The organism is Viridibacillus arvi (genome assembly GCF_001274945.1).
Classification (GTDB): Bacteria; Bacillota; Bacilli; order Bacillales_A; family Planococcaceae; genus Viridibacillus; species Viridibacillus arvi.
In genome coordinates, this window is record NZ_LILB01000001.1 from 1604454 (window position 1) to 1662124 (window position 57671).

The 57671-nt window shown below is 36.9% G+C and carries 58 protein-coding genes, 1 other RNA gene and 2 other annotated features (2 of these 61 cut by a window edge); of the genes, 5 read left to right on the forward strand and 54 right to left on the reverse strand.

The features are described 5' to 3' along the window. The 3 genes from mnmA to cymR form a co-directional block, all read right to left on the reverse strand. Positions 1–945, reverse strand: partial view of a tRNA 2-thiouridine(34) synthase MnmA gene (gene mnmA, locus AMD00_RS07675; RefSeq protein WP_053416438.1) — the 5' portion only. The gene continues 177 nt to the left of window position 1, outside the view; 945 of the gene's 1122 nt are visible here — the first part of the coding sequence; it begins with the start codon at positions 943–945; the stop codon falls past the left edge of the window. A gap of 19 nt (positions 946–964) precedes the next feature. Further along, entirely contained in the window at positions 965–2107 is a 1143-nt protein-coding gene (locus AMD00_RS07680; protein WP_053416439.1) for a cysteine desulfurase family protein, read from the reverse strand. Positions 2108–2300: 193 nt separating this feature from the next. Further along, positions 2301–2720, reverse strand: a complete 420-nt coding sequence (gene cymR, locus AMD00_RS07685) for a cysteine metabolism transcriptional regulator CymR (RefSeq protein WP_053416440.1) — start codon at positions 2718–2720, stop codon at positions 2301–2303. 136 nt (positions 2721–2856) lie between these two features. On the opposite strand from cymR, the gene AMD00_RS07690 reads away from it, so the two are divergent. Then, complete coding sequence (locus AMD00_RS07690) at positions 2857–4137, forward strand: replication-associated recombination protein A (RefSeq protein WP_053416441.1); 1281 nt, start codon at positions 2857–2859, stop codon at positions 4135–4137. 231 nt (positions 4138–4368) lie between these two features. Beyond that, entirely contained in the window at positions 4369–4986 is a 618-nt protein-coding gene (locus AMD00_RS07695) for a kinase (RefSeq protein WP_053416442.1), read from the forward strand. A gap of 98 nt (positions 4987–5084) precedes the next feature. Here AMD00_RS07695 and AMD00_RS07700 read toward each other — a convergent pair whose 3' ends face one another. The 20 genes from AMD00_RS07700 to hisS form a co-directional block, all read right to left on the reverse strand. Continuing rightward, positions 5085–6323, reverse strand: a complete 1239-nt coding sequence (locus AMD00_RS07700; protein WP_053416443.1) for an ABC transporter permease — start codon at positions 6321–6323, stop codon at positions 5085–5087. After that, positions 6316–7215: an ABC transporter ATP-binding protein gene (locus AMD00_RS07705; RefSeq protein ID WP_053416444.1), complete on the reverse strand. Its 900-nt coding sequence runs from the start codon at positions 7213–7215 to the stop codon at positions 6316–6318. Before AMD00_RS07705 ends, AMD00_RS07700 begins: the two co-directional genes overlap by 8 nt. Positions 7216–7295: 80 nt before the next feature. Next, entirely contained in the window at positions 7296–7826 is a 531-nt protein-coding gene (locus AMD00_RS07710) for a DUF2812 domain-containing protein (RefSeq protein ID WP_053416445.1), read from the reverse strand. Continuing rightward, positions 7827–8147, reverse strand: a complete 321-nt coding sequence (locus AMD00_RS07715; RefSeq protein WP_053416446.1) for a PadR family transcriptional regulator — start codon at positions 8145–8147, stop codon at positions 7827–7829. Positions 8148–8388: 241 nt separating this feature from the next. Then, positions 8389–9150 carry a tRNA threonylcarbamoyladenosine dehydratase gene (locus AMD00_RS07720; protein ID WP_038187302.1) on the reverse strand — a complete coding sequence of 254 codons (762 nt, stop codon included), beginning with the start codon at positions 9148–9150 and terminating at the stop codon, positions 8389–8391. A gap of 232 nt (positions 9151–9382) precedes the next feature. Further along, positions 9383–10369 carry an N-acetylglucosamine kinase gene (locus AMD00_RS07725; RefSeq protein WP_083446147.1) on the reverse strand — a complete coding sequence of 329 codons (987 nt, stop codon included), beginning with the start codon at positions 10367–10369 and terminating at the stop codon, positions 9383–9385. A gap of 87 nt (positions 10370–10456) precedes the next feature. Next, positions 10457–11554: a DUF871 domain-containing protein gene (locus AMD00_RS07730; RefSeq protein WP_053416447.1), complete on the reverse strand. Its 1098-nt coding sequence runs from the start codon at positions 11552–11554 to the stop codon at positions 10457–10459. 24 nt (positions 11555–11578) lie between these two features. Continuing rightward, positions 11579–12910, reverse strand: a complete 1332-nt coding sequence (locus tag AMD00_RS07735) for a PTS sugar transporter subunit IIC (RefSeq protein ID WP_053416448.1) — start codon at positions 12908–12910, stop codon at positions 11579–11581. A 58-nt stretch (positions 12911–12968) separates the two neighbouring features. Then, positions 12969–13289 (reverse strand): PTS lactose/cellobiose transporter subunit IIA, encoded by a 321-nt coding sequence (locus AMD00_RS07740; protein WP_053416449.1) that lies wholly within the window; start codon positions 13287–13289, stop codon positions 12969–12971. A gap of 18 nt (positions 13290–13307) precedes the next feature. Continuing rightward, positions 13308–13619 (reverse strand): PTS sugar transporter subunit IIB, encoded by a 312-nt coding sequence (locus AMD00_RS07745; protein ID WP_053416450.1) that lies wholly within the window; start codon positions 13617–13619, stop codon positions 13308–13310. A 219-nt stretch (positions 13620–13838) separates the two neighbouring features. Continuing rightward, entirely contained in the window at positions 13839–15011 is a 1173-nt protein-coding gene (locus AMD00_RS07750; RefSeq protein ID WP_053416451.1) for a GNAT family N-acetyltransferase, read from the reverse strand. Between the two features lie 164 nt (positions 15012–15175). Continuing rightward, positions 15176–16894, reverse strand: a complete 1719-nt coding sequence (ptsP, locus tag AMD00_RS07755; protein ID WP_053416452.1) for a phosphoenolpyruvate--protein phosphotransferase — start codon at positions 16892–16894, stop codon at positions 15176–15178. Continuing rightward, positions 16888–17157 (reverse strand): phosphocarrier protein HPr, encoded by a 270-nt coding sequence (locus AMD00_RS07760; RefSeq protein ID WP_038187323.1) that lies wholly within the window; start codon positions 17155–17157, stop codon positions 16888–16890. Before AMD00_RS07760 ends, ptsP begins: the two co-directional genes overlap by 7 nt. Before the next feature lie 23 nt (positions 17158–17180). Continuing rightward, positions 17181–17900 carry a sugar isomerase domain-containing protein gene (locus AMD00_RS07765; protein ID WP_053416453.1) on the reverse strand — a complete coding sequence of 240 codons (720 nt, stop codon included), beginning with the start codon at positions 17898–17900 and terminating at the stop codon, positions 17181–17183. A 4-nt stretch (positions 17901–17904) separates the two neighbouring features. Beyond that, positions 17905–18627: a GntR family transcriptional regulator gene (locus AMD00_RS07770; protein WP_038187327.1), complete on the reverse strand. Its 723-nt coding sequence runs from the start codon at positions 18625–18627 to the stop codon at positions 17905–17907. 44 nt (positions 18628–18671) lie between these two features. Further along, positions 18672–19832, reverse strand: coding sequence for an N-acetylglucosamine-6-phosphate deacetylase (gene nagA, locus AMD00_RS07775; RefSeq protein WP_053416454.1), 1161 nt, complete (start codon positions 19830–19832; stop codon positions 18672–18674). Between the two features lie 668 nt (positions 19833–20500). Then, positions 20501–21220 (reverse strand): glucosamine-6-phosphate deaminase, encoded by a 720-nt coding sequence (locus AMD00_RS07780; protein ID WP_083446148.1) that lies wholly within the window; start codon positions 21218–21220, stop codon positions 20501–20503. A gap of 291 nt (positions 21221–21511) precedes the next feature. Beyond that, positions 21512–21693: non-coding RNA, 6S RNA (gene ssrS, locus AMD00_RS22840), on the reverse strand. Between the two features lie 44 nt (positions 21694–21737). Further along, the gene (aspS, locus tag AMD00_RS07785) at positions 21738–23516 is read right to left on the reverse strand and encodes an aspartate--tRNA ligase (RefSeq protein ID WP_053416455.1); all 1779 of its coding nucleotides are present in this window, start codon (positions 23514–23516) and stop codon (positions 21738–21740) included. A gap of 15 nt (positions 23517–23531) precedes the next feature. Next, positions 23532–24806 (reverse strand): histidine--tRNA ligase, encoded by a 1275-nt coding sequence (gene hisS, locus AMD00_RS07790; RefSeq protein WP_053416456.1) that lies wholly within the window; start codon positions 24804–24806, stop codon positions 23532–23534. Between the two features lie 107 nt (positions 24807–24913). Further along, positions 24914–25150: a binding site (T-box leader), on the reverse strand. Positions 25151–25268: 118 nt separating this feature from the next. On the opposite strand from hisS, the gene AMD00_RS07795 reads away from it, so the two are divergent. Continuing rightward, the gene (locus AMD00_RS07795) at positions 25269–26984 is read left to right on the forward strand and encodes an SH3 domain-containing protein (RefSeq protein ID WP_053416457.1); all 1716 of its coding nucleotides are present in this window, start codon (positions 25269–25271) and stop codon (positions 26982–26984) included. Positions 26985–27208: 224 nt separating this feature from the next. Here the strand turns inward: AMD00_RS07795 and dtd are convergent, their stop codons facing one another. From dtd to AMD00_RS07825, 6 genes are all read right to left on the reverse strand, one after another. After that, entirely contained in the window at positions 27209–27649 is a 441-nt protein-coding gene (gene dtd, locus AMD00_RS07800) for a D-aminoacyl-tRNA deacylase (protein WP_053416458.1), read from the reverse strand. Between the two features lie 16 nt (positions 27650–27665). Continuing rightward, positions 27666–29861: a RelA/SpoT family protein gene (locus tag AMD00_RS07805; protein ID WP_053416459.1), complete on the reverse strand. Its 2196-nt coding sequence runs from the start codon at positions 29859–29861 to the stop codon at positions 27666–27668. A gap of 164 nt (positions 29862–30025) precedes the next feature. Further along, a complete protein-coding gene (locus AMD00_RS07810; RefSeq protein ID WP_053416460.1) occupies positions 30026–30538 on the reverse strand; it encodes an adenine phosphoribosyltransferase in 513 nt (170 codons plus the stop codon). Then, entirely contained in the window at positions 30538–32883 is a 2346-nt protein-coding gene (gene recJ / locus AMD00_RS07815; RefSeq protein ID WP_053416461.1) for a single-stranded-DNA-specific exonuclease RecJ, read from the reverse strand. Before recJ ends, AMD00_RS07810 begins: the two co-directional genes overlap by 1 nt. 242 nt (positions 32884–33125) lie before the next feature. Then, entirely contained in the window at positions 33126–35396 is a 2271-nt protein-coding gene (gene secDF / locus AMD00_RS07820; protein WP_053416462.1) for a protein translocase subunit SecDF, read from the reverse strand. Between the two features lie 280 nt (positions 35397–35676). Next, positions 35677–35997, reverse strand: a complete 321-nt coding sequence (locus tag AMD00_RS07825) for a post-transcriptional regulator (protein WP_245639459.1) — start codon at positions 35995–35997, stop codon at positions 35677–35679. 91 nt (positions 35998–36088) lie between these two features. Between AMD00_RS07825 and AMD00_RS07830 the strand changes: the two genes are divergently transcribed. Further along, the gene (locus AMD00_RS07830; protein ID WP_053416464.1) at positions 36089–37606 is read left to right on the forward strand and encodes a putative polysaccharide biosynthesis protein; all 1518 of its coding nucleotides are present in this window, start codon (positions 36089–36091) and stop codon (positions 37604–37606) included. Here AMD00_RS07830 and AMD00_RS07835 read toward each other — a convergent pair. The 8 genes from AMD00_RS07835 to AMD00_RS24140 all read right to left on the reverse strand — a co-directional run bounded on the left by AMD00_RS07835 (position 37601) and on the right by AMD00_RS24140 (position 45124). After that, positions 37601–38242 carry a DUF421 domain-containing protein gene (locus tag AMD00_RS07835; RefSeq protein WP_053416465.1) on the reverse strand — a complete coding sequence of 214 codons (642 nt, stop codon included), beginning with the start codon at positions 38240–38242 and terminating at the stop codon, positions 37601–37603. The two genes, AMD00_RS07830 and AMD00_RS07835, sit on opposite strands and share 6 nt — an antisense overlap. 233 nt (positions 38243–38475) lie before the next feature. Then, on the reverse strand, positions 38476–38745 hold the full coding sequence (yajC, locus tag AMD00_RS07840) for a preprotein translocase subunit YajC (protein WP_053416466.1): 270 nt from the start codon (positions 38743–38745) through the stop codon (positions 38476–38478). A 44-nt stretch (positions 38746–38789) separates the two neighbouring features. Further along, positions 38790–39932, reverse strand: coding sequence for a tRNA guanosine(34) transglycosylase Tgt (tgt, locus tag AMD00_RS07845; protein WP_053416467.1), 1143 nt, complete (start codon positions 39930–39932; stop codon positions 38790–38792). 3 nt (positions 39933–39935) lie between these two features. Continuing rightward, positions 39936–40988: a tRNA preQ1(34) S-adenosylmethionine ribosyltransferase-isomerase QueA gene (queA, locus tag AMD00_RS07850; RefSeq protein ID WP_053416468.1), complete on the reverse strand. Its 1053-nt coding sequence runs from the start codon at positions 40986–40988 to the stop codon at positions 39936–39938. Positions 40989–41006: 18 nt separating this feature from the next. Next, positions 41007–42011, reverse strand: a complete 1005-nt coding sequence (ruvB, locus tag AMD00_RS07855) for a Holliday junction branch migration DNA helicase RuvB (RefSeq protein ID WP_038187371.1) — start codon at positions 42009–42011, stop codon at positions 41007–41009. A gap of 18 nt (positions 42012–42029) precedes the next feature. Next, a complete protein-coding gene (gene ruvA, locus AMD00_RS07860) occupies positions 42030–42650 on the reverse strand; it encodes a Holliday junction branch migration protein RuvA (protein WP_053416469.1) in 621 nt (206 codons plus the stop codon). Positions 42651–42813: 163 nt separating this feature from the next. Continuing rightward, positions 42814–43518 (reverse strand): phosphotransferase, encoded by a 705-nt coding sequence (locus tag AMD00_RS07865; protein ID WP_169786331.1) that lies wholly within the window; start codon positions 43516–43518, stop codon positions 42814–42816. 160 nt (positions 43519–43678) lie between these two features. Then, a complete protein-coding gene (locus AMD00_RS24140) occupies positions 43679–45124 on the reverse strand; it encodes a LysM peptidoglycan-binding domain-containing protein (RefSeq protein WP_053416471.1) in 1446 nt (481 codons plus the stop codon). Between the two features lie 137 nt (positions 45125–45261). Here AMD00_RS24140 and AMD00_RS07875 point away from each other — a divergent pair, with 137 nt between their 5' ends. Then, the gene (locus tag AMD00_RS07875) at positions 45262–45795 is read left to right on the forward strand and encodes a transcription repressor NadR (RefSeq protein WP_053416472.1); all 534 of its coding nucleotides are present in this window, start codon (positions 45262–45264) and stop codon (positions 45793–45795) included. A 58-nt stretch (positions 45796–45853) separates the two neighbouring features. Here AMD00_RS07875 and pheA read toward each other — a convergent pair whose 3' ends face one another. The 17 genes from pheA to AMD00_RS07960 form a co-directional block, all read right to left on the reverse strand. Then, a complete protein-coding gene (gene pheA / locus AMD00_RS07880; RefSeq protein WP_053416473.1) occupies positions 45854–46729 on the reverse strand; it encodes a prephenate dehydratase in 876 nt (291 codons plus the stop codon). A gap of 15 nt (positions 46730–46744) precedes the next feature. Next, positions 46745–47200 carry an ACT domain-containing protein gene (locus AMD00_RS07885; protein WP_053416474.1) on the reverse strand — a complete coding sequence of 152 codons (456 nt, stop codon included), beginning with the start codon at positions 47198–47200 and terminating at the stop codon, positions 46745–46747. Positions 47201–47219: 19 nt separating this feature from the next. Further along, complete coding sequence (gene obgE / locus AMD00_RS07890) at positions 47220–48509, reverse strand: GTPase ObgE (RefSeq protein WP_053416475.1); 1290 nt, start codon at positions 48507–48509, stop codon at positions 47220–47222. Beyond that, on the reverse strand, positions 48510–49046 hold the full coding sequence (locus AMD00_RS07895; protein ID WP_053416476.1) for a Spo0B domain-containing protein: 537 nt from the start codon (positions 49044–49046) through the stop codon (positions 48510–48512). 348 nt (positions 49047–49394) lie between these two features. Continuing rightward, positions 49395–49688: a 50S ribosomal protein L27 gene (gene rpmA / locus AMD00_RS07900; protein WP_038188306.1), complete on the reverse strand. Its 294-nt coding sequence runs from the start codon at positions 49686–49688 to the stop codon at positions 49395–49397. Between the two features lie 15 nt (positions 49689–49703). Beyond that, positions 49704–50042, reverse strand: coding sequence for a ribosomal-processing cysteine protease Prp (locus AMD00_RS07905; RefSeq protein WP_053416477.1), 339 nt, complete (start codon positions 50040–50042; stop codon positions 49704–49706). 15 nt (positions 50043–50057) lie between these two features. Continuing rightward, positions 50058–50366 carry a 50S ribosomal protein L21 gene (rplU, locus tag AMD00_RS07910; protein WP_038187403.1) on the reverse strand — a complete coding sequence of 103 codons (309 nt, stop codon included), beginning with the start codon at positions 50364–50366 and terminating at the stop codon, positions 50058–50060. A 13-nt stretch (positions 50367–50379) separates the two neighbouring features. Continuing rightward, positions 50380–50456: a sequence feature (ribosomal protein L21 leader region), on the reverse strand. Between the two features lie 45 nt (positions 50457–50501). Further along, positions 50502–51089, reverse strand: a complete 588-nt coding sequence (locus AMD00_RS07915) for a site-2 protease family protein (protein WP_169786332.1) — start codon at positions 51087–51089, stop codon at positions 50502–50504. Between the two features lie 41 nt (positions 51090–51130). Then, positions 51131–51673 (reverse strand): peptidoglycan DD-metalloendopeptidase family protein, encoded by a 543-nt coding sequence (locus AMD00_RS07920; protein ID WP_053416479.1) that lies wholly within the window; start codon positions 51671–51673, stop codon positions 51131–51133. A 290-nt stretch (positions 51674–51963) separates the two neighbouring features. After that, on the reverse strand, positions 51964–52761 hold the full coding sequence (gene minD, locus AMD00_RS07925; protein WP_038187406.1) for a septum site-determining protein MinD: 798 nt from the start codon (positions 52759–52761) through the stop codon (positions 51964–51966). Between the two features lies 1 nt (position 52762). After that, positions 52763–53434 carry a septum site-determining protein MinC gene (gene minC / locus AMD00_RS07930; protein WP_053416480.1) on the reverse strand — a complete coding sequence of 224 codons (672 nt, stop codon included), beginning with the start codon at positions 53432–53434 and terminating at the stop codon, positions 52763–52765. 21 nt (positions 53435–53455) lie between these two features. After that, entirely contained in the window at positions 53456–53983 is a 528-nt protein-coding gene (gene mreD / locus AMD00_RS07935; RefSeq protein WP_083446192.1) for a rod shape-determining protein MreD, read from the reverse strand. Then, positions 53983–54900 (reverse strand): rod shape-determining protein MreC, encoded by a 918-nt coding sequence (gene mreC, locus AMD00_RS07940; protein ID WP_053416482.1) that lies wholly within the window; start codon positions 54898–54900, stop codon positions 53983–53985. Before mreC ends, mreD begins: the two co-directional genes overlap by 1 nt. Positions 54901–54913: 13 nt before the next feature. Continuing rightward, positions 54914–55933 carry a rod shape-determining protein gene (locus AMD00_RS07945; RefSeq protein ID WP_053416483.1) on the reverse strand — a complete coding sequence of 340 codons (1020 nt, stop codon included), beginning with the start codon at positions 55931–55933 and terminating at the stop codon, positions 54914–54916. 94 nt (positions 55934–56027) lie between these two features. Continuing rightward, positions 56028–56726: a RadC family protein gene (gene radC, locus AMD00_RS07950; RefSeq protein ID WP_053416484.1), complete on the reverse strand. Its 699-nt coding sequence runs from the start codon at positions 56724–56726 to the stop codon at positions 56028–56030. Beyond that, complete coding sequence (locus tag AMD00_RS07955) at positions 56716–57327, reverse strand: Maf family protein (RefSeq protein ID WP_053416485.1); 612 nt, start codon at positions 57325–57327, stop codon at positions 56716–56718. Before AMD00_RS07955 ends, radC begins: the two co-directional genes overlap by 11 nt. Before the next feature lie 86 nt (positions 57328–57413). Next, positions 57414–57671, reverse strand: partial view of a hypothetical protein gene (locus AMD00_RS07960; protein WP_053416486.1) — the 3' portion only. Its footprint extends 369 nt past the window's final position; the window shows 258 of its 627 coding nt (coding positions 370–627); the start codon falls outside the window, past its right edge; it ends in the stop codon at positions 57414–57416.

Sequence of the window (57671 nt, forward strand, 5' to 3'; positions counted from 1 at the left end):
ATCTTCTTGGCGATAACGGAATTTAGCTGTACAACTAAATTTCTCTTGTTTTGGTTTATTTGAAGTAAAACCTAATTTCACTGCTGTTAAGCTATGAGAATACAGTTTATCATTATGGAAGTTTTGTCCGACTAATAACACGTTTTTTTCTAAATCTTTACCAAGTACAAACCAAGGTTCACCGTCGCCACCAATACCTAAGCCGTGACGTTGTCCAATTGTGTAGTACATTAAACCGTCGTGTTTACCCATAACCTTGCCATCCATTGTTTCCATATTGCCTGGTTGCGCAGGTAAGTATTGGCTTAAGAATTGTTTGAAATTACGTTCTCCGATGAAGCAAATACCTGTTGAATCTTTTTTTGTAGCAGTTGCTAATCCCGCTTCGAGTGCAATTTCACGTACTTTTGGTTTCTCTAAATGCCCAATTGGGAACATTACTTTTGAAAGTTGTTCCTGTGAAAGTTGGTTCAAGAAGTACGTTTGATCTTTATTATTATCTTTTCCACGTAACATGACTGTCTCACCATCACGCTCCGCTACTTGTGCGTAGTGACCTGTTGCTAAATAGTCAGCACCTAGTTTTAATGCGTGTTCAAGGAATGCTTTGAATTTAATTTCTTTGTTACACATTACATCAGGATTTGGTGTACGTCCTGCTTTGTATTCATCTAAGAAGTAAGTAAAAACTTTATCCCAATATTGCTTTTCAAAGTTTACTGCATAATAAGGGATTCCGATTTGGTTACATACTTTAATAACATCATCATAATCTTCAGTTGCCGTACAAACACCAAATTCGTCTGTATCATCCCAGTTTTTCATGAAGATGCCAATTACATCATAGCCTTGTTTTTTCAATAAATACGCAGCAACTGAAGAATCGACTCCTCCAGACATGCCGACAACAACGCGTGTTTTTGAAGGGTCTTTTGTTGCGTTCATAACATTCACCTTTTTTCTTTTATTTCGCTAAGCGCTCAACAATTTCAACTGTTTTATCAGCAGCTACTTGAACATCCTCTAAAGAGAGCCCAAATCCGAAGCTAAAACGAATTGAATTGCGCAGTTCTGGTGCACCTTTTCCGTACATTGCAACCAACACATGTGATGGATCTATTAATCCAGCCGTACATGCAGAACCACTTGAAGCTGCGATACCTGCCATATCTAAATTTACGAGGAAGGATTCTACATCCATACCTGTAAAACTAATATTCAATACATGTGGTAAAGTGTTAGCTCTATCACCATTTACATGATAAGAAATTTTAGCTTGATCTAATGTATTTAAAAATAATTCTTGAAAGCTAACAAATTCCTGCTGTTTCACTTCAAAATTTGCTTGTGCAATTCTTACTGCTTCTGCAAACGCACAAATTGCAGGAATATTCTCAGTTCCTGCTCGACGTTTACGCTCTTGTTCTCCACCAAGCAAGGTGGATTGTAATGGTGTATTTTCACGTTGATATAGGAAACCTATTCCTTTTGGCCCGTTCAATTTATGAGCAGAAACCGAAAGTAAATCTACTTGTAAATCTTCCACATCAAATTTCTCTATACCATAAGCTTGAACTGCATCTGTATGGAATGTTGCTTTGTGTTTTTTTAATAGTGATCCGATTTCTTTAATCGGCTGAATCGATCCTACCTCATTATTACCATACATAATTGTTACTAAGATCGTATCATCTGTTAATGCCTGTTGGACATCTTGGACAGAAACTACACCCTGTGCATTGACAGGTAAATACGTTACTTTAAAACCTTGTTTTTCAAGACGCTCACACGTATGCAATACTGCATGATGTTCGATTTGAGACGTAATAATATGACGACCTTCATTACGGCGTGCATATGCCGTACCGAAAATAGCTAAATTATCTGCTTCAGAACCACCACTTGTCATAATGATTTCTTGGTCTTTTGCACCAATTGATTGTGCAAGTACCATTTTGGCATCGTCCAAATATTTTCTTGCATGACGTCCAATACTATGAATACTAGATGCATTACCGTAAACAGAACCCATAAGCTCAGTCATTTTCTCAATAACTTCTGGATGCATTGGAGAAGTAGCTGCATGGTCTAGATAAATTTCTTTCATCGTAAAAAACTCCTATCAAATTCGCCTTGGGAGGTTTGTGTCCGACAATTTGCTCTCGTCGAAAAAAATCTACCCCGATTTAGAACGAGGATATTTGCCCAAGGCTTTAACTTTATTCAACTCGGGTTCATACCCACTGAATTATTTATACCTACTAATCAATCCCTCAATAAGAAGCAGTGAGATTAATTCATTAAATATAAAACATATATCCGTCATCAGAATCTTGTTCTTTATAAGAAGCTAAATCCTCTAATGAAGTTGTATCTAATACATTCTTCACTGCATCACGAATCCCCATCCATAGCTGTCGTTGAGGTGGAGCTTCATTTTCAATTCCTTCAACCGGTTGAATCGGTCCTTCAAGCACACGAATAACATCAGCTGCTGAAATTAAATGCGGTGGTTTTGATAACATATAGCCACCATAAGCCCCACGAACACTCTTCACTAAACCTGAGTTTCTAAGGGGAGAAACAAGCTGTTCCAAATAAGCTTCTGACAAATCATTTTCTGCTGCAATTTGTCGCAAAGGAATTGGACCTTGCCCGTATTGTTTGGCTAGTTCAATCATAATTGTTAGACCATAACGGCCTTTAGTTGAGATTTTCAAAGTATACACCTCTATATAGTAGCTTACATTTATACGTTAAAGTATAGCATATTTCCTTCCATTCTACTCGGGAATGCTTTATCATAAATGTTACAAGCTCAAAAATAGAACAAATGTACGAGAGGAGGCAATTACTTTGCCAAATGAACCACTCGCATTCCGCATGCGACCACGTAACTTAGATGAAGTCGTTGGTCAACAAACCATCATAGGAAAAAATACTACACTATATAAAATGATTTCAAACGGGCATGTCCCTTCCATATTACTATACGGTGAACCCGGAATCGGGAAAACATCGATTGCCTATGCTATCGCAGGTACTTCCCATCTTCCATTCTTTGCACTTAATGCAACACGCGCAGGAAAGAAAGATGTTGAAGACGTAGTTGCAGAAGCACAGTTAACAGGTAAAGTGTTACTGTTTTTAGATGAAATCCATCGTTTCAATAAATTACAACAAGACACATTGTTACCACATGTTGAAAATGGATCTATTGTATTAATAGGTGCCACAACGGAAAATCCATTTCATGATGTGAACCCTGCCATTCGCTCACGCTGCGGCGAGATTAAGCAACTTAAAAGATTAACTTATGAAGATATTGACGCGCTTGTGTTACGCGCTCTAGAAGATAAAGAACGCGGACTTGGTCGTTATACAATAAGATTAAGCGATTCACAACGTGACAAAATAGTAGTTGCAGCTCACGGCGATGCACGAAAAGCATTAACTTTGTTAGAGTCCATTTATTACGCTTCTGATGAAGTGAATAATGAAACGATTGTACAGGATGATACAGTCAAAAATCTAGCAGAACGTATCGGAGTTTTCGGAGATAAAAAAGGTTCTCATTTTTATAATCTATTATCGGCTTTACAAAAATCAGTAAGAGGTAGTGATACAAACGCCGCACTCTACTATTTAGCGCATTGTCTAGAAAATGGGGACTTAGTAGCTGTTTCTCGTAGATTACTCGTAATGGGCTATGAAGATATTGGTCTTGCAAATCCTGAAGTAGGAGGACATGTTCTATCTGCTGTACAAGCAGCTGAGCGCCTTGGATTACCTGAAGCACGTATTCCATTAGCTCAAGCCGTGATCGAAATGTGTTTAGCATCCAAATCAAATTCTGCAATTTCGGCAATTGATGCTGCCATCGCTGATATTCGAGCAGGAAAAACAGGAGACATTCCTATGCATTTACGGGATGCTCATTATGAAGGTGCAAAAACATTAGGTGTAGAAGGTTATCAATATCCACATAACACACCTATCGGCACTTTTGGTGGCTGGGTCGACCAAGAATATTTACCTGAAGAACTTGTCGGCACCGAATATTATAAACCTATTATTGCTGGCGAGGAAAAACGCATGGCAGGGATTTATGATAAGCTGAAATCATTTAAAAAATAGCGAAAAGGGTTACCTACATGTCTAGTACTTTTAAGGTAACCCTTTTGTTATTAAAACCAGGTTTTCTAAATTAATGATTACTTTTTTCACGTCCTATTAACAAAGTAGCTTTTTCTAAGCAGGGAAATCGTTTTATTAATAGAATAAATTAAAATAAAACTAAAAGAGCTTCTTATAAAACCAGAGAATACTTCTGTTTAATAAACACTCAGACAAAGGCGGATGGAATAGATGACCATTAAAGAATTAGCAGAAAAAATATTACTTCAATTTGCTACACGCACATTTAAAAAACGTCCTTTTATTGTCGCAATTGATGGTTTAAGTGGAGCAGGTAAAAGCACATTAGTAAAAAAACTTGAACAGGAATTGAGTAATAATAACAGCTCGGTAGTCATTATACATATTGATGATCATATTGAAAAAAAACATAAAAGGTACGAGACGGGACATGAGGAATGGTATGAATATTACTACTTACAATGGGATATTAAAATGTTAACTAATAGTCTATTCGAAGGATTAAGGAACAATAAAAAGAATATCGATTTACCATTCTATGATAAATCTACCGATACAATCTCAGTTAAACAAATTACCGTTGCAGTTGATAGTATCATTCTTATAGAAGGTATATTTCTTCAAAGAAAAGAATGGCGAGAGTTTTATGACTATACTATATTTTTAGATTGCCCTCGAGAATTAAGGTATGAAAGAGTTTTAAATCGGGATTCTTATATCGGGGATAAAAAAGCAATACTTTTAAAATATAAAAGGAGATACTGGTTAGGAGAAGAACATTACCTGAATACAGAAAATCCAATTAAAAATGCAGATATAGTTATTTAAACAAAGGAACCCCCTTACTTTAGTAATTAAAGTTTAAGGGGGCTACTCCTATAGATTATTTTTATCCAAGTACAATAGCTAAATTTTTTAGCATTTGATTATGTCGTAACTTTTAATACTGTTTTAATTTTTTGGATAATACCACCCGTGCTATAAGTTAATACACTTCGTTTGTAGAATGATAGACTTAGCATAAATAACAGTACTACAGTCACAATAAGTATACCTAGTGAAATCATTGGTTCTGAAGCTGCAATATCGGTTGCACCAATACGTAGCGGCATTACCATTCCTGAAGTAAATGGAATATAAGAACACACTTTTACTAATATTGTGTCTGGACTATACATTCCTGATAAAAGGACGTAAAATCCACCAACACCAACCATCATTGCAGGCATCATCGCTTGGCCTGACTCTTCTACTTTTGACACAAGCGATCCAAGTAGAGCACCCATAATTAGGAATAATAATATAGTTAATATTAAAAACGCCAGTACATATGCCACATATCCAGCTGACAGACTATTGATTACTTCAATTACTGTATCCCACTTTTCACCGCCATCTACTAAGATAAATAGTAACGATTGTACTGCAAATAAAATAACAATTTGCGTAACCGCAAGTAAAAATGTCCCTGTTAATTTTGCCAAAAAGTGTGTCACCGGTTTAATACTCGCAAGAAGCACTTCTAGCACACGTGACCCTTTTTCAGAAGCTACATCCGTCGTAATCATCGATAAGAATGACATGACAAACCCGTAAATGATGAATCCAACTATCATTGATGCGCCTATACCCGCTGACTTCTCATCTTCGCTTTTACCACCAGCAGCTTCTTTATTCAAGTTTTTTGTTGTAATCATTGTCTCAGATTGTAAAATTTTATCTGCTTGTTCTGCAGTTAAATTGAGCTGTTGTACTTCATAAAGCTTCCCTGCATATTGGATACTAGACGATAAGCTTTGCTGATCATTAAATTTAAGTGGATTAAATGTTGCAATTTCAGCTACTAAAGATCCAGCCTTATCTTGAATGAAAATCGCAGCATCTAAATCTCCGTCTTTTACCTTTTTCTCAACTTTGCTTTCATTCTCTTTTGGGAATGAAAATTCAACATCTGCACTGGAAGTGAAAAGTGCCTTGAAATCCGCATCCGTATCATTTAAAACTGCCACTTTTAAAGGCTCTTCCGAGAACAGAGCTTCTTTAATATCTGACCAGAACATCACACAACTAATGACGACAAGATATAATAGAATAGAGAAAATAAATGACTTCGCTTTAATCTTTTGCTTATAAAGTTGCTTTACTAATATCCAAAACTTAGACATTGCCGCCACCTACCTTATCCTTGAAAATTTCATCCAGTGATAAATAATCTAGGCTGAATTTTTCGATGTAATCACCTTTTGAAACGATATCGAAGATTCCTTTTGCATATGATTCATCCTCTAATGTAAGCGTGTACTGTTCTTTACCAATAGTTACATCTTTTACTCCTGGTAAAGCTGTAAGTTCCTCTATAGCCATATCCGTTCTCACTGTTAACTTTGTTTTACCATATTGTTTCTTCAAATCTAACAAACTACCAGAAAACAATGATACTCCTCGTTTTAACAAGCATAAATGATCACACAACTCTTCCACGTTTTCCATTTGATGACTTGAAAATAGAATCGTCGTACCATTTTCCTTTAAAAATAAAATCGCTTCTTTTAATAAATCTTTGTTCACAGGGTCTAATCCACTGAACGGTTCGTCTAAAATCAAAAACTCAGGCTTATGTATGAAACTTGCGATAAGCTGAACTTTCTGTTGATTCCCTTTAGAAAGAGTCTCTGCTTTTGCCTTACGCTTTTCCTCTAACTCAAAACGTTCAATCCAATAGTTCACATCTTCTTTTAGCTCTTTTTTCTTACGTCCTCTTAGTTCGCCAAAGAAATATAGCTGATCCTCAACTGTCATAGTTGGGAAAATACCGCGTTCCTCCGGTAAATAACCGAGTAAATCACGGTCTATCGCGTGTATTGACTCTCCGTTCCATGAAATCGTTCCAGCTGTTGTTTCTTGCAAGTCTAAAATCATTCGGAAAGTCGTCGTTTTCCCTGCACCGTTTTGACCAATCAGACCGAAAATCTCTCCTTTTTCAATTGTAAAAGAAAGATTATCCACCGCCACAAAATTCTGATACCTCTTTGTAACTTCTTGAATTACTAATGCCATTGAAAGTCTCCTTTTCTAAATGCATTTACATTGTGTTTTAAATAAATAACATCTTCTAACAATCTAGTTTTGCTTCATATTCAAATATGAAACAATATCTGAGATTTTTTTAGTTTCCTAATTTTATTAAATGTATATAGAACAAAAATAAATAAGGTAACTGTCATACCCAGATTAATACCGGTAATTAAATCTGCAACATCCGATTCTTTACCCAAGAAAAAGTTAATGAAAAATACGAGTACATTGATTACGATAATGGCACTTGGAATTGTGATTATTCGATGATAATGGGCCATTTTAGATGCCGTATCAGTATAAAGTTCAAAAGGTTCTTCACTAGCATCTTTTCGTAAATAGACCCATCCAAAATAAGTATCTACATGCTCTATGCCACTATCTTGTAAAAACTCGATATACTCTTTATTTTCTTGACGATTTGTTTTATCTTTCAGTTTTTCTAACATATAGTTATAATTTACTGTTGCATCCTCTTCAAATGTATATCGAAAATAATTTACTTTTTTTAGTTGTAGACCTTTCTTAGACTGTTCATTTAACCACTGCTCTTCCTTTTCGAAGTCCCAAAAACAATTATATGCGCCCTTCACCTATTCAATCCCTCCTTTTATCATCAATTCTCCATTCATTATTAATTCTTTCATCCTGACTATTTCGGCTTCCACTTCGCCTTTTCCTTGTGCAGTAATCATATATTGTTTCTTTCTGGTTGACTCTTTAGCCTCAACAGTTTGAATCCAACCTCTCTCAACTAAGGACTTAAGCGCTCCATATAAAGTCCCTGGGCCAAGCTGTACACGCCCCTTGCTCAATGATTCTACCAATTGCATAATTCCATAGCCATGCCTTGGTTCATATAGCGCCAGCAAAATATAATACACACCTTCTGTTAAAGGTCCATGTTGTTGCATATTAAATCACCTCTTTACATCAACAGCGATTACATCGCTAGCCGATATATAAAGTATATCAGCAGACGATATACTTTTCAATTGAATTTTAAACAATTTTATCCATTTATTAATTTTTACCCCTTTAAATAAAAAAATGCAAAAGCTCATAAGCTTTTGCATTTTAAATTCTCTATATTCAAATAAAGTTTATAAATTTCCACTCAAAACTATTTGCTATCATTTCATTTAACGAGCTAAATTAATCTCTCACCGTTTTAATCTCAATATCACTCAAAATATCTCGTACTACCCAGCTAGCCGCGATTAATCCAACTGAAGATGGTACGAACGCATTTGATGATGGCGGCAATTGCGCTTTGCGAATTTCTGCTTCTGGTTTACCGACTGTTTGTACAACATCTGGACGAACGACAATCGGGCTCTCATCAGAAAAGATTACAGGTATTCCTTTTTTAATACCTTCTTTACGCAATTTCACACGAATTACCTTCGCTAATGGATCGGTATGTGTTTTTGAAATATCAGCAATTTGAAAACGTGTTGGATCCATTTTATTTGCTGCACCCATACTTGCAATTATTTTTACACCACGTTTTAAGCATTCTTTCATTATGTGAATTTTATATATAACTGTATCTGACGCATCAATCACATAATCCGGTTCGTAACTAAAGAATTTTTCATACGTTTCTTCTGTGTAGAACATATGCAAATCTATAACTTCACAATCAGGGTTGATATCAGCAATTCGCTCCTTCATAACAGCTGATTTTGAGCGCCCGATTGTCGACATATAAGCTACTAGTTGGCGATTAATGTTCGTAATATCTACATCGTCTTTATCTACTAAGATGATGCGACCAACACCACTTCTTGCACAAGCTTCAGCAGCAAACGATCCAACACCGCCAATACCTAAAATTGCTACAGTAGTATTTTTTAGTTTATCTATTCCATCTGTTCCAATGGCTAATTCATTACGTGAAAATTGATGTAACATATACCTTTCACTCCGTTTAAATTAAATTTTTAAGTAATCCTATCCTATTAGTAAGAAAATAGGTATCGTGAAAAATATATACAAAAAGCTAGATGATTGCAAGGATTGATGCAAGGAAATTTAATTGTATTTTTGATTTAAGTTAAATTCTAGAAATATTAATCTAATAAAAAACAAATCCCGTAAATTCGATGCTAGAAAGAACTAGCCGAATTTACGGGATAAATAATACTTAAACTTCACTACCAGATCTCAACATTTGTTCATTAAACATCTCGACAAAATGCGAATCTATGTATTGTCCACAATTTTTCAGTCCACCTACAACTGCTCCTCCAATTGGTGGCATAAGAGAAGGATAAAACTGAATTTCAACAACTTCTTTTTGCGCCAATTTTTGGAGAATCGGAATGAAAAGTTCTACATTCGAGAATACTCCACCTGCCAACACAACAGGAATTTTATCTTTTGACCAAGTCATTTGATCTAAACATGCTTTAATGGATTGGAAGTATTTTTCACATGCCTTTTGAATAATGATGCGAGCTACTATATCTCCTTTTAGAGCTTCTTCGCTCACATACATACTAAGTGGAGAAATAATGGCTCTTGGATGCCCTTCTCCGTAGACTTGATCAATTATTTGAGGAACCGCATCTACTTGAAAGTGCTGGCATAACCTCGCTGTTAGATTAGTTTGATATCCTCTACCATCATAAGCTTTAAATACAGCTTTTAAAGCCTGTACCCCTAAATCATAGCCGCTTCCTTCATCATCAAACAAATATCCCCAACCAGATGTACGTACAATGTTGTGTTGATCATCTAATCCTAATGTAATAGCTCCGGTTCCTGCTATTTGCACAATTCCTTCAGAACCTAAGGTACCAGCATACAACGCATTTGTCGCATCATTTGCTATCTCGATCGTCGCCTCTTTTGGTAAGTGACTATGTAAAACATCAATTAGAATTGAATCATATTGTTTTTCTTTCACCCCAGCCATACCTGCAAAACAGCTTGCAATTTGCACAAAGGCTGTTGGGTTCTGTGATTTTAATATTATTAATACTTGATCGATTACCTGTTCAAATTCTTTTTGACTCATTGTCGTTGGATTACTTTTACCGACTGTCACCATTGCATGGATATGTCCGCCTTCGTCACTAATAACAGCACATGTTTTGGTACCGCCGCCATCAATCGCTAATACAAACATCTTCATCCCCCTAGCTACTTACTTCATCAAAGATAAGTAAAAAGGATTGAGAACTATAGAACATAGCACTCAACCCTTTTACTCATTCTAACTTTTTTTCTCTACCATATTAAATCCAAAAGATTCCCATGGTCGAATTTTCTCAAGTAAATAAATTTCTTCTGGCACCACTTTAGCTACAATATTCGTACTTCCTGAATTCGGTATATCCTTTAGCACTAACTGTAACTCACCTTTGTAACGGATATCCTCGTCATTATCTATCGTGACATCTCCTGTTTGAATATCAAATACATCATGTGGTTTGAATTGCTCCGATTTGTATTTAACACGAGATTGTGTACTGCGAATCACATATTCAGAGACATCACCACGGTTAAAGTGTGGTTCTTCAAAAATGATTTTATTTTCCACCTCTGAATTTTCAGCAGATGGTACAATATCAAGTTCTAATTTTTGACGATTCAGTTTTCCTAATGCTTGTAGCTCTTCTTCAGTTGCATACATATTCCCAATGATCAAATCATCAATTAAGCCAGTATGCCAAAGATCTTTCGCTTGAACTGTGATAGGTAAACCGCGATGCTCTTCTAATGTAGGTAAGCCGTACGGTGTTTCCTCCCATGGTCCATATTGCGCATGATTCGAAGAAATCATTGCCGCAGTACGAATTTGATTATCTTTGAATAACTTTGAAGAATTAATAAAATGCTCTCTCGAAAGACCTGTATACTTTCTTGGATAGAAATTATGGCAGCCAATAATATTTTCACGGTTTGGTTGATAAGACAAAATATTTTCTACATATTTTGTACCGTTACTAATATTAAGTTCGACTTTTAAGTTAGAAGCGTCCAATGACATGAACGCTTCCTCCTGTCCAGAGAATCCCATATCTAAGCGTAAAGCGGCTAAGTGATATTGTTCTTTCAAGAATGCGATATCTCTATAAGTTAAGCCTAATTCCTCAAAGACTTGAGGAGCGATGTCAGCGGAAATATCAAAGCCAAGCTGTTGCGCAAATTGATTAATTTGTTGTAACTTTTCTTTTTCCTCATTATTTTTCATAGACATTAGACAAGTGAATATCCGACTAAAACCATGATCATGAGCTAGTTGGATATAATTTTGCATTTCCTCTAACGTGCTATGTTGAGGATAAATTGAAATTCCTAATCTTCTCATTTGAATACCTCCGCTTACCATCTATTAAACTTCTACTTTTTCTGCTTCTTCTTTTTTCATCACTACTGATTGACTCGGTTTAGTTGCTTGTTTTTCAGCTGCTAATTTATCGTTAGCTGCTTTTGATGACATCATTATGAACGGTAAGTAGATACATACAGAGATTGCTATTAACACAAGGCTCAGTACTCCACCCGTCCATGATTGCGTTGTTAACCAACCATTTATGACTGGTGGCATCATCCAAGGAGCAGCAATTGTAGCTGCTGGAACCAAACCGAATTTAGTTGCAAAATAAGCAATTGTTACATTGACCATTGGTGTAAGAATAAACGGAATGACCAAGATTGGATTTAAAATGATTGGTAAACCAAACATTAATGGCTCATTAATATTGAATAGGGCTGGAGCAGCACCAACTTTACCAACCGCACTGTATTGTTTGTTTTTTCTAGCAAAAAGGAAAATTGCGATAACTAAAGCGATTGTAGTACCTGATCCACCCATATTAACGAAAGCATCAAAGAATGGCTTGTTAATAATATATGGTGCAGTTTCACCAGCATTTATTGCTTTAAGATTTTCAGCAATAGCTGGAAGATTAATAGTTTGCATGAATGGGTCGATAATGTTCGCCCCGTGAATACCGAATGACCATAAGAATACAGGAACGAAAGCTAATAACAAGCCTGCAGCCCATGTATTTGTTAGACCCATAAATGGTTCTTGAACTACTGAATAGAATGAAGAAATAATATCTGGAATATCAAAGCTTGTTGAAATAATTGTTCTCACTAATGCAAAAGTACCGACAGTGATAATAGATGGAAGTAGTGCAGCAAACGATTTTGTTACTGCCGGTGGTACTCCATCAGGCATTTTGATTAATAAACGTTTGTTACCAGATAAGCGTGAAAATAGTTCAGAAGATAAAAGAGCTATTATTAATGCTACGAATATCCCCCCGGTCCCGGTGGTTAATCCACTTAGGCCGCCTTCACCAAATGTTCCGAATGTAATATAACTAGAAAAACTGATTACCCCTGCAGTTAATCCATCTTTACCATAGCTCTTAGCTAAGTGGTATGAAACTGTAAAAGCAAGAAGCAAAGACATAATAGCAAATGTAGCATTCCACATATTGCCGCCCCATTGCGTCCAAGTTCCATGGTCCCAAATAGAGTCCATTAATTTTTGATATGCTTTAATTGGTAAACCATTGAATAATACCGCTAACGAACCGATAATTGTCAGTGGCATTATTGTAATAAAGCCGTCACGAACTGCAACTAAATGTCTCTGGTTCCCAACCTTTGCTGCTACCGGAACGAACTTCTCCTCTAAAAAACGAAACATCCCTCTCCACACTCCCTTGTGTTATAGATTATTTATATGGTAAACATCAAAACTGATGTTAAGCCCCTTGCAGACGGTCATATAAATCAATAATTTCAATTGCTAAATCTTTAAAAGTAATAGCGTTCATCAAGTGATCCTGTGCATGGACTAACATGATAGAAACTTCTACTTTTTCTCCTCTAGCTTCTTGTGTTAATAACGCTGTTTGAGAATGATGTGCTTCTACTAAAGATTTATTAGCTAATGTAATTTTCTCTTTAGCAGCGCTTACATTTCCTTGTTTAGCAAGTTGAATCGCTTCCATACAATCACTTTTCACGTTGCCGCTGTGCAATATCAGCCCCATAATTGACTGTAATAAATCTGTTTCTTGCATGACCGTAAACCTCCTTGATTATCCAATTAAATTCAGTGCGTGTTGCAACACTTTTTCGCCGTTCATCATGCCATAATCACTCATATTGATTACTTCGATTGGGAAGTTTTTAGCTTTATATTTCGCTTCAAATGGTCCCTTTAAATAGCGTACTTGAGGTCCCAATAATAAAACATCGATATCTTTTCTTTCTAATGTAGAATCAACTTCACTCTCTGAAATTGCGAAAATATCAGCAGCTAAATTTTGTCCCTCAGCAGCTTTTTGCATTTTAGTTACTAGTAAACTAGTACTCATACCTGCCGCACAAACGAGCATAATATTCTTCATGAAGAGCACCCCTTTTTTGTAATTTAACTCCTAAATTGAGAATAGCAGAAATTGGTCTATACCACAATACCTTAAAAGCGCTTTATTTTCCTTTTTTTCGCATTTTTTTATTGGCATATTTATAAATAGCTTGAATTTACTGATTTTTCTAACAACTGGTATAGTCCAAAGTTTTTTCCAAAAATTTTTTGATTAACTATAAATTCTTATAAAATGACATTAAAAATATTCATAAAATGACGGTTTCTCTGTTCTTAAAGCTTTGTTCCAAAGCTTTAAGGCTGAATCATCAAGTTGATGCTCCGCGTAGAGCATTGTTTCTGTAACGCTTAAATATCCAACTATTAGAGCAGAAAAAATATTAATCGACAAAGATAGAATTTGACCATTAGCTATGCTATCCGTTTCAATTACTTCTGTTTGACCTTCTCGATTAATACAGTAAAGCTTCTCATTCCACTGGGCAAACGGATCCTGAATACGTAAATAAAGGTTTTCCGTCAATTCTGCCCAATTGTATTCTTTTAAAAATCCTTCAACATCCACAATTCTCACCATACAGTCTTGGACAAGATCTTTTTTGAATTGTGGCTGGTTAAAGTGGAATCCGAAATGACTTGTTCCTGCAGTATTACCAGTAATGTGATAAACACTTGCACTATGAGACGAGATATAACGCCAAATCGCCTTCTCAGCAACATGATCCTTTACGACAAAGTCTTTAATAATAAAAGTGAGATTTTGAATTTGATAGCGTACAAAACCATGAATTTCATCGTCTTTATAATAAGCTGCAAAATGACTGTCGGGCTCTCTACGCTGAATCCTTTTCCACCATGCTGCATCACGCTTCATAGAGCCATTCATTACCTCTGCATTGTCATTATAAAAAGTACATACCTCATCAAAAAGCTGTTCATCAAGCCATTCAAAACTAAATCGTTTTACAACATCTAACTGATTACCGAAATTAGGGAATGCCTCACTAGGTATTGAATAACTCAGCTTATCAAAAAATAATTCCCATCCGAAATAACGATAAAAGGAGACAGAAAATGGAGCTAACACAGAAATATATTGACCATTTTCTCGCATTTCTTCCAAAGCACGAATCATCAATTTTTTCATAATCCCTCTATTTCGATACTCTGGATAAGTACATACGAATCCAATACCTCCCATTTTGTATGAGATTTGGTGAATCGTCATATTCAACGGGAGCACAAGCAATTGACCAACTAATTTTCTTCCATCATATGCTCCAATTGTTGTACTATATTCTACCCAATATTGAAAATCATCTCTTTTTTCTCCAATATATTTATTCGAAAAACTATAATCTCGTAAACGATGAACTTGTTCACTATCCTCTAGTGGTACTAATTGAATCATCGGTTTATCCCCCTTAAGAACACAACTATGTTATATCTTCTAATTTTGAGAATTAATATTGTTTTATTGACATTTTTCGTATAAAAAATGTCGACAATTCCAATCTTCAGGGGTTGCCGACATTCTATTGGCGAATAAGAAATTGCCTTCTTGTAATAGCCAAATTAATTGTTCGTGTTTAATAATTTTTTCATATATTGTTCTACTTCCATTGAAGTTGAAAGTGAAAGTATTTTATCTAAATGTTGCATTAATTCTACTTTTGAAAGGTCCGAAATATGTGCACGCGCACGTAGAATAGAAGAGGCACTCATTGAAAATTCATCTAAACCTAAAGCTAGTAAAATAGGTATAGCTATTTCATCTCCGGCCATTTCTCCACACATACCTACCCATTTTCCATTCGCATGGCCCGCATCAATGGCCATCTTTACAAGACGTAAAATGGCCGGATGGAATGGTTGGTATAAATAAGAAACTTTTTCATTCATACGATCTGCAGCTAAAGTGTATTGGATTAAATCATTTGTACCAATAGAAAGGAAATCTGCTTCTTTAGCAAATAAATCTGCAATAAGCGCAGCTGAAGGAATTTCTACCATCATGCCAATCTCAATATCACTTGAAACTTCAATTCCTTCACTAAATAACTTCTCTTTCTCTTCCTCCAATAAAGCTTTTGCTTTACGGAATTCATCAAGTGTCGCAATCATAGGGAACATAATTTTCAAATTACCATAGACACTTGCACGGAGAAGTGCACGTAACTGTGTCCGGAAAATATCTTGTTGTTCCAAACAAAGTCTTATAGCTCTATGCCCTAAGAAAGGATTCATCTCTGGCTCTAATTTCAAATACGGTAATTCTTTATCTCCACCTATATCCAGCGTTCTAACAACTGTCGGTTTTTGGCCCATTTTTTCAAGTACTGTTTTATAAGCGGTAAATTGTTCTTCTTCTGAAGGCAATTCTTGACGATCCATATATAAAAACTCAGTACGGAATAAGCCAATACCGTCACCGCCGTTAGCTAAAATATTGTCTACATCCTCCGGCTTACCAATATTGCCCGCTAACTCTACATGATGTCCATCAGCACTTATGCTTTCTGCTGTTACAAATTGCTGGAACATTGCACTCTCTGCTGCTTGCTCTTCTTGAGCCAATAAATACTCAGCAACTATTTCTTCTGTAGCATCTAATAATACTGTCCCTTTTGTACCATCTATTATGATCTTAGCTCCGTGGGGGATATCTGTAGTTGCCAGTTTTGTCCCTACAACAGCGGGTATCTCCATTGTTCTTGCTAAAATAGCCGAATGAGATGTACGTCCCCCGATATTTGTCACGAAGCCTTTCACATGCGTTTTATCAAGCTGTGCAGTCATCGATGGTGTTAAATCATCAGCAACAATAATAACATCCTTTGATAAACGACTATAATCAGGTAATTCAATGCCCAATAAATTCGCTAATAAACGCTTTGCTACATCACGAATATCAGCTGCACGTTCTTGCATGTATTCATTGTCCATAGATTCAAATAACTCGATAAACATACTTGAGGTTTCTTGTAATGCAAATTCAGCATTTACACCTTCACTTATCTGAATATCAATTGCATTTAACATCTCAGGGTCTTGCAGTACTAATAAATGCGCAGAGAAAATTTCTGCTTTATCGTGACCAAATTTCTTTTCCGCAGCTTCACGAATTGCTTCGAGTTCAGTTTTCGTTTTAGAAACAATTTCTTTAAACCTTAATTTTTCTGCTTCAATATCAGTAATAGTCAATTTGTCAAAGGTTAGATCCGGTTCTACTAAGCAGTACGCATTCGCAATGGCTATTCCATTCGAGACAGCAATACCTTTAATCTCTAACATTCTTGTCCTAAGCCTTCTGAAATCATTAATTCTGAAACTTTTGCGATTGCTGCTTCTGCATCTGAACCTTCTGCTTTAATAGTAACAACTTCACCAGTTGGAACACCTAATGACATAACACCTAAAATAGATTTTAAATTGACTGTTTTTCCTTTGTACTCAAGCTGTATATCCGATGCAAATGGTGTGACACCTGCAACCAATACTGTTGATGGACGTGCATGTAATCCTACTGAACTAGTGATTTTATAAGTTTTTTCCATATTAATCTCCCCCATACTAATATTTATTCGAAGTTTATTCGTCTACTATACTTTGCTATCATACAATCATTTTTTTCTTTACTACCATCTAGATTTGCACTTTCAAATACAGGCGGCTCGACACCTTCACTAGCTAAAATTTCAATAACTTGAGATAGTGTCGTATTCAAGATAGCCGAACCAATTGTTGTAGATGCAGGACCATACTGGACGCTATTTTTCCACAATAACCCATCACCTACTGGAATATGCGTATCTAATACGAAGTCTGCCGTATCTTCTAGGCGTTTCCCTGTACTATGCTTTGAAACTTGCTCTTTATAATGAAGTGACTGTAATGAAATAACAAGTACCCCAGCCTCTTTTGCTAATAATGCCACATCAATAGGCACAACATTTCTTCCTGACGTGGAAACAATTATTAATACATCATTTGGATTGAACTCAAATTGATGACGATGTTGCGAAACGAAGTTAGGATCTTTCTCATTTGCAGAAGAGGTCAGTGCACCCTTATGTAACATCAATGGCTCAATGAATATAGGACGTACTGGTACTAAACCACCAGCACGGTAAAAAGCTTCTTGCGCTAGAATGTGAGAATGACCACAACCAAATAGTTGTAAAATACCTCCGTTTTGAATACGCTCAGCTATCAATTCGGCTGCTTTTGTCATTTTTGATTGTTCTTCTTCTACTATTACATTTATTAATTGTTGAACCTCTTGAAAATATTGATGCATGTTATCACCTCTGTATTTCACTAATAAATTTATAGCGATCTGCGCGATATGTACTACGCACTAATTCAAACGGTATTCCAGTACTTAAATAACTTTTTCGTTCAATAATTAATACAGCTGATGGTTGCTCAATATTCAATAGTTTACTATCTTCTTTAGTTACTAGCGCTGCTTCCATTAACTGCGAAGCATGACCAATCTTTTGATGATGTCTTTCTTCTATTAGAGAGTATAACGAACCCAGAACCATGCTCTTATCCAAATCTGGAATGATCTCAACAGGTATATACGTTCTTTCAATAGCCATTGGTAGCTGATCTGCGTTACGAATTCGAACAACGGAAAATACTTCATCTCCCGTTTTCATTTGCAATGCCTTCGCAATATCAATTGGAGGTATAATTTTCTCAAAACGAATAAGTTTATTGCTTGGCTCATAGCCTCTTGAACGCATATCTTCTGTAAAACTTGTCAATCCGCTTAATGGTTGCTCTAACTTTGGATTCGCTACGTATGTACCACGTCCTTTTTCTCGGTAAAGTAAGCCACTATTTACTAAATTCGTGATGGCATGCCTTACGGTCATACGACTTACACCTAACTGTTCAGAAAACTCTCTTTCAGAAGGAATATTCTCACCTATCTTATATTCCTCTTCGAAAATTTTTCCTTTTAAAAATTCTTCAATTTGTATATACATTGGAACTGGTGAATTTTTATCTAACAAGCATATCTCCACCTTTCATGTAGCCCCTACCAAACTACAGCTTGTTATTCTTTTTCATAAACAACTTTACCGCGACAGATAGTCTTTTGTACATTTAATTCTTCATCTAATATAACTAGATCCGCATCCATCCCGTTACCGATATACCCTTTGGAAGGTAATTCGAGTTGATTAGCAGCATTATTGGAAGACATAGATACTAACTCCTGCAATGTACATTTTGTGACGGCATGTATATTTTTCACAGCTTGTTCCATTGTTAATACACTCCCAGCTAACGTCCCATCGGATAAATGTGCACCCGTTTCAGTTACATGTACCGCTTGGCCACCTAAATCATAAACACCGTAATCCAGCCCTTTTGCCCTCATGGCATCAGTAATCAATATAATTCGAGATGCCCCCTTTAAACGATAAGCAAATTTAACAGATTTCGGGTGGCTATGGATGAAATCTGCTATAATTTCTACCTTCAAATCATCTTCTAGTAATACATCTCCAACAACACCTGGCTCTCGATGATGAAAAGGACGCATTTGATTATATAAGTGAGTTGCTTGTTTTGCACCGAGCCCAACGGCACGCTCTATTTCATCAGACATGGCATCCGTATGACCTAATGATACAACGATTCCTTCTTTACTAATTTCCTCGACAAATTCAAAACCATTATTTACTTCAGGAGCCACTGTAACTTGTTTTATGCGACCTTCACTAAGTTCTTGCCAGTGATGAAACTGCTGAATAGAAGGTTCAATAATATATTGTATCGGTTGTGCCCCTGCTCTTTCCTTTGATATATATGGACCTTCAACATGTATCCCTAACATTTCCGCTTCATCTAAAGACCCTTTATAAGTAGCAGCATTCTTTAAAGTTGCTTCAATAGCATCTACTGACTGCGTCATAGTCGTCGCAAGAAAACTTGTCGTCCCCTCTTTAGCTAACGAACGAGCAATACCTCTGATTGCTTCTTCAGTTGCATCCATGGCATCAAAACCAGCTGATCCGTGTATATGCATATCAATATATCCAGGGAAAACAATCCATCCTTTAGAAGTTCCATCAATAGTATGTTGCGCTTGAATACTTAATCCCTTACCAACTTTCGTAATTTTACCTTCTTCTAGGTAAAGATCACCTACAAACGCCTCTTGATCGTAGTTAACAATCGTTACATTTGAAATTAGAATTGTTTCACTCATGTGCACTCTCTCCTAATTAAAACCAGAAAAATCATCTCGTCTTTCTGATTTTCAGAATCCTATCTTACCTCAGCTAGCTATTTATAAAGCGTCTTGTCATAAACCCCACTTTATTTTTTGGTAATTTTCATTTTATGAGATTTCAGATATACGATATAACTATTGAAGTATTTCAATGCGTATTTTGTTCGTTTTTTTCTGTGATTCTATCAGAAAGTGTTTTCTATAGAGAAAACCTATCAATAGAAAAGACTAGATTAGATTAAGAACCTTGAAAATTTATAGAGAAACTCTTATTAACAAGGTTCCTTAGTATCTCCTAAAAAACTTTTGGTATAGTTGTCTATACCAATTATAAAACGTTTGCATATAAATGAAAAGCAAAAGTTCTTAATTCCTTTAATTTATAGAATAAATAGAATAATAAATCTATTTTAAGATATATCAATAAGTTTTTTAGCTTCTTTTCTCAATCCAATCTCTAAAATAATAAGTTGCCCCATACATCATTCGTCAAAAATGATTCTCTTATATTTAAAACATATTCTATTCCAGGAACATTTACTACTCTTATCTACACTTTTTTCATCTTCGTTATACACAAAAACTTCCAAGAACCTATAGGAAACAACGCCTATTTACTTGAAAGCTTCATTTAAACATTCTATTTAGATTACTAAGTCAGTTAATACGATAACATTCGGATGCTTTTTCAAGATTGTTACTGGTACATCTTCTGTTACTTCACCTTTTAACAACGCTTCTAAAGCAGTACGTTTCTTCTCCCCAACTGCGATTAATAAAATTTGTTCTGCACGCATGATTGAAGAAATACCCATTGTAATTGCTTTAGTTGGTACTTCATCTAAAGAATTAAAAAATCTTGCATTTGCTATTCTAGTCGATTCTTCAAGTTCAACAACATGCGTTTCACTATCAAACGGTGTACCAGGCTCATTAAAACCTATATGTCCATTTTCTCCAATTCCAAGTAATTGAAAATTTAGATTCATGTTTTGTAAAAGTGATTCATAACAAGCAGCTTCTTCATGAGGATCTAATGCCTCTCCATTTGGTAAATTAGATTTTTTAAAAGGCTTTTCATTGAAGAGCTGTTGTTTCATAAACGATATATAACTTTCAGGATGTGTTTTCTGAAGACCGACATACTCATCTAAGTTAACACTTTCACACTGAGTAAAATCAAGTTCACTATTACGAATACGCTCATAAAGAGGAAGCATTGTTCCACCTGTAGCCAAACCAAAGTTTTTAGAACCGTTATCTAACGCCTCTTTTAGAACATTAAATGCTCTATCATATAAGGCATCTAAATCGATAATCGTTTCAACCTTTAATGCTGTTTTTATGTGATTGCTCGTTTCCATTAATACACCTTCTCATTTCAATTTATTTACTTACACTTTAAACCATTATTTCTAAGGAAGCCAATAAAAAAATAAAAAAATGTTTATTTTACCAATATTATACCGATAGTAATGAAAATTTACCAATTTCATTCTTTGATATAGTTTTTGTAAAAACAATTCAAATGTACTGAAAAATGTTTTTGAATTTTAGATTAAAATCAATTTTATAGCATTTAAATCAAAAAAATAATGTATTGACTCAAAATAAAAACCCTCTCAATTTTCATTGAGGGGGTGATTTAATAATTAACGAATCCCGATTGTGCCGTCTTAAAATCTAATCGTTTTGAACCCGCAATAAGCAGGTGGGTGTTCTCTTCGAAATTTTAAACGTCCCATGACAGGCATGTTCGCCATCCCAAAATGTGAACTCCCAACGATAAAATGTTCGGTCAAAACTGATAAGCTTATAACGAACACATCAGGATTCGCTTTAAATACATATTACCACATTAATTCTGACAATTCAAAAGATTTACTTCTCATCTGCCAATGTTTTTGTGCGGATATTTAACTCGTCTAATTGTGCTAACGATACTGTACTTGGTGCATTTGTTAAGACGCAACTTGCACTTGCAGTTTTAGGGAATGCAATTGTATCACGTAAGTTGTCACGACCAGCTAGTAACATAATAAAGCGGTCAAGACCGAATGCTAATCCACCGTGCGGAGGTGTACCATACTCAAATGCATTCATCAAGAAACCAAATTGTTCTTTTGCTTCTTCATCAGTGAAACCAAGTGTTTTGAACATTTTTTCTTGTAAATCTTTTTCGTGAATACGTAATGATCCGCCACCAAGTTCGTAGCCATTTAATACGATATCGTACGCTTGTGCTTTAACTGCACCTGGTTCAGTTTCCATTTTTTCAAGATCTTCATCGAATGGACGAGTGAATGGGTGATGTGCCGCATAGTAACGGTCATCATCTTCGCTGTATTCAAGTAATGGCCACTCTGTAATCCATAGGAATGCAAAACGAGATTCATCAATTAAGCCAAGGTCTTTTCCAAGTTTTTTACGTAAAGCACCTAGTGAATCAGCAACAACTGATTTTTTATCAGCTACGAATACTAAAGTATCACCTGGTTCAGCGTGCATACGTTCAACAAGTTTTTCACCAAATTCATCATCAAAGAATTTACCGATTGGACCAGTTAATCCTTCTTCAGTTACTTTAATCCACGCAAGACCTTTCGCACCGTAACGACCAACAAATTTTGTTAGTTCATCAAGATCTTTACGAGAGTATTTGTCGTTCGCACCTTTGATATTAAGACCTTTTACTTGGCCTCCGTTTTCAACAGTACTTGCAAATACTTTGAAGTTACAGCCTGCAACAACATCGCTTAATTCAATCAGTTCTAAGTCAAAACGAACATCTGGCTTATCAGAGCCGTAGCGAGACATTGCATCCTTATAAGTCATACGTTGGAATGGAGCTGGAATATCAATTCCTTTTACTTCTTTCATAACTTTTTGAATTAATTTTTCGTTTAATTCGATGATTTCATCTTGTGACATGAAACTCATTTCCATATCAATTTGAGTGAATTCAGGTTGACGATCAGCACGTAAATCTTCATCACGGAAGCAGCGAGCAATTTGGAAGTAGCGCTCAATTCCACCAACCATTAATAATTGTTTAAATAATTGTGGTGATTGTGGTAAAGCATAAAATTCACCTTCATGTACACGTGAAGGAACTAGGTAGTCACGTGCGCCTTCTGGAGTTGACTTCGTTAAGATTGGTGTTTCAACCTCTAAGAAACCTTCATCTTGTAAGAAGTTACGGATTACTTTTGTCACGTCAGAGCGAAGTTTGAATGTATCAAACATTACTGGACGACGTAAGTCTAAGTAACGGTATTTTAAACGAAGATCTTCGTTTACTTCAGTGCGATCTTCAATTGCAAACGGTGGTGTTTTAGCTTTATTAATAATTGTTATTTGATCGATTAAAACTTCAACCATACCAGTTTCCATGTTTGGATTAATCATGTCCGGTTCACGTAATGCTACAGCACCTTCTACTTCTACAACGAATTCGTTACGAAGAGAATCTGCAATATCTAAAGCTTCTTGAGAATTTTCAGGGTTGAAAACGATTTGTACAAGTCCTGTACGGTCACGTAGGTCAACGAAAATTAGTCCGCCGAAATCGCGACGACGTTGTACCCATCCTTTTAATACAACGCGTTCGCCTTCATGAGCGCCACGTAAAATACCACATTCATGTGTTCTTTTTGCCATGATTATTTCCTCCAATTATTTTACCTTATGTTTTGTTAAATAGTTCACTAAGTCATGAAATGGCACTTTTTCTTGGCTACCCAATTCCATGTTTTTCACATTAGCAGCTTGTTCTTCTAATTCTGACTCACCAAGTACGATGACCCATTTAGCACCTAAACGATCTGCCGATTTCATCTGAGCTTTCACTTTGCGACTCGCATAATCAAGCTCAGTTGAAATACCTTTTGCTCTAAATGAACTTGCTAATTCTACTGCTTTTAACTTCGCTTGATCATCCATTGCAACGATATACATATCAAGTGCATTGTCTGTATCAAGTGAACGTCCTTCTGCTTCAAGTGCAAGTAATAGACGTTCGATACTCATTGCAAAGCCAATACCAGGTGATTCCGGACCACCGATTTGTTCAACTAAACCGTTATAGCGACCACCACCACATAAAGTAGTAATTGCTCCTAGGTCTGTTGCTGTACTCATAATTTCAAAAGTCGTGTGGTTATAATAATCCAAACCACGTACTAAGTTCGGATCTACTACATAGGTAATGCCTAACACATCTAAGTATTTTTTAACAGCTTCGAAATAAGCTGCAGATTCCTCATTTAAGTAATCTGTTAGTGCTGGCGCAGTAGCCATTAAAGGATTTTCGCGATCCACTTTACAATCTAAAATACGTAATGGATTTTTTTCTAGACGATTTTGGCAATCTGAGCAGAAATCACCGATATGTGGTTCGAAATGTTTGATTAAAGCATCACGGTGAGCTGCACGAACATCTGCATCACCTAAAGAGTTAATCACTAATTTTAAATTCTTCAATCCAGCTGTTTCATACACATCCATTGCAAGTGCAATTACTTCTGCATCAATAGCAGGATCTTTACTACCAATTGCTTCTACTCCGAATTGGACGAATTGGCGGTAACGCCCAGCTTGTTGGCGTTCATAGCGGAACATTGGACCAATGTAAGATAATTTTACTGGTTGATCAGGTTGACCGAACATTTTGTGCTCAACGTAAGAGCGTACAACAGCTGCTGTACCTTCTGGACGAAGCGTTAAAGAACGATCTCCTCTATCTTTGAATGTGTACATTTCTTTTTGCACGATATCAGTCGTATCACCAACACTACGTTGGAATAATTCCGTCTGCTCGAAAATTGGAGTGCGAATTTCTTGATATCTATATACTTGGCAAAGCTGACGAATGATTTCCTCAACCTTTTGCCATTTCTCAGACTGTCCTGGTAAAATATCTTGAGTGCCTCTAGGTACTTTATAATTCATCACATTAACTCCTTTCAAAAATTCTGATTAACTGTGGACTAACGCTGTCCTTTATCTCACGATTTTCTATGATGAAACTAAAAAAGCTCTCGCCCCTTGCAATAAATGCAAGGGACGAGAGCTGTATAAGCTTCCGCGGTTCCACCCTAGTTGATCTAGTAAAACTAAATCCTCTCATGTCGGATAACGGCCGATTCCGTTTTCTCCTAATAAGCAAATGCCTTTCGAAGAAAAACCTCTCGAGTGTTATTCACTATACTGTACTGTAGAAAAGATTTCAGCCACGTCTTTTCCTCTCTTATCAGCCTTAAAAATATAGTTACTTGCTCGGTCATAGGTGATCTTAAATAAATTCAGATTACTAAATATCTTACCCACTATAAACAAATATGTCAACTATTTTGAAAAACTATAGATTTTTCATGTCATTTCCTTTTACAATAGATAAAAAGGAGGATTAACATGAAAACAAAATTAGTTAAAACGTTTAGTATTTTTTTGCTCTTCACCACGCTTATATGCTCATATTTTTACCAACCTATACATACGGAGGCATCTTCTTCAATATCATATAAAGTAACGGCTAGTCAACTTACTTTACGCGAAGGTCCTAGTACAAGCACCAAAAAACTTACGTTAATTCCAAAAAGCACAAAATTAACAAAAATCTCATCAAAAGGCTCTTGGATTAAAGTAAAATATAGCGGGAAAACAGGTTGGGTTTCTTCACAATACTTATCTAAAGTAACAACAAACGTTAATACAGCCGCTACATCGAAAACAGTAACGACAAATGTTAGTAATTTAAATATTCGTTCCGGTGCTGCAATTAGCTATAAAAGTCTTGGGAAATTAGCAAAAGGCACAAAAGGAACTGTATTAGACGAAAAAAGTGGTTGGGTGAAAATTAAAACATCCAAATATACAGGCTGGGTTTCTAAAAGCTATGTAACGTTTAAATCAACTACTTCTTCCAATCCAACTACTTCTGCTAGTAATGTCGGCAAATATTACTACATAACAATTGCTAATTTAAACGTACGTGAAAAAGCTTCTTCATCAGATAGCTCTGCTATTATTGGTACTGTAAGAAAAGGTAATGAATTTAAAATTTTAAAAGAATCTGGTACATGGGTACAAATTCAATATACGACTACTAAAAAAGGTTGGGTTTCTTCCAAGTCAGCATATGGGAAGATTAGTTCAAAAAAACATACGTCACAAACATCAAACCCTAACAAACCAGATGAAGATGAAGATACAGATGTAGAACCGACACCGGACCCTTCTGAGCCAGAAAATCCAACACCTGAGGAACCGACTGATACACCTGAAGACAATGTCGTATATACTAAACCTTCAAAAACAGAATATATCGTTATACAATCTGGTTACTTGAATATCCGTTCAAAACCGAGTACAAAAGGAGATATATTGTCTGAAGCCTCTGCCGGAGATTACTATACAGTGCTGCAATATGCTACTTATCCATCAAATGAATGGGTTGAAGTAATGTATGCTACTGGCAAAAAAGGTTGGATTTCAAATAATACATCAAATAGTTATGTAACATTATCAAATCCAGCTACAAATCCACCTGCAGTATCGAATAAAAAGATTGTATTAGATGCTGGACACGGCGGTACAGACCCTGGTTCAGGTGGCGGAGGATACAATGAAGCCGCACTGACATACGCTTTTACTTTAAAGACAAAGAGTCATCTTGAGAGTATGGGCTATACCGTGTATACAACACGTGGTCAATTCTCAGCTTGCTCTTCATCTACTAATAAAACAATAGATTTACAATGTCGGGTAGATGTTGCGAAATCGAAAAAAGCAGATATTTTCGTTAGTATACACATGAACTCTGCAAGTGCTACTGCAAAAGGAACTGAAACATATTACGCTGCTTCAGGTAATCCATATCCAACAAGAAGCAGACAACTTGCAAATGCTGTTCATAGCGCTTATCAACCTACAATGGGGAGTACCAATAGGGGCGTTAAAACGAATATCTTTCATGTAAATAGAATGGCTTCTGTTCCTTCAATTCTTTTAGAGGTCGGCTTTATTTCAAATGTTGAGGATCGTAGTAAACTTATCAATGCTACTCACCAAAATAATGTCAGCAGAAGTATTGCACAAGGTATCCACAATTACTTCCAAATGCAATAACTATTTTTAACCACGAACAGCCTTATTAGTTTTTCCAAGAAAACTAGAGTAAGGCTGTTTTTTTGAATCAAGATTAAACTAATCCATTAAATCAAAAAAACCTCAGATGCTTCCATACAAAATTGTATGAGAGAATCCGAGGTTTTATTACTTTCACAATAGTATGATAGGTATCTTTCATCCGTATATCCCTAAATGAATAGCCTCTAGTATAATAATCAATATTATTTTGATTCAATGATGATTGTCACTGGTCCATCGTTTGTTAATTGGACATCCATCATGGCACCAAAAACCCCTGTTTCAACATGTAAACCTAAGTTACGAAGTGTTTCATTGAAATACTCCCACAAAGGCTCCGCTTCCTCAGGTCGTGCAGCTTCAATAAAGCTAGGGCGATTTCCTTTACGTATATCAGCATACAAAGTAAATTGCGATACGGATAAAATAGCTCCACCGTGATCTAAAATTGAATGATTCATTTTACCATCAGCATCTTCCCATAGACGCATTTTCACAATTTTATTTGCGATATAGTCTGCATCGTCCTTTGTATCACCATGTGTAAGTCCGACTAACAATACATATCCTTGCTTAATGGCACCTGTAACTTGTCCATCTACAGTGACAGTTGCTTTTTTACTACGTTGCAGAATTACTTTCAAAATGAAAACTCCTATCTTAGTTTGTCACACGTTGTACAGAATAAATATCTGGAATTTGTTTAATACGATCTACAACTTTATATAAATGAGCAATATCACGAATACGAATTGTTAAGTTAATAGTTGCTAATTTATCTCTATCAGCTCTACCACTTACAGCACTAATATTCGTTTTGGCTTCATTCACGACTTGCATCACTTCATTCAGTAAGCCTGGACGATCATAGCCTGATACTTCGATATCCACAGAATATTCTTTTTTCTCATCAGCAAATGCAGAGTCCCATTCAACATCGATTAAGCGTTCTTGTTCTTCATTCGACTGTACATTTGGGCAATCTGCACGGTGAACTGAAACACCTCGCCCTTTTGTGATAAAACCAACAATATCATCACCTGGCACTGGGCTACAGCAACGTGAAAGACGAATTAGAAGATTTTCTAATCCTTTTACGACGACGCCTGACTCAGTAGCTTTTCTCTTTTCAGGTGAGTTCATTTCCTTATTGATTTTCACTAACGCTTCTTCATGATCGCGCTGTTTACGAATTTTCTCCGCAAGACGATTTACAACTTGTTGTGCCGTCATACCATTAAAGCCTACTGCTGCAACTAAATCGTCTTCACTGGCAAAATTCATCTTCTCACATACGCGTTTAAAGTTTTCAGGAGTTAAGACTTCCTTAGGATCGAAGTTTTGCTCTTTTATTTCTTTGTCAATTAATTCGCGACCTTTTACAACATTATCTTCGCGCAATTGCTTTTTAAAGAACTGTTTGATTTTATGCTTAGCTTGTGAAGATTGTGCAATTTTCAGCCAATCACGACTTGGCCCAAATGATTGCTTTGATGTCATGATTTCAATAATATCACCCGTTTTTAAAGGTGTATCAAGAGGCACCATTTTTCCATTTACTTTTGATCCGATAGTTTTATTCCCTATTTCAGAGTGTACGCGATATGCAAAGTCAATCGGTACAGACCCTGCAGGTAATTCCATGACATCCCCTTTTGGCGAAAATACATAGACCATATCAGAGAATAAATCAAATTTTAATGATTCCATAAATTCTTCTGCATTAGATGACTCGTTTTGGAACTCTAAAATTTCTCGGAACCATGTTAGTTTGCTATCGATATTTGAATTACTCATATCGATATTCTTACCTTCCTTATAAGCCCAGTGTGCAGCAACCCCGTATTCTGCAATATTATGCATGTCCATCGTACGAATTTGCACCTCTAATGGGTCACCGTAAGGCCCAATTACTGTCGTATGCAACGATTGATATAAGTTTTGTTTTGGCATTGCGATATAGTCTTTAAAGCGGCCAGGCATTGGCTTCCAAAGAGTATGCACTATACCTAAAACAGCATAACAGTCTTTTATACTATCGACGATCACACGTACAGCAAGTAAATCATAAATTTCACTAAATTGCTTATTTTGCATAACCATTTTACGGTAAATGCTATATATATGTTTTGGTCTTCCTGATAGATCAGCCTTAATTTCAATATCATCTAACTGTGTATGGATTTCCCCCATAACAGATGATAAATAAGCTTCACGTTCTACACGCTTTTTCTTCATCAAGTTAACGATTCGGTAATATTGCTGTGGATTTAAATAACGAAGTGCAGTATCTTCTAACTCCCATTTAATAGCCGATATCCCTAAGCGATGAGCTAATGGAGCGAAAATTTCAAGCGTTTCCTTTGCGATACGTCGTTGCTTTTCAACAGGTAAATGCTTTAATGTACGCATATTATGTAAGCGATCCGCTAACTTAATTAAAATTACACGGATATCTTGCGCCATTGCGACAAACATTTTGCGATGATTTTCAGCCTGCTGTTCTGCTTTCGATTTATATTTAATCTTACCTAGCTTTGTAACACCATCCACAAGCATAGCAACATCTTCACTGAACGCTTCTACAAGATCTTCACGTGTTACGGGCGTATCTTCTACAACGTCATGTAGAAAGCCTGCTGATACTGTTTCTGGATCCATTTGAAGTTCGGCTAAAATACCTGCTACTTGAATGGGATGTAAAATATAAGGCTCCCCCGAGCTTCGAAACTGTTCTTTATGTGCTTCTCTCGCAACCTCATATGCTTTTTGTACAAAAGCAACATGTTCGGTATTCATATAAGAAGAAAGAGTTGCAAAAACGTCTTCTACTGTCATCACTTGATCCTTCGCCATGTTAGCCACCCTATTCCATAAATTTTCCGATTAGATTTAACTTTAATTGTATAAAAAAAACAGCCTTGTTGTAAAGGCTATTCGCGTCAAAAGCAGTTGGCGATCATAATAACTCTAATTATATGATAAAAAACCCCTTTGTTAAAAACAAAGAGGTCAATTTATTAGTATTTCATTAATGTGAATATATCATGGCCTTTAATCTTATCGCGGCCGTTTAGCTCTTCTAATTCGATTAAGAATGCACAACCTACTACTTCGCCGCCTAATTCTTCAATAAGCTGGATAGCCGCTGCTACAGTTCCTCCAGTTGCAAGTAAATCATCCACGATTAATACTTTTTGACCGGGTTTAACAGCATCTTTGTGCATCGTTAATGTGTCTTTACCATATTCCAAACCGTAATCGGCACTAATTACTTCACGAGGTAATTTACCTGGTTTGCGAACAGGTGCAAAACCGATTTCTAAAGCATAAGCAACAGGGCACCCTGTAATGAATCCACGTGCTTCAGGGCCAACGATTAATTCAGCGCCTACTTTTTTAGCATATTCCACTATTTGATCTGTTGCGTATTTATATGCTTTTCCATTATCCATGATTGTCGTAATATCTTTGAAAGAAATGCCCTCTTTTGGCCAGTCTTCAACGACAGTCACATATTGTTTTAAATCCATTACTGTTCCTCCTCAGAAACTGTTTGAGCGGATAATCTCGCATCAAACCACTGTCTTAAATCTTTATATGGTGCATACAACAATGTCTGTTCCAAATCCATTTGTTGTGCGCGTGTTTTATAAACGTTGGCACTTGATAATTGTTTTTTAGGAGCACCTTCTACAATTTTTGCAAGTCCGTTTTCTATTGTAACAAATCCAAGTTCAAAAAACACCTGGGTCATGAAAATTAACATATCACGACTCCACCCTTTATGCTTCGCCAAATCATTCAAATGCTGTCTCAAATGGAATTCCCGTCGTTTATTCAGAAACGTATAGTACCAACCAAATTGTTCACGCGTTGGCATACCATCAAAATAATGCGAATCTGGAATATAAAAGTGAGCATAAATTCGAGTCGGTTTTACATTCGTTAATAGGTCCTCTAACATTTGAACATCTTGTGGCATATCTAATAAGACGACAAAAGGGCTAACATGTTCTAGTGATAACTCTTCACTATATGGCATAATTTTTTTCGGAATTAAAGATTCATAATATTGCATTGTATCAGGCTTAAATGCTATAAATGTAGATTCCTCTACAGGTACCGTTTGCAACCATCTAGCAACTTGTCTTATTCCACGTAAGTCGAATAGCTGCCATTCATCCGTACGTACGTCTGAAATCATAAACTGTGGCTTCTTTCTGCCATTCCATTCATTAATTTGTAAATCACCTGCAAAAGAAACGTTAATGCCATAAGTAAGCTCATCTGCAAGATATCCTTTATGGAAGCCAACTGCATCAATGGTAGCATCCGGTTGACCAATCTCCATTTTCAAATGATCTTCATTGGCACCAATTTTTCTCATCGATTGAATGTGTTCATCTTCAATACCATACATGGGCTTTGGAAAACCCATTCCAAACGGGGCTAATTCCCTTACTTCTGCAATTGAATCCGTATCAATCTCATCTATTTTCAGAGGAATATCTACTTGAAGAATAGGAATTAGGTCTTCTTCAGCCAAACATTCTCTAGCTTGTATATCTAGTCGTTCACGCAATTCATCTACATCTTCCATTGCTAGTGTCATACCAGCTGCCATTGGATGTCCGCCGAATGCAGGTAAAATATCGCGATTCTTTGCAAGTTCTTGATACATATTAAAACCTTCAATACTACGCGCTGAACCTTTTGCTATCCCTTTTTCAATATCAATGCATAAGATAATTGTTGGTTTATAATATTTTTCAACAAGTCTAGAAGCTACTATTCCTACTACTCCTGGATTCCAGCCTTCTTCAGCTATAACAAGTACTTGTGAATTTCGGATTTCATCGATATTTTCAACCATAGCAACAGCTTGCTCAGTAATATCAGAAACAATTCCTTGGCGCTCTTTGTTTTTATCATTTAAAAGGCTCGCCATTGTCGCTGCACTTGCCTCGTCTTCTTCAAGTAAGAAATCTACACCAGGATTGGCATCACCAAGGCGTCCTAATGCATTTAATCTTGGTCCAAATCCAAAACCAATTGTCTCTTCAGTAATGTCATTTTGCTTTGTACCTGCTACTGTACATAATGCCTTTATCGAAGGTCTTGTTGATTTCTGAAGGGCTAGAATACCTTGCTTTACTAAATAACGGTTTTCTTCTAATAAAGGCACTAAATCAGCTATTGTTCCAATCGCTACAAATTCTAGCAAATGTTTTGGAAATTCACCGTATAAAGCATGCGCCACTTTAAATGCTACCCCAACACCTGCAAGCTCGCCAAAAGGAAACTCCCCCTCTGGATGTCTCGGATGAATGATGACATCAGCCGGTGGCAATTCCTCTCCTATTTCATGGTGATCTGTCACAATGACATCCATACCAAGCTCTTTTGCCACTTGTACTTCGTGATTGCCTGAAATACCATTATCAACTGTGATAATTAGCTTGAAGTTTTGCTCATGAGCTTCTCGGAATAATCGTTCGCTTGGTCCATACCCATCTGTAAATCGATTGGGAATTTTGTGCTCTACATTCGCACCTAAGTCTCTCAAAACTGTCATCATTACAGCTGTACTCGTAATGCCATCAGCATCATAATCACCATAAACAAGTATTTTCTCATCATTGTTGATTGCTTGATGAATACGATCGACCGCTTGCTGCATCCCGTGCATTAGGAATGGATCATTTGTAGATTGATGATCAATATTTAAAAAAGCACGTGCAGATTCGATTGTATCAAAACCACGTGCAGCTAATATTTTCGCTGATATTGCAGGTATACCTAGTTCTTTTTGAAATGTCTTTACAAGCATTTCATCTGGTCTTTCAATTCGCCATCTTTTTGTTGTCATTACCATTTATGTCACTTCCTCACGCGTTTCATTATACCTAATTTAACTTACGAAAAAAACCTTTAGACAAAGCGGCTTGAAGATTAGTAGTTATAAAAAGATTTAGTCTACATATCCCTTACCTATCCATTTGTTCACTTTCAATACTGATAAAACAAACTTTGACTAATGCTCTAAAGCCACAAAAAACTACTCTACACTTTAAAAGTGCAGAGTAGTTTCAGTGAGCTGATCATTTTCGAACTTAATTATACAACTGGTTCGTCAGTGCCCCATTGTTTTTTCTTTTTACCAACGTCTAAATTACCTTGCTTTTTCATTTGGCGTTTTTTCAACGAGTACCAAACTTGAGCTGCGATAAAGATTGACGAATACATACCCGTAATTAACCCGATTAGTAATGCAATCGAGAAGTTTTGGATTGAAGGTGCACCTAAGAACAATAATGCAACTACAACAATAATTACTGTTAATACTGTATTTACAGATCGTCCTAAAGTTTGACGTAGTGATTTATTAACAATGTTGGCAAGGTCTTCTGAATCTTTAATTTTACCAACACGATGTAAGTTTTCACGAATACGGTCAAACGTAACAATTGTATCGTTTATTGAATAACCAACAATCGTTAATACAGCGGCGATAAACGTAATATCCACTTCTAGACGGAAGAAACTAAATAACGCGACCATAAAGAATACGTCATGCAATAATGATACAATCGCACCGACACCCATGCGCCATTCGAAACGGAAAGCAACATAAATGATGATGCCAATAGCTGCATATGCTAATGCTTTGATAGCATTTTTCACTAACTCTTGTCCAACTGTTGGAGAAACTGTGCTAATACTTGGTTCATGACCAAATTCTTTTTTAAATTCTGCTTTTACTTTTTTAACTTCATCTTTTGAGAAGTCATCTTTATATCGAATTACTCCAATGTCTTTCTTTTCACCAGAGATTACGATATCCTCTGAATCAAATCCAAGTTTAGCGATAGTATCAGAAACTTCTTCTTTTGTTAACTGATGCTCTGCTTTAACTTCCACACGAGTACCACTTGAGAAATCAATCCCTAAGTTAAGCTTGAAGATTCCTAAAACAGTAAACCCGACAATAATGAAGATTAAAGAAGCTGCGTAGTATTTTTTACGATTATGAACAAAATCCAATTTATCAAAGCGTGTTGTTAAATCTAATGTATCTACGCCTTCTTCAATTTTGTGCACTTTCTTTTTACTTACGCCAAACCAAGCTGTTTTCCCATCGAAGTATCCGCTATTTACTAGTAAGCCTAGTAAAATACGAGTTCCCCAAACAGCTGTGATAAAGCTGACTAAAATACTGATCATTAATGTTGTTGCGAAACCTTTAACAGAGCTTGTCCCGAAGATAAATAATACAGATGCTGCAAGAAGCGTTGTAATATTAGCATCGAAAATAGCTGAGAATGAAGATTTCGAACCTGAATTAAATGCTGCCTTTATGGACTTACCAACTCGTAATTCCTCACGAATACGCTCGTACATTAAGATATTGGCATCTACAGCCATACCTACCCCAAGTACAATTGCTGCGATACCTGGTAGCGTAAGAACCGCATTAATCCAATCAAAGATAACAAGTACTAAAAATGTGAAAACAACTAATGTTAAATTTGCTACCAATCCTGGTAGACGATAATAAACAAGCATAAAGATAAAGATTAACCCAATACCAACTAGACTTGCAAAAATCGTACTTTTCAGCGCCTGATCACCGAATTGTGCTCCTACTGAAGTTGAATATTTCTCAACTAATTTTACAGGTAATGCACCAGCATTTAAAATACCAGATAAATCTTTTGTTTCCTGAACTGTAAATGCTCCTGAAATTTGAACGTCTGATGAATTGATGACTTGCGTTACGCGAGGGTCAGAAACAAATTTAGGTTTTGCCTTTTTAACTTCTTCTGCATAAGAGTCTTTACCTTCTTCAAAGTCTAACCAAATGACTAATAAGTTATTTGGTTCTCCCATAGCTGCAATTTTCCCTGTTACTTCAGCAAATTTTGCTGGATCTTTTAATTTCAAAGTAACAATAGGACGATTCTGATCATCAAAGGAACCAGAAGCACCGCCTTGTTTCAAATCATTTCCGTCTAACAAAATGTTATCGTTAACATCACGGAATGTTAAATTGGCCTCAGTTGAAAGTAATTCACGAGCAGATTCTTGATCTTCAACACCCGCTAACTGAACACGGATACGGTCTTTACCTTCAATTTGAATGCTCGGTTCACTAACACCAAGTGCATTTACACGTCTTGATAATGCTTGTGCAGTATCCTTCACATCATTTTCTGTAATATCCGGACCACCATTTAAAGGCTCTACTTGATAAAGAACTTCAAAACCACCTTGTAGATCAAGGCCTAGTTTAATATTGTTCAAGACTCCTTGAACAGTCGTACTCATCGTTGCACCTAAAACAACTACTAGTAGTAAAAAAGCAACGATACGGCTTCTTAATTTCATTCAAACTTCCTCCTCAAACAAATACAGCGGTATGACTTATAAAACATTTTACTTAATAATCTATATTATGACACGAATTTATTCATAAAGCTTGTAAAAACTTCGAGACTAAATGCTCATAAATTATGAAAACTGATATAAAAAGTACTGTAAAATGTTTTTTAGTAAAAAAATTTGTTTCATTAATACAACAGCAAATTTTAAAACTTAACAGGTCTATTATGAAACAGGTGGACTCTACTGTCAAATTGACCCTTTTTTATTTATATAAAAAATTTCTTTAAGGTTCTTCACTACCATTCCCATGTAATAGCAGTTGTAATTCATCTTGATTTAATTCTGAGAACCAATTAGATGTTTTTGATTCTTTGATTTGAGTATAGGTCATATATTGTGCAGTACTTAAAGAAAATAGGTCCTCAACCATTTCATAAGGACGTAATGTCTGAACATTGCGCTTACGCCATTTCTTTTTTACACATACATCCCATATGTCCTCTACTGTTACCGTTTTATAACCTTGCATGATAAATTCATTTCTTTTACTAATTAAAGCTGGTAAAAACTTTTGAAATAAAGCCTCGTACTCGATCGCCATCATTTCACTTCCTTTATGGTAGTTTTATCCGCTTCTGTTCTTGCATAGGATAATTGTATACGAATTTTCTTGAATTGAGAAGGAAGGGATAGTATTGACTTCTTTTTTTCATGGCACTTTTTTATTAATGGGTGCTGTGTTCTTATCTAAGCTCTTGGGTTTCTTGTATCGAATGCAATTTATGAGGGTTGCGGGTGAAGAGGCTGTCGGCACATATATGGCGGCATATCCGGCTTTTATTTTCTTCCTATCCTTAATCCAACTCGGCATTCCAATTGCTGTAGCGAAAATTATCGCTGAACTGCATGCGAAAAAAAAGAAAGAACAATTAAGTGCTGTAATGAGAACAGCTACTTTATTGACCTTTCTTGCAGGTATTATCTTATTTCCTTTGATAATGCTATTCATTCCGTATTTGTCCAACAATTTACTTCATGACGGACAGACCATGCTTATTTTATATGTTGGCTTGGCAACGGTTCCAGTTGCCGCCGCATCCGCACTGCTCAAATCTTTCTTTCAAGGACTAGCACGCATCGCAGAAACAGCTTGGTCTCAAACAATGGAACAAGTTATCCGTATTATTCTTATTACTTTTTTGTTACCTTATGGCGTAAATGTAGAAGAACCAGCTCTAACTGCAGGGTTTGCTATGGTCATTACAGCAATTGCTGAAGCCGTCGCTTTCCTCTATCTGTATTGGCATTATCGAAAAGTAAAGCGTTCAGGTGTTCTACAGCCATCAAAAGAGTATTATCCACCAAATCCAATATTAAAAGTAGCTCTTCCTTCAACTGGTAGTAAAATCTTTGGTACATTCACATGGTTTTTAGAGCCCATTATCTTTTTAAAGGCGCTAACATTAGCCGGCATGACAACCGTCGTTGCTACAAAATTATATGGAGTCATTTCTGGTGTGCTTGTTCCATTATTATTATTCCCAGCTTTTGTACCATTTGCTCTATCAGTTGTGCTTATACCTGCTGTAAGTGATGCTGTTGCTCGTGGCAATCACAGGTTATTAAAAGATCGTGTCCAAATTTCACTTCGATTATCGACGCTTGTAGGCTGTTTTGCGGCTACATATTTTTTCATTCACGGTGATGAACTTGCAATGAAACTTTTCCACCTACAAGAAAATCGTGGCTATGTAAAATTATTATCACCAGTCTTTTTCTTTTATTATATTCAAAGTCCACTAAATTCGATTCTACAGGCTGTAGATGAGGCTAATGCTGCTATGATGAATGCTGTATATGGTGGTTTAGGTAAATTGTTTATCATGTTCGTTCTCGCTTCTCAGTCAGGTTTACAAGAAAAAGGTGCGGTCATTGCGATTGGTTTCGGCGTTCTCGTCACATCCTTTTTACATATCGCAACTATTCGTCAGAAGAAATATTTGCATACGGGCTTCCGATTATTTGTCGTCCCATATGGCATATTCATTTTCGTAGTCGTATTACGAACCATGCTAATACCTACTGCAGGTCTTTCTGTTATCTGGAATAGCGCTATAACCTTAGGTATACTTTCTGTACTTTTGATACTATTTAATCAAATTAGATGGCGTGATTTTATGTATTTAACAAGAACAATTAGGAAACGGCTATGATGCCGCTTCCTTTTTTTGTATGTTCAATTCATTCTTCTCAAAACAGCAATAGAATATCTCCGTAACATCAGTGATATTTTGTTCCAATAGCTTTTCCATCAACCATTCTTCTGTTCTTTGCATTAACTTGAGATGACGTTCTTGTATCTCCCCATCAATAATTAACGGTAATGTGGGTGGATCTTCATCTTTTACAAAAACAGAAAGGTTGCCAGATGGCTCTAAGAAAGCGTAAGAAACTTGCTGTACAGAGCCTACCTGCTGTTCTCTTAACTGCTGAAATAAATCATTAAGATTATAACGTTGTTTCCTCATTTCACTTTCCATAATGACGCCATCTCGAATAATCGTAACCGGATCACCATCAATTAGATCACGAATCTTTTTATTTTTTAAAGTTATATATGACAAGACAACTTGAATGACGAGCAACATAATCATCGGCAGAACTGATTCAAATAACTTCCGTTGCGGATCATCAATAGCAAATGCCGCAACTTCTGCGATGAGTACGAATATGACGAGATCAATCATACTAAGTTCGCCAACCTCTCGTTTTCCCATGAGGCGAAAAATAATCAAAATAACAAAATATAAAAAGACGGTACGAAATGCGATAATTAATAAATCGTTCATACACGACTCCTTTTTTTAAATAGAATGTGTAAGATTGAACGATTTATACAAAATCATTGATTTAAAACATGCTACTTTTTAAACTATTGTCTACATATTTTAAAGATATTATTGTTCAACGCTTTTATTAAATTTTATTACAACGTTCTGATAAAAACTTACTTCAAATGTTTCCACAAAAAAAAGACTACTCCACAACATAAGTGTGGAATAGCCTTTTTGAACGCATTTAATTAGTTAGTTACATCTTCAACAATGCGACCTACCGCCGCGCGCTCGAAACGTAGTTTTGTGCCATCAGCAACTTTGATAACAACTGTTGTATCGTCAACCGCGTCAACTTCACCGTGCAATCCACCGATTGTCACGATTTGATTGCCACGTGATAAACTATTTTGCATTTGAGATGTTTTCTTACGTTGTTTTTGTGCTGGACGGATTAATAGTAAATACATCACACCAAACATAAGAATAATCGGGCCAATACCTGTTAAAATTTCCATTGAATATAATCCCCCTTTCTATATCTTTCAATAGTATACAAGAATCAGAAATTTTTTGCATTTGGTTTGTTGAAACCATATGCTTCAAAAAACTCTTCTCGGAAATCACCAAGTCGATCTTCACGGATCGCTTGTCTTACGTTTCTCATTAAATCTTGTAAGAAATATAAATTATGATAAGAAGTTAATCGGATTCCAAATGTTTCTTCCGCTTTCAACAAGTGACGAATATACGCACGTGAATAATTGCGACAAGTATAGCAATCACAGTTCGGATCAAGTGGACCAAAGTCTCTTGCAAATTTCGCATTTTTGATCACTAAACGACCTTCGCTTGTCATGCATGTACCATTACGAGCAATACGTGTTGGTAATACACAGTCAAACATGTCAATACCGCGAATTGCACCATCGATTAATGAGTCAGGAGAACCTACTCCCATTAAATAACGTGGTTTTTCTGCTGGTAATAACGGTGTTGTATATTCAAGCATACGGTTCATGATATCTTTTGGTTCCCCTACAGATAGGCCACCGATAGCGTAGCCTGGGAAATCCATTGATACAAGATCCTTTGCAGATTGCTTACGTAACTCTTCAAATTCTCCACCCTGGACGATACCAAAGAGACCTTGGTCATGTGGACGGGCATGAGCTTCTAGACAACGTTCTGCCCAGCGAGAAGTACGTTCCACACTCGCTTTCATATATTCAAAAGTAGCTGGAAACGGAGGACATTCATCAAATGCCATCATAATATCTGCACCAAGCGCATTTTGAATTTCCATCGCTTTTTCAGGGCTTAAGAATAGTTTATCACCATTTAAGTGATTACGGAAATGAACGCCTTCTTCTTCAATTTTACGAATATGGCTTAAGCTAAATACTTGGAAGCCACCCGAATCCGTTAAAATTGGACGATCCCAGTTCATAAATTTATGGAGACCTCCTGCTTCACGAACAATGTCGTGACCTGGACGAAGCCATAAATGGTATGTGTTACTTAAAATAATGCCTGCTCCCATATCTTTTACTTCTTCTGGAGACATTGTTTTAACAGATGCTTGAGTACCTACTGGCATAAATGCTGGTGTCTCGAATGAACCGTGCGGAGTATGCACGATACCAAGGCGTGCGCCTGTTTGTTTATCTGTTTTAATTAGCTCATATCTGATTGCTTGAGACATTGATTAATTTCCTTTCTGTGCTTTTGGGCGGATAAACATCGCATCGCCAAAGCTAAAGAAGCGATAGCGTTCTTGTACTGCGATATTGTAAGCATTTAATATTATTTCACGGGTTGTTAATGCACTCACTAACATAACTAGCGTTGATTTTGGCAAATGGAAGTTTGTGATTAAACCATCAATTGCTTTGTATTCAAAACCCGGGTAGATGAAGATCGAAGTCCAACCACTATCAGCTACAATCTTACCATCATGGCGTTCTGCTATTGTTTCAAGTGTACGAGTAGATGTTGTACCTACTGCAATTACACGACCACCATTACGTTTTGTATCATTAATAATAGCTGCTGTTTCTTCTGTTAGATTATAAAATTCAGAGTGCATTGCATGTGTTTCTATTGTCTCAACATTAACAGGACGGAATGTTCCTAATCCTACATGCAATGTTAAGAAAGCAACTTTAACACCTTTTGCACGAATTTCATCTAATAAGTCTGTTGTGAAGTGTAGACCTGCTGTAGGAGCCGCTGCTGAACCACGTTCCTTCGCGAAAACAGTTTGATAACGATCTTGATCATCTAATTTTTCACGAATATATGGTGGTAGAGGCATTTCTCCAAGTTGGTCTAAAATTTCATAGAAGATTCCTTCGTAGTTGAATTTAAATAGTCTTCCACCATGATCTAACTCACCTGTACACGTCGCTTTTAGCAGACCTTCACCGAAAGTAATTTCAGTTCCTACTTTCACACGTTTTGCAGGTTTCACTAGCGTTTCCCATTCATCTTCATTTGACGTTTGTTTTAATAGTAATATTTCAACATGCGCGCCTGTTTCTTCCTTTACACCCATTAAGCGTGCAGGTAATACACGTGTATCGTTTAAGACAAGGCAATCACCTTCGTGTAGTTCTTCGATAATATCACGGAAAGTATGATGTGTCACTTCACCTGAATCACTATCTACTATCATTAGACGGCTTGAGGTGCGGTCTTCTAGTGGTGTTTGTGCAATTAACTCTTCTAGTAGTTCAAAATCAAAGTCTTCTAATTTCATTGTTAACTTCCTTTTGTTTTATGTTTGTGATGGCAATGGATAGCCGAAATGCTCATAAGCCAGTGTAGTCGCTAAGCGTCCTCTTGGTGTTCGCTGAATGAAACCAATCTGCATTAAATAGGGCTCATAAACATCTTCAATTGTCATTGATTCTTCCCCAATACTTGCTGCAATCGTATCTAAACCAACAGGACCGCCTCGGAAACGTTCAATCATCGTAGATATTAATTTGTGATCGATATGATCTAAACCTAACGGATCGACTTGTAACAACTCTAGTGCAGCTTGTGCCATTTCTAGTGTAATATCCCCGTCTCCAATAACCTGTGCATAATCTCTAACTCTTTTTAGTAATCGGTTTGCGACACGTGGTGTACCACGAGACCGTCGAGCAATTTCTCTTGCTGCTATTTTATCAATGTTCACATCAAAAAGCACAGCACTTCTACAAACAATTTCTGTTAATGAAAGCTCGTCATAATATTCCAGTCGTAACAACACGCCGAAGCGATCTCGAAGGGGAGCTGATAGTGCCCCTGCTCTTGTAGTTGCTCCTACTAATGTAAAAGGAGGTAAGTCAAGTCGAACAGAGCGCGCTGCAGGACCTTTCCCCACGACAATATCTAAACAAAAGTCTTCCATTGCGGGGTACAGTACTTCCTCAATCGCTCGGGGTAGACGATGAATTTCATCGATAAATAGGACATCCCCTGGTTCTAAAGAACTGACGATTGCAGCCAAATCTCCTGGACGCTCTATAGCTGGTCCGCTCGTCATGCGAATTTGAACATTCATCTCATTAGCAATCACAGCTGCTAAAGTCGTTTTACCGAGCCCTGGAGGTCCGTATAAAAGCACATGATCCAGACTTTCTTCCCGCATTCTCGCTGCTTCGATAAATATCTTCAAATTGTCTTTTACTTTTTGCTGACCAATATACTGAACCAAATTTTGAGGTCTTAGTGACTGTTCAAATTGTTCATCAAAATTAGATACTTCACTCGATACAACGCGCTCGTCCATAACTATTCCTCCTTTCTTTTATTTTTGTTTTAATAATAGTTGTAAGGCTTTCTTCATATATGCTTCAGTTGATGAAAGTTGATAATCTTCATCAAGTTGTGGTCGAATTTTCGTTAACTCACGCTCCGAATATCCTAAAGCCGTTAACGCTAGTAATGCTTCCTCTAATTCATGCTTATTCGGATTTACTCCGAAAAGTGGCAATTCATCTTCTCCACTTGGTAACTCAACATTTTCAAGTAATGCATCTAGTTTCCCTTTTAAATCTAGAATCATTTGGCGAGCAGTTTTCTTTCCGACACCTGGGAACTTTACAAGGAAAACTTCATCTTCTTGTTCAATTGCTTGAATAACTTGAGATGGGTTGCCACTTGCTAAAATGGCCATTGCTCCTTTAGGCCCAATACCTGATACTTGTATCAGTTTACGGAATAGTTCACGTTGCTCTAATGATTTAAAAGCAAATAATAGATTTGCATCTTCTCTTACGTGATGATGCGTATAGACTTGCAGTGATTCCTTTTGAACATGAAACGCAAACGGATTTGGCGTATATAATTGCCAGCCAATTCCTTGCTGTTCCATGACAATGTATTCTGGAGTAACTCTTGTTACTTGTCCAATTATGTAGTCATACATGGCAATTCCCCTTATATTCAACGCTATGATTATAGCATATTATTTGTTACATTAGGATGTCAGACCTTTGTCCAAATGGCAGTAGAAAAAGATAGATCGCCTAAACGACCTATCTGAAGCTTTATTTGTCATTTTCTTTTCTCAAAAAAGACAAACACCTATTCTATTTCACACTTCCACTATCATACCATAATTTTGGCCAAGATGAGAGCGCCACCTTTGTAAATGCCACAAGTTCTTCGACGAAAGCCGCTTTGCGCTGTGTAGCAATGACATCCACATACAGCCATTCTCTTAACAGCTCATTAGGATAACGAATCGCCAGTAAGTGCTCTTTCGGAAATCCCTGCAAAAGTGGCTGCTCCTCTAAAAGTTTAGGCAAATTATAATCGACATGAGGAAGTACACGATGCATCCACATGATGATTTCATCTTCAGCATGACCAACTGCTGCTAAATCAAAATCAATCAAATACACCTTGCCTTTCTCCGTCATTAGAAAATTATGATGCACAACATCTCCATGCAGAATTGTTGGTTTTTTATTTTTTACTAGTGGCATACTTTTTAACGCTTGTTCCGCATATATAATAAGCTGATCCACAGCCGATTCGCCCAAAAACTGGGCTATTTGTTCTTTTTTAGCTTTGAATTTTGACAAACGATCCTGCCATTTCAACTGTAAATCATATTGTGGCAAAAACACCCCGAACTCAGACCAATTAATGTCACTATTTGTTGCATGTAATTTATATAATAAATCTAACGTTTTTGTACGTTCTTCTATACGATTAAATTTTACTGCTCGCACATTAGATGCCCAAGGTTGCACAATAGCAGTAGGATCATCACTTGAAATAACTGGCAAAACATTCGGGAATTTAGCCTTTTTTAATTGTTGATGAACAATACGAACCTTGTCAGCCGTCCCTTTATTCGCGTAGCGTTTAATCGAATAATTATGCCCATTAATAGTCCATTGCCAAACGTTTGGCTTAACCCTCCTGAAAATACCGCTTTGATTCACATCAATTATAATCTACAGAAGTTCTTGGCTGCGGGTACGGTTGTGGTTGCTGACAACTGCATGAAGAAGGATTCCAATTTGGCATTGGCATTGGCATCGGCATTGGATAGAATTGCATTGGCATACTTGGCATACTAGGCATCATCATTTCAGGTTGCTGCCATTGCTGTCCTTGAACAGGCCACTGCGGTTGCATCGGTTGTTGCCACTGTGGCTGCATTGGTTGCTGCCATTCAGGTTGCATTGGTTGTTGCCATTGCGGCTCCATTGGTGGTAGAGGACCATGATGATGTCCGATAAATGGAGACTCGTCAAACCCACAATCTCTAGTTGATTCAGGCATTTGCCATCCTGTTGGTGGACTTGGTTGCATCCCCATCGGTGGACCTGGTTGCATCCCCATTGGTGGACTTGGTTGCATCCCCATTGGTGGACTTGGTTGCATCCCCATTGGTGGACCTGGCTGCATCCCCATTGGTGGACCTGGCTGCATTCCCATCGGTGGACCTGGCTGCATTCCCATCGGTGGCCATGGCTGTTGATTTTGCCAATTTGGCATTGGCATCGGCATCGGCATCGGCATTGGCATTTGTACTGCACCTCCCCACGGTGGCATTTCTGATGGCGGACATGGTTGCATCCCCATTGTTGGCCATGACGGCATTTCTGGTGGACATGGTTGCATTCCCATTGACGGCATCTCTGGTGGACATGGTTGCATTACCATTGGCGGAATTGGCAGTGGTGCACTTGGTGGCAATTCCCCTGATGGGCTTGTTTGTATAGGTTGTGTTGGTTTATTTTCCCGTAACGGTTGAATAATTATTTCCTCTTCATGTTGTTCAACAAACTCTATACGTGTTTTGACTGGACGCTGTTGTACATGTGGATGCATATGTGGAATTGGTACTGGCTCCACAATAGGTGCTTCTTTCACATGATGAATTGGTGCTTCTTTCACATGATGAATTGGTGCCTCTTTCACATGATGAGTTGGCGCCTCTTTCACATGATGAGTTGGTGCCTCTTTCACATGATGAGTTGGTGCCTCTTTCACATGATGAGTTGGTGCCTCTTTCACATGATGAGTCGGCGCCTCTTTCACATGATGAGTTGGTGCCTCTTTCACATGATGGGTTGGTGCATGGTGCGTTGGCGCATGGTGCGTTGGCGCATGATGCGTTGGCGCCTCTTTCACCGGTTGATGATGGATCGGCGCTTCTTTTACTGGCTGATGTATTGGTGCTTCTTTTACTGGGTGCTCCTTATGTGATTGATTCGGCGCTTCTTTCTTTGGTACAGCAGGCAAGAAAATTTCCATACCCGGTACGATATAATCCGGATTCGCCAAATGAGCATTTAAGCGTTTCAAATCTTCAAAAGAAATGCCATACTGTCTTGCGATTTTCCATAGAGTATCGCCTTTTTGGACCGTATGAGTGCGCATTTTTTTCCTCCTTCCGTCTTCGTATCATATGAAAAGCTTTCACAATTGGTCACCCGATTTTATATTTCAGTGAGTGCCTTTCATGTTACACTATGAGTTGAGAAGGGCAATTTATGCTTGTATTCGAGGTGATTTAGATGAAAAAATTATTAGGAGAAGAACGAAGATCAATGCTTTTGGACATGCTTAAGCAAGAAGGACAACCAATTACAGGTACTGAACTTGCTAAGCGCACCAGTGTTTCGAGACAAGTAATTGTCAGTGATATGGCCTTATTAAAAGCACGTAATGTACCGATTATGGCAACAAGCCAAGGATATGTACTATTTACTTCTAATGAAGATACAACCCGTTGTGAACGCCAGATTGCATGTCGTCATACATCTGCCGATACAGAAGAAGAATTAAATATATTTGTCGATGCCGGAGTCACAGTGAAAAACGTTACTGTAGAACATGCCGTATATGGAGAGATTACTGCTTCCATCATGGTCTCTAGTCGTCATGACGTTCAACAATTTATGCAAAAGCTAGCCGATACAAAATCAAATCTTCTATTGGAGTTAACAGAAGGAGTTCATGTCCATCTTATTTCTGCTTCCTCCGAAGAAAAAATAGATTTTGCCATACAACAATTACAATCGAAAGGCTTTTTAATTACGACAAATTAAATTTCAGCATACAAAAAACTCTTAGCAAAAATGCTAAGAGTTTTTTTGTATGTGTTTTTCAGTCATGACCATTTTTGTATGTATAATAAGTGCCAAGTGATTTTACTGAGCATCCTAATGCAGATAGCTCATCCATCGCACCTTTCATCATTGGTGCATTTTCATCTTCTAGTACGTCAACGATAAAGAAATAGTCGCCTAAACCTGTTTTTAACGGTCTTGACTCTATTTTACTTAAGTTGATTTGACGCCATGCAAATACGGATAGTACTTGATGTAATGCTCCTGAACGGTCATTAGGTAATGTAATCATTACCGTTGTTTTTATTTGTTCATCACGATGTTCCCTTTCAATCCGTTGATTGGTTCTAGATAGAACGAAAAAGCGTGTATGATTAAAATGAAAATCATGAATATTATCTTGGACAATGTTTAAGCCATAAGTTTCTGCAGCTGAACTGTTACCAATTGCAGCAATACATTGATCGGGGTTTTCAGCTATATACTGTGCTGCCGCTGCCGTCGATGTCGTTGGATTTAACGGAGTCCCTCTAAATCTGTAGTACAAATATTTATGACATTGAGCAAGTGCATGAGGGTGTGAATATATACCCTCAATGCCTTCCCAATGATCAGCATATTTTGGATTTACCATTAAATGTTGTGCGATTGGAGATAATACTTCTCCAACTACATATAAATCCGCTTCATGGTATAAATAGTCAATCGTTAACGGTACAGATCCCTCAAGCGCATTTTCTACAGGTACTACTGCTAAATCCACTTGACTGGATGCGACCGCTTCAATGCACTCTGGAATTGTTTTGTAAGGAATAAGCCATTCGTTTGGAAATAACTCTTGCGTAGCTAAATACGTAAACGTGCCTGCTGGGCCTAAATAAGCCACTCTATTTTCCCACTCTTTTGATGTCAATTCAAAAAAGCCCCCTTATAATGCTCCTGAACTAATTACCTCTGCTGACTCTACAAAATCTAATTTTTTTAGTTGCTGTATTAAATCATCTAACTCTATATCCATTGCTGTCACATCTAACGATAATGTCACGTTCGCTCTTCCTTGTATCGGAATCGTTTGATGAATAGTTAAGATATTACAATGTGTATCTGTGACAGTCGATAATAGACGTGCTAGTGTCCCTTTACGGTCTTCTAACTGTAAAAAAACAGTTAAAATACGTTCTTGAACGATAGAGTGGAAGGGGAAAACAGCATCTCGGTATTTATAAAATGCACTACGAGATAAATCTACCTGCTTAACAGCATCCCATATTGATGAAACGGCACCTGTTTGTAATAAATACTTCGCATCAAGTGTCTTTTGCATGGCATCTGTTAGAACATCTTCGCGTACTAAATAATAGCGTTGATCTGCTACATTTTTCATCTCTTTCCCCCCTAAATACTTACTCTATAAATTCAAATTCGAATTCAAGTAAACGAACAATATCGCCGTTTTCAGCGCCACGTTCTCTTAATGCTTCGTCAACGCCCATACCGCGTAATTGACGAGCAAAGCGTCGAATTGAATCTTCACGACTAAAGTCAGTCATTTTGAATAATCTTTCGATAGAAGAGCCACTTAATACGTAAGAACCATCATCATCACGTGAAATTTCGAAGTCTGGACCTTGTGATTCATGTTTGTATAAAACAGTTGCATCCGTTTCTTCTTCTTCCACATCGTTCAATGCAAATTCAGGTGTTACTTCTAATAAGTCTGCTACAGCGAATAGTAATTCTTTCAATCCTTTACGTGAAACAGCAGAAATCGGGAAAATTCTCGCATCTTCTCCAACTTTTTCACGGAACGCTTGTAAGTTTTCTTCCGCATCAGGCATGTCCATTTTATTGGCAACAATAATTTGTGGACGCTCTGTTAAACGTAGATTATATTGTTCTAATTCTTTGTTAATCGTTAAGTAGTCATCGTAAGGATCGCGACCTTCCATACCAGACATATCAATCACATGCACGATTACGCGCGTACGTTCAATATGACGTAGGAATTGATGTCCTAATCCCACACCTTGGTGAGCTCCTTCGATTAATCCTGGTAAATCTGCCATAGCGAAACTACGGCCGTCCTCTGTTTCAACCATACCTAAGTTCGGCACAATTGTTGTGAAATGATACGCACCGATTTTCGGTTTTGCTGCAGTAACAACTGACAGTAATGTTGATTTACCTACACTTGGGAAACCGACTAAACCTACATCAGCTAATACCTTTAACTCTAATATAACATTAAGTTCTTGTCCTGGCTCGCCTTTTTCAGAAAGTTCTGGCGCTGGATTTGACGGTGTAGCAAATCGAGAGTTTCCTCGTCCTCCACGTCCTCCACGAGCGATAACGGCTGTTTGACCATGTTCTACTAAATCAGCAATAACTCTACCATCTTCTTCAGAAGTTACGATTGTACCAGGTGGCACTTTTACATAATAATCTTCCGCATTTTTACCATGTTGGTTTTTACTCATACCATGATTACCGCGTTCTGCTTTAAAATTACGTTTATAACGGAAATCCATTAATGTACGTAGTCCTTCTTCAACGATAAAGATTAAGTCTCCACCGTTACCACCATCGCCACCTGCTGGGCCACCATTTGGTATAAATTTTTCGCGACGGAAAGCAACCATACCATCTCCGCCGTCTCCACCTTTAACAAACACTTTAACGTGATCTACAAACATTTAAATACCCTCCTTACTTGCTTCTATGCAATAACACCAATCTTCATTTGTAAAATGATTATTTTTAATCATTATGGATTGATGCTCTATTTTTTCTTTGAATGGCTCAATTTCCCATGAGCCTTTTAAATGAAATGAAATTTCTAATTGTTCTTGCGTTGAGTTGATGTGAAGTGATAGATTTTGCTCTATATATGGGTTTAATGAAGAATATACATAGGAGACAGTCCGCTCTAAATGATCTTTGATCGGTCCATCTAATGCTATATCCACCTCAGAATCAACGTTACTTTGAATAGTTACTTGATAGGACGGATAACGCCATTTCAATGTGTGGAACCATTCAATCGTTTTTGGTAATCCTAATTGATTAATATTGAAAAAGTTACGACATTGTTCGGCCACTCTAGAAATTACTTCTTTCGACTCCTCTACACGTCCCATGTCCAAATTAATCTTTATTAGTTGAAGCTGATTTAAAAAATCATGGTGTGCAAAGCGTAGCACTTCATTTACGGTGAGAGGCTTTTCAGTCATTGTACACACTCCTCCAATAAGATGTTCAGTCTTCAGTATACCAATTTTTCATCGGTTTTTCTCGCATTAGAAAAACAAGGCTTCCGCTAACTTGAGCGAAAGCCGATTTAGAACAGGAACTGGTTACTAAAAACATACTTTTTACCAGTGAATAATAAAAGTGCAATCGTGCCCGTTCACCTCTTACAATCGTTGGAAAGCTCGAAATGAAAGTGTCTTGCTTTCTTTCACTCGGAGATTTGAAACGACCTCAAAGGTGGCGTGAATGCCTGGACATGATTAAAAGTTATATACTTGCTTATTCATTTAAAAAAGGACTGCAATAAATGCAGTCCTTAGCTTTTGAAATTAAGCTTCTTGAGCGACAGGGTATACACTTACTTTTTTCTTGTCGCGACCGTAGCGTTCAAATTTAACTACGCCGTCAACTTTTGCGAAAAGTGTATCGTCTCCACCGCGGCCAACGTTTTCACCTGGATAAATTTTAGTACCGCGTTGACGGTAAAGAATTGATCCACCAGAAACGAATTGACCATCAGCACGTTTAGCTCCAAGGCGTTTTGACTCAGAGTCACGACCGTTCTTAGTAGAACCTACCCCTTTTTTCGAAGCGAAAAACTGAAGATCTAAAGTTAATAACATCATCTGTTCCACCTCCTACATTTGGGAATATGATATCTTAATATATTGTCCGTAACTTTGCACAATTGTATACAACTGTGCAACCATTGTTTGAACAACTAATTGTAAGCGACTGTCTAATTCTTCATCTAAATCGGCTGGCAAAGTGACGTGGAGATATCCACCTTCACCCTCTTGCTGAATAGTAGGTTCAACATTTAATAGTTGGTATATAGCATTAACAGTGCCAAAAGCAATTGCTGATGCGCCTGCACACACTAAATCTTTCCCTGATTCATCAAAATCTGCGTGACCTTTCATTTCAAATGAAGATACATGTCTTTTTTCATCGTGATTAATCGTTACTTGGATCATTTAATCACCTCACTATTAAGCGTTGATAGCTTCAACTACTAATTTAGTATAAGGTTGACGGTGACCTTGTTTACGACGGTAGTTTTTCTTAGCTTTAAGTTTGAAAACAACGATTTTCTTTTGACGACCGTGTTTTTCAACTTTAGCTGTTACAGTAGCGCCTTCCACGAATGGAGCACCAACTTTAACCGCTTCGCCACCTACGAATAAAACTTTGTCAAAAGTAACCACTTCACCATCTTCTGCGTTTAATTTCTCAACGTAGATTTCTTGGCCAGCTTCAACTTTGATTTGTTTACCACCAGTTTCGATAATTGCGTACATATCTGCACCTCCTCTTATAACTCAGACTCGCCCTCAATCAGGTGATCCCGAAAGATACTTAAAACCTTTTCAGCGCGGTTGTAGTAGCACGGGTGCTACAAACAATAACATTAAAATACTACCACATAGAAACTATTACGTCAATATATTCAACGCATACTTTTCAAATGCTTTAGTATATTTACGATATCTCCATTCTTTTATATTTTGAAATAATATAAATATAAATAAAAAGAGCAGAAATACGGACTTTGGTAATAATAAAATACAGCACAGTAAGACCGCTAAACATGTAATAATTGAATACTTTAAAAAAAACTCATGTATTTCATATAAAGGTTGTTTTCCGCTTAATAAGATTTCGATTAGACGACCACCGTCTAAAGGCCAAATTGGCAATAGGTTAATAAGTAAAATGAAGAATTGTATGTATACCAGCGGTTCTTGTATCGCCCCTGGCATGAATAGAGCTAAAATCAAGAGAAAAAAAGTAGCAATCGGTCCAGCAGCCGCAACTACTAACCTATGCTTTTTACGAATCAACTGTGTTTTCGCTAGTCTTATTTCCCCTCCATAAGGCATAATCGTGCAGTCTTTAATGATGAGCTTATATTTGCTAGCAGCTATTAAATGTCCGCATTCATGCCAAAGCAACGAGCCGAGAATCATAGCATAGTGGGCTACATTACCTGATAACAACAATATAATTATTATCGGTATCATCGTGGGATGTATGCGGAATTTTAGTACTTTTATTTTCCCCCTCACTTCAACCACTCTTTTATCGCAGTTGAATCAAGCATAGTCCCCTTATTCTCAACTTGTAAATAAAGACGCCCCGACGTTAAATTTGAAATTGTTTCTCCCTCCTTAACTGAGGTATATGGTAATATTGTCAATTCATCTAAAAAACCATACGTAACATTTTCTCCATTTTCATAAATGACCGTCATCGTCTTTCCAAGCGATTGCGTATGGCCTGTGAAAATAACAAGTCCGTCTTGTTTAGCACGGATACTAATATTCTCTTTATAAGACAGTAAAGTACCGTTCGAGAACGGCTGTAAAGTGGAAAATGTAGCTAGCTCTCCCTCATATAAAGGAGCTGTTACAGTAATAGAATCATCTTGTTTACCATCCGGATTAAGTAAACCCTTTGTCCAATTTCGTAACACCACGAAATCTTCACCAGTACTCGTAATTTGCTTAACATTTGTCTGCATCGTGCCATTTTTTTCAAGTGCCGAAATCATGACAACACTTAATGTAATGAGGAATGCCAAAATCCACTTCAATTTATTCTTCAAACTCTTCACCTCATAGTATTCTTTATTGCAATATATGAGTAGAGTAGGTACTTCATTCATTTACACGCTATATATAAACTTTATTTGGAGAGAGAAATAAATTATGTAAATAAATTAAGTTAAGTTATAAAAAATCTTTTGTACTATAACTGAAATTCAAGCTCTACTTCCATATTCCCCTAAAATAAAAAGACTACTCTACACATTTTAAATGTGGAGTAGTCTAACTAATCGAGAACAATATTTTTCGGATTTAGAGATTGTCCAGTATGGGCGAGAACCCATATAACTTATTTAGAAAATAGTGATTTGAGTTTAGCGAATACACCTTTACTCTCACCTTCTAAAGTCATAAGTGGAACTGATTCACCAAGGATTCGTCGTACGATGTTGCGATATGCTAAAGCCGCTTGTGTAGTCGGCTCCATCACAATCGGCTCACCTTTATTGGATGAGCTAATCACATTCTCATCATCTGGAATAATTCCTACCAAATCAATTGATAAGTGTGTAGTAATTTCGTTCACATCTAATGTATCGCCGCGATTCATTAAATGTGGACGAATCCGATTAATAATTAATTTAGGCGGTTCTATTTCTTCTTGTTCTAACAGACCAATAATACGATCTGCATCACGCACTGCTGAAATTTCAGGTGTTGTGACAACTATTGCTTTATCTGCACCAGCAACAGCGTTTTTATAACCTTGTTCAATTCCAGCCGGACAATCAATTAACACAAAATCATAGTCTCTTTTTAATTCACCAATTAACTGTTTCATTTGTTGTGGTGTTACGGCTGTCTTATCTGTTGTTTGAGCAGCGGGCAATAAAAATAGTAATTCATCAAAGCGTTTATCTTTTACAAGCGCTTGGTGAATTTTACATCGACCTTCAATAGCATCTACTAAATCGTAAATAATACGGTTTTCTAATCCAAGGATAACATCAAGGTTGCGTAAACCGATGTCTGTATCAACTAAGCATACTTTTTTTCCTTGAAGGGCCAATGCAGTTCCTAGATTTGCAGTAGTCGTTGTTTTACCAACGCCTCCCTTACCAGAAGTTATTACAATTGCTTCTCCCACATTAGCTTCCTCCTTTAAACGTTGACAGATTTGGTCTAAATAAACGCAAATCTTGCAAGCGGTCAATCGTAATATGACCATTTGAATGTATATACGCACATTCCATTTCAGGTGTTTCAGACAAAACGGCTAATTCATTTGTCATAAGTTCCATCAAGTCAGCAATCAGTAGATGGGTTGCTTCAAGCCAAGACGCTGCTATAACTGCTTCACGGTTACCTTTTGAACCTGCATGAGCAATTCCTTTTAAACGTCCTAAGACGAAAATACTACCGCCTGCTTCAACTTTAGCGTTAGGATTAACATCTCCAACAACTACTAAGTCACCTTCAGCACGAATCGTTTGTCCCGATCGTACGATACCAACATAAGTAGCTGACCTGCTTTCTACCACTCTACGATTACTTTCTTCAACAGAAATTACATCGCTCTTAATCTTTGAAACTTTTAAATGCTCGGATTGCTGAACAATATGCAAAATTTCTTTCAATTGTTCTTCATCACAATAACGATTTCCTAATTGAATCTGTACTTCAGCTTGACCTTCCATACCTTCTTCGGACACCTTACGCTTAAGTTCATCGATTAACTCTGAGTAAGCGCATTGATCGTCTAATCGAAGCACAAGTCCATCCTTCGTACCTTTAATATAGACTAGCTGCTTTGTCGACAAATGCGTCACCTCACGATTTTTTTATAAAATGGATTGATTTGCTTTTTGCAATACGCGCGCTTGTATTAAATATCTAAACGTCCAACCAAGCATGATGAGGAAAATTGAGTTCGCAATCATTGTTGGTATTAAACGCTGATTTAAAAATTCTGAAAATGGAATAGTCGTAAATGAAATTATTAAGAAAAATTGATGTAAGATAATCTCTAATAACGCGACTAATAGTAACGATAATGTTGTTGTTACAAATAAATGTTGATGGATATATTTTACTGTAGAACCTGCTATAAAACAAATAAATGGGTACAAAAATGAATATAATCCAATAATATCAATGTAGAAGATATCATACAAGAGTCCAAAAATTAATCCATATAGCATAGCTCGTTTTCGATTGTAGTAAATCGAAAGAAATATCAAATATAATATTAAAAATCTCGGCACTAAATAAACTAACTCACCATTCCACTCAATCGGTGAAAATAGGGCGAATTCAGTTTCCAAAAAGAACAAAACAACAGCGACTAGAGGAATTAGAAAACGTGCCATCATTCTCCATCCCCAGTCGTGTTAGTAGTAGTTTTATTTGTTTCGTCATTGTTTGTACTATTACCATCAGAACCATCAATATTAATAGATTCTCTTTTCGCAATAATAACATGATCAAGCATTGAAAAGTTAGCAGCTGGTTTCACATAAGCAAGTTTTGTTAAACCATAATCATCCGTAGTAACTTTTGTTACTTCCCCAATTAGAATACCTTTCGGGAAAATACCACCTAAACCAGATGTCATAACTTTATCGCCTTTTTTCACTTTCAAACTAGAGTCAATACGTTTTAGTATTAATTCGTTACGTTTCCCATCAAAACCTTCTATTAGGCCAAATACTTGTTTTTTATTTGCAACAACTGCTGATACACGATAATTAGGATTATTGGTAGTCAATAACTCTACTTCTGATGTATACGGTGTCGTTTGCACGATTTTACCAATTAAACCTTCAGATGTTCTTACTGCCATGTTGACTTTAATCCCATCCATCGTTCCTTGGTCCAAAATCAACTTTTCTTCCCATTGATCAGGATTTCGTGCAATAACAGTTGCTTGAATTGGATTGAATTTCTTCAAATCCTCTTTTTTGTCAATTATAGCTCGTAGCTTGTCATTTTCAATCTTCAAATCATTGACTTCGCCCTGCAGTACTGCAAATTCTTCCAAACGCGATTTTAATCTCTTGTTTTCATCATACGTGTTTAATAATGCATCGACATTATTAAAGATTCCTGTTATGTAGTGAGCCGGTTTGGACACTAGAGATTGTCCAAAACCGACTGTATCTTTAATAATTTGTTCAGGAAGCGAGGCGTTTTGACGATCGCGTAAGGAGAAGCTAATCAATGCCACGAGGAAAATTACGCCGACAAGCAGCAAAATTAATCGCTTATTCGAGAAAAACTGTGGCATTGCCTAAACCTCCTTAACCTTTCGTTTGTTGACGACGTACTAAATCGATATGATCTAACGCCATACCAGTACCAATTGCAACACAATCTAGCGGGTTTTCAGCAATAAATACTGGCATATTAGTTTCGCTACTGATAACTTTATCTAAGCTTTTCAGTAGCGCTCCACCACCAGTTAATACAATTCCACGTTCCATAACATCAGCAGAAAGCTCAGGAGGAGTTTGCTCTAATGTTTTCTTAACGCCATCGATAATAGCGGCGATTGATTCACGTAATGCTTCAGCAATTTCGATAGAAGAAATTTCAATTGTTTTTGGTAAACCAGTTACTAAATCACGACCACGGATCTCCATGCGCTCTTCAGGACCTTCAGTGCTAGCAGAACCAATTTCCATTTTAATAGATTCTGAAGTACGTTCACCAATTGTTAAATTATATGATTTACGAATATAAGCTGTAATGGCTTGATCCATTGCATCACCCGCAACACGTACAGATTCACTTGTCACGATACCACCTAATGAGATAACTGCAACTTCAGTAGTACCACCACCGATATCAACAACCATACTACCTGTTGGTTCCCAAACTGGTAAGTTAGCACCAATTGCTGCTGCAAATGGTTCTTCAATTGTGAAAGCATCTTTCGCTCCTGCTTGACGAGATGCATCTATAACAGCACGTTGTTCAACAGATGTAATACCATAAGGTACACAAATCATCACATTCGGCTTCTTCCAGTTACCACCTGAAGATTTCATAGCCTCACGTAAATAATATTGAATCATAGTAGTAGTAATATCAAAATCAGCTATAACGCCATCTTTCATTGGGCGGATTGCTACGATCGAACCTGGAGTACGTCCAATCATATTTTTTGCATCGTTACCTACTGCTACGATTTCACCTGTTTTTGTATTTTTCGCAACTACAGAAGGCTCTCTGAGTACGATCCCTTTTCCTTTAATAAATACCAATGTATTTGCTGTGCCGAGGTCAATCCCGACATCTTTCCCACCTAATCCAAACACTATTATGTTCTTCCTTTCTCTATAGCCATAACTTTCTTAGCTGTCATAAAATCATAAGTTTTATTATAACGGAAAGGAATGAAAAATTACAGTGTTACATGTACCCTTTCTCCTTTAAACTTATAAATTGGTGGTCCCCAATTATGACATGGTCTAAAAGCTCTATACCTATTATATAGCCGGCTTCCTGGATTCTTTTTGTAACTTCAATATCTTCTGGTGAAGGAGCGGGGTTGCCTGAGGGATGATTATGCGCACAAACAAGCGAAGCAGCAGAGCGTTTAACAGCTTCACGAAAAATTTCACGTGGGTGAACGATACTAGCATTTAAGCTACCAATGAAGATCGTTTGCTTATGAATAATTTGGTTTTTAACATTCAAAAACAACACTACGAAATGCTCTTGTAGTAAAGCAGTCATATCAGCCATTAAGTATGTAGCTGCATCTTGAGGAGACCGGATAGTATAGCGATCTTCTATTCGCTGTTGCGACATTCTTCTACCGAGTTCAATGGCAGCTAGTAGTTGAATCGCTTTTGCCTCTCCAATTCCTTTTACAGATGTGATTTCCTCAATGGCTGCATGCTTTAATTCGTGAAGCTGTTCGAAAGATGTTAAAACTCGATTTGCAATATGTAAAACAGATTCTTCCTTCGTTCCTGTCCGTAATAATATTGCGATAAGCTCCTGGTTCGATAAACTCTCTGCGCCTTGTCTCTTTAAGCGTTCCCTAGGACGGTCATCTTGATGCACATCACGGATCATCATTGGTTTAATAGTGTCAGTAGACATCGACTATCTCCCCTTCCTTTACAACGAGAATCTTTTTGCTAATTAGATGCTCTTGCAAAGCGTAAATTGGTAATCCAGCGACATTATCAAAATCTCCCTCAATAGATTCCGTTAAATTTGCCCCTAATCCTTGTATATTATAACCAATATCATGCTCAAAAGGTTCCCCGGTTTCAACATAATGTTCAATTATTTTTTGAGATAATTTTTTCATCGTTACTTTGGACTCAACTACAACCATTGTTACCTGTCCAAGATATCTAATTGCAATCGCTGTTGTTACAATATGTTGACGATTTGATAGTTTAGCTAAATAACGATAGGCAGCCTGTCTAGTAGTAGGGGGACTCATAATTTCACCATCGATACTAACGGTTCGTTTCGTCGAAATATATACCTTATTACGCTCTACCATAAATTGGCGCCACAAAGTCACAAAAGAACAGTAAACAGTAAAATCCAAAGGTGATGTAGTTGAAGGATAATCAATGGCTACATGATGATACTCAACCTCATAAGGTATTTTAATACGGGCAAAAATATCTTCAGCATTGCCTTTTGGGCTCACTAGAATAATAGTCGTTACTGGATTTAAAGTCATTTCAATTCCCTCCTTTTTTGACATCATAATCGAAATGACATTTTTTTCAAAAGTGTTAAAATCGAGATTTGATGGGTTTTAACACCTTAAAACCCAATCTTGAGACATTTGTTTTGTGCTGTATAGTGGCTAATTAGCTGTAATCTGATTACTTGAATATCGTCAGAAACCTTTGATACCGCTTCAATGTTTGAAGTCCAATTAGAAGGTGGATCAATCTTTTTCTTAGAGCCTTCAAAAGTAAACTTTGACACTTTTGATGCACTCAGTACTTTGGGCATTTCGACAAGTGCTGGACTTTCACATTTAGCACCGCTAAAACTAATCTTTTTTACGAACGAATC

What these genes read in the sequence shown, in the direction of transcription:
- rplU (WP_038187403.1), bottom strand. Translation starts at nt 50,366, where the DNA reads ATGTACGCAATTATCGAAACTGGTGGTAAACAAATCAAAGTTGAAGCT.
- AMD00_RS07760 (WP_038187323.1), bottom strand. Translation starts at nt 17,157, where the DNA reads ATGGAAAAAACTTATAAAATCACTAGTTCAGTAGGATTACATGCACGT.
- AMD00_RS07735 (WP_053416448.1), bottom strand. Translation starts at nt 12,910, where the DNA reads ATGTTTCGTTTTTTAGAGGAGAAGTTCGTTCCGGTAGCAGCAAAGGTT.
- queA (WP_053416468.1), bottom strand. Translation starts at nt 40,988, where the DNA reads ATGAAATTAGAAGACTTTGATTTTGAACTACTAGAAGAGTTAATTGCA.
- AMD00_RS07715 (WP_053416446.1), bottom strand. Translation starts at nt 8,147, where the DNA reads ATGCAACAACATGGACCTTTAACAGAAGGTGTGTATTATATTTTGCTG.
- nagA (WP_053416454.1), bottom strand. Translation starts at nt 19,832, where the DNA reads ATGAGTGAAACAATTCTAATTTCAAATGTAACGATTGTTAACTACGAT.
- AMD00_RS07695 (WP_053416442.1), top strand. Translation starts at nt 4,369, where the DNA reads ATGACCATTAAAGAATTAGCAGAAAAAATATTACTTCAATTTGCTACA.
- AMD00_RS07700 (WP_053416443.1), bottom strand. Translation starts at nt 6,323, where the DNA reads ATGTCTAAGTTTTGGATATTAGTAAAGCAACTTTATAAGCAAAAGATT.
- AMD00_RS07885 (WP_053416474.1), bottom strand. Translation starts at nt 47,200, where the DNA reads ATGAAAAATGTAGCAGATCAACGCTATTATTTAGTACGCGAAGATGTT.
- AMD00_RS07745 (WP_053416450.1), bottom strand. Translation starts at nt 13,619, where the DNA reads ATGAAGAATATTATGCTCGTTTGTGCGGCAGGTATGAGTACTAGTTTA.
- AMD00_RS07725 (WP_083446147.1), bottom strand. Translation starts at nt 10,369, where the DNA reads ATGTTTGTATTAGCGATTGATGGCGGCGGTACCAAAACATGTGCTGTT.
- AMD00_RS07825 (WP_245639459.1), bottom strand. Translation starts at nt 35,997, where the DNA reads ATGATGGCGATCGAGTACGAGGCTTTATTTCAAAAGTTTTTACCAGCT.
- AMD00_RS07915 (WP_169786332.1), bottom strand. Translation starts at nt 51,089, where the DNA reads ATGATACCGATAATAATTATATTGTTGTTATCAGGTAATGTAGCCCAC.
- AMD00_RS07705 (WP_053416444.1), bottom strand. Translation starts at nt 7,215, where the DNA reads ATGGCATTAGTAATTCAAGAAGTTACAAAGAGGTATCAGAATTTTGTG.
- obgE (WP_053416475.1), bottom strand. Translation starts at nt 48,509, where the DNA reads ATGTTTGTAGATCACGTTAAAGTGTTTGTTAAAGGTGGAGACGGCGGA.
- AMD00_RS24140 (WP_053416471.1), bottom strand. Translation starts at nt 45,124, where the DNA reads ATGCGCACTCATACGGTCCAAAAAGGCGATACTCTATGGAAAATCGCA.
- recJ (WP_053416461.1), bottom strand. Translation starts at nt 32,883, where the DNA reads ATGGTAATGACAACAAAAAGATGGCGAATTGAAAGACCAGATGAAATG.
- rpmA (WP_038188306.1), bottom strand. Translation starts at nt 49,688, where the DNA reads ATGTTATTAACTTTAGATCTTCAGTTTTTCGCTTCGAAAAAAGGGGTA.
- ptsP (WP_053416452.1), bottom strand. Translation starts at nt 16,894, where the DNA reads ATGTTAGAGATTAAAGGTATTGCTGTCTCGAATGGAATAGCCATTGCG.
- aspS (WP_053416455.1), bottom strand. Translation starts at nt 23,516, where the DNA reads ATGGCAAAAAGAACACATGAATGTGGTATTTTACGTGGCGCTCATGAA.
- AMD00_RS07720 (WP_038187302.1), bottom strand. Translation starts at nt 9,150, where the DNA reads ATGTTACATCAATTTTCACGTAATGAATTAGCCATTGGAACAGATGGA.
- secDF (WP_053416462.1), bottom strand. Translation starts at nt 35,396, where the DNA reads ATGAAATTAAGAAGCCGTATCGTTGCTTTTTTACTACTAGTAGTTGTT.
- ruvA (WP_053416469.1), bottom strand. Translation starts at nt 42,650, where the DNA reads ATGTATGACTACATAATTGGACAAGTAACAAGAGTTACTCCAGAATAC.
- radC (WP_053416484.1), bottom strand. Translation starts at nt 56,726, where the DNA reads ATGTCTACTGACACTATTAAACCAATGATGATCCGTGATGTGCATCAA.
- AMD00_RS07895 (WP_053416476.1), bottom strand. Translation starts at nt 49,046, where the DNA reads ATGACTGAAAAGCCTCTCACCGTAAATGAAGTGCTACGCTTTGCACAC.
- yajC (WP_053416466.1), bottom strand. Translation starts at nt 38,745, where the DNA reads ATGGAAATTTTAACAGGTATTGGCCCGATTATTCTTATGTTTGGTGTG.
- ruvB (WP_038187371.1), bottom strand. Translation starts at nt 42,011, where the DNA reads ATGGACGAGCGCGTTGTATCGAGTGAAGTATCTAATTTTGATGAACAA.
- AMD00_RS07750 (WP_053416451.1), bottom strand. Translation starts at nt 15,011, where the DNA reads ATGATTCAATTAGTACCACTAGAGGATAGTGAACAAGTTCATCGTTTA.
- AMD00_RS07955 (WP_053416485.1), bottom strand. Translation starts at nt 57,327, where the DNA reads ATGACTTTAAATCCAGTAACGACTATTATTCTAGTGAGCCCAAAAGGC.
- hisS (WP_053416456.1), bottom strand. Translation starts at nt 24,806, where the DNA reads ATGAATTATAAAGTACCTAGAGGCACTCAAGATATTTTACCAGGACAG.
- tgt (WP_053416467.1), bottom strand. Translation starts at nt 39,932, where the DNA reads ATGTCTCAAGCAATCAGATATGAGCTAATTAAAACAGATAAACAAACA.
- AMD00_RS07905 (WP_053416477.1), bottom strand. Translation starts at nt 50,042, where the DNA reads ATGATCCAAGTAACGATTAATCACGATGAAAAAAGACATGTATCTTCA.
- AMD00_RS07795 (WP_053416457.1), top strand. Translation starts at nt 25,269, where the DNA reads ATGAAAACAAAATTAGTTAAAACGTTTAGTATTTTTTTGCTCTTCACC.
- mreD (WP_083446192.1), bottom strand. Translation starts at nt 53,983, where the DNA reads ATGGCACGTTTTCTAATTCCTCTAGTCGCTGTTGTTTTGTTCTTTTTG.
- mreC (WP_053416482.1), bottom strand. Translation starts at nt 54,900, where the DNA reads ATGCCACAGTTTTTCTCGAATAAGCGATTAATTTTGCTGCTTGTCGGC.
- AMD00_RS07805 (WP_053416459.1), bottom strand. Translation starts at nt 29,861, where the DNA reads ATGGCGAAGGATCAAGTGATGACAGTAGAAGACGTTTTTGCAACTCTT.
- AMD00_RS07780 (WP_083446148.1), bottom strand. Translation starts at nt 21,220, where the DNA reads ATGGAAACGAGCAATCACATAAAAACAGCATTAAAGGTTGAAACGATT.
- AMD00_RS07875 (WP_053416472.1), top strand. Translation starts at nt 45,262, where the DNA reads ATGAAAAAATTATTAGGAGAAGAACGAAGATCAATGCTTTTGGACATG.
- AMD00_RS07810 (WP_053416460.1), bottom strand. Translation starts at nt 30,538, where the DNA reads ATGGATTTAAAACAATATGTGACTGTCGTTGAAGACTGGCCAAAAGAG.
- AMD00_RS07740 (WP_053416449.1), bottom strand. Translation starts at nt 13,289, where the DNA reads ATGCAAGAAACAGATTTATTACAGTCAATTATGGGGCTGATATTGCAC.
- AMD00_RS07680 (WP_053416439.1), bottom strand. Translation starts at nt 2,107, where the DNA reads ATGAAAGAAATTTATCTAGACCATGCAGCTACTTCTCCAATGCATCCA.
- AMD00_RS07835 (WP_053416465.1), bottom strand. Translation starts at nt 38,242, where the DNA reads ATGAACGATTTATTAATTATCGCATTTCGTACCGTCTTTTTATATTTT.
- AMD00_RS07765 (WP_053416453.1), bottom strand. Translation starts at nt 17,900, where the DNA reads ATGCATCAATATTTTCAAGAGGTTCAACAATTAATAAATGTAATAGTA.
- AMD00_RS07730 (WP_053416447.1), bottom strand. Translation starts at nt 11,554, where the DNA reads ATGAGAAGATTAGGAATTTCAATTTATCCTCAACATAGCACGTTAGAG.